A 55,182-nucleotide genomic window follows, 5' to 3' on the forward strand; every position below is an offset into this window, starting at 1 on the left:
TCCGCTCGGCCACCTCCATCGCCGCACGACTGCTGGGGCAGGAGGGAGAGATCGGCACACTGGCGCCAGGCGCCCGGGCCGATCTGGTGGTGCTGGACGCCGATCCGCTCTCCGACGTGACCGTGCTGGCCGACCCCGACCGCCACATGCCCCTGGTGGTCCAGGACGGCCGGGTCGTGACCGACCGGAGCCGCTGAGCCGGCAGGACACCTGCGGGTGCCGGTGCGGACAAGCGGGGCTGCCCTGCCGCACCGGCACCCGGGCAGTGTCCGCGGTCGCCGCCGGGGGCCTGGTCAGGGGCGCCGGTCGGCCAGTTGTGTGGCGAGGCCGTCGAGCAGCCAGTCGAGGATGCGCTCGAAGGACTGGGGCGCCGGTGCGTGCCGTCCGGGGTCGGCGGCCCAGCGGCTGAAGTGCGGGTGGCCGCCTTCCGCCGCGACCCGTTCGAGGTAGGGCGCCACGGCCGCCTCCAGGTCAGCGTCGCTGCTCATGCCGGAGCGGGCCCGCATGGCCTGTTCCTCCAGGAGTGCGAGCCCGGAACCCAGGACGTGGCCGAGCACCGTGCTGACGAAGCCCATGCGGTCCGCGGCGCTCAGGTCGAGCGGTTCGAGTTCGGCGAGCGCACTGTCGTACATGCGCAGGGCGTGGGGCCCGAGCGGGGGCCGGCTGAAGGCGAGCCGGGCGAACCAGGGATGCTGCCGGACCGCTTCCCAGCCGGTGCGGCCCAGCTCGCCGAGCGCTGCCCGCCAGCCGTTGCCGCGCTCCACCCGGATCAGCCCGTAGACCTCGTCAGCCATCAGGTCGGCGAGGCCGTCCTTGCTGCCCACGTAGCGGTACAGCGCCATCGGGCTGCGCACGCCCAACCGCGCCGCCAGCGCACGCATGGTGATCTCACCGGTCGGCTCGCGGTCGGCCAGTTCCACCGCGGCGGCCACGATCCGCTTCCGGCTCAGCTGCTCGGTGGCGCGCGGCGCCGCGGGCTCGTCGAACCACACGAGTCCGCCGGACCGGGTCGGGTTGTCGGAGGTAGGCATGGTGGCTGAACCCTACGGCGTGTACGTTGTACACCATGAATGTACGACGTACACCAATGACGGAGGTCCTGGTCGTGGGCGGTGGCCTGGTGGGCCTGACGGCTGCGCTGGTCTGCCGTCACCACGGGCTGGCGGTCACCCTCGTCGAGAAGCGGGACGCCACCTCACCCCAGCCCAAGGCACGGCGTCTCCACATGCGCAGCATGGAGGTCTTCCGCGAGCTCGGCCTGGCCGGGAAGGTGCACGAGGCGGCCCGCGACCTGGCCGGCCACGACCACATGGCCACCGGCCGCACGCTCGCCGAGGCCGAACGCCTCCCGCTGTGGCAGCCGTCCGGCCCGGCCGGGGCCGGGCTCGAGGTGAGCCCGGAACTGCCGTGCCTGATCGCGCAGGACGGCCTTGAGCCGGTACTGCGCGCCGCCGCGGTCGCCGCGGGCGCCACGGTGCGGTTCGCCACCGAACTCACCGGCTTCGAGCAGCTCCCGGACGCGGCCGGGACGCAGCGGGACGGCGTCCTCGCCACACTGCTGGACCGGACGGACGGCCGCCGGGAACGACTGCTCTGCCAGTACCTGGTGGCGGCGGACGGTGCCCGCAGCCCGGTGCGCGAGGCCCTGGGCATCGGCCGGTCGGGGCGCGGGGCGGTCGGGGAGCCGAGCACCAGCGTCTACTTCGAAGCCGACCTCGCCGAGGTCGTACGGGGCCGGGAGTTCAACATCTGCCAGATCGAACACCCCCGCATGCCCGGCGGCCTTGTCTCGGTGGACGGCCGGCGCCGGTGGGTGTTCATGGCCCAGGGCGGCGCCACCGATCGCGACTGGCCCCGCCTGCTGCGCACCGCGCTCGGTGTCCCCGCACCGGACCTGCAGGTGCTCAGTGTGCTGCCGTGGCAGGCCGAGATGCGCGTCGCCGACCACTACTCACTCGGCCGGGTCCACCTGGCCGGCGACGCCGCACACGTCATGCCGCCGTTCGCCGCGAGCGGCGCCAACACCGGCATAGCCGACGTGCACAACCTGGGGTGGAAGCTCGCCGCCGTGTTGCACGGGCAGGCCGCGCCGGCCCTGCTGGACAGTTACGACGCCGAGCGCCGCGCGGCGGGGTGGTTCGCCGCCGACCAGTCGAGCCGCCGCACCCAGGCGCTGCGTGACCGTCTCACCGCACCCGACCCGACGCTCGCCCACCCCTACGTGCTGGCCGCCGGCGGCTTCCAGTACCCGGCCGGGGCGCTCGCCCCCGGCCCGGCGGACCTTGCGGACCCGGAGCCCGTCACCGAGTTCGACCCGGCCGGACGCGTCGGCACCCGCCTGCCCCACCGCTGGCTCGACGTGCCGCGCACCCGCTCCACCCTCGACCTGGCCGGTCCCCACTGGGCCCTGCTGGCCGGCCCCGCCGCCCGCGTCCCGGACTCCGCCGACCCGCCGGTGCCGCGCACGCCGCTCCCCGTCCACCGGGTGGAGACCGGCTTCCTGGCCGTTGACGGGCTGATGCTGGTGCGGCCCGACCAGGTGGTCGCCTGGCGCGGCAGCGACCCGGCCATGGCAACCGCCGCCCTGGCCGGCCTGCTGACCGGCTCCGGGCCCCTCGCGGACGCCGTGCCGCAGAGCGGAACCCCTGCCCCTACTTCTTGACGCCACGCGCCCACTCGCGCAACGTGAAGAAACCCGTCACCGGGTTGAGCAACCCGGCCGGCGGGCGGTGTCCCGGGGGCGGAGCAGGGCCCTCAGGGCCACAGCAGGTGCTTCTCCCACGGACCGCCGGCGGTGGCACGTGCGTAGTCCAGCCGGGTGTGGACGCGGCTCTTGTCCGCCTGCCAGAACTCGACCGAGACGGGGGTGACGGTGTGCAGGGTCCACGCCCCGGCCACCAGGCCGGGACTCTGCTGGACGCGGCTCAGTGCCTCGCCGATGGCGCGGTCCCGTTCCTGAAGGCTCTCCAGGTGCCGGCTCTGGTGTCCGAGCAGGGCCTCGGCCCGCGCTCCGGCCGAGCGGGCGAGGAAGTCCGCGGCCCCGCGCTCGGCGGGTTCCGGGTGCACCGGCCCCCGTACCCGCACCTGCCGTCCGAGCACCGGCCAGTAGAAGGTGAGTGCGGCGCTGGGCCGTAGGGCCAGTTGCCGGCCCTTGGGGCTGTCGGCGTGCGCGGCGAACTGCCAGCCCGCGGTGTCGACGTTCTTGAGGATCAGCACCCGGGCCCACGGGTCGCCGTGCTCGTCCACCGTCGAGACGGTCATGGCGTGCGGGTCGGGCAGCCCGGCGTCCACCGCCTCCCGCAGCCAGGTGAGGAACAACTCGACCGGTTCGGCCGGCGCCGCCGCCGGGTCGAAGGAGGCCAGCGGCCCGGCGAACACGTCCAGGCCTCTGAGCCACGCCCGCACGTCCGCCGGATGATCCTCACCCATGGCTCCCTCTTCTCCGACAGTCCTTGTCCCGACCCTACCGAGCGCTCGGGCACCGTCAACTCGCGTAACGGCCTGCCTGTTAGCTGCGAGTCGCCGACGAGCCCCGGCCGCAGGGCGGCGGCAGGTGCCCGGGGCGTACGGCGGGTAGCGGTCCGAACGTCGCTGCCGGGCAGGGCGTGCGGCTACAGCTCGAACTCCAGGTGCTCCAGGTCGGAGAACTCGACCTCCAGGCCGTGGGCGCGGCGGCCGTTGTCCCGGAAGTACACCTCGCCCAGCGCCTCGGCCGCGATCTGCCGCAGTCGCTGTTCGCCGGCGCCTGCCTCCTGGGCCTCGAAGAGCCGGGCGGCGTGCTGCGGGGGCAGCGCCAGGGTGAGGTGGCGCAGCCGGGCGTCGTCCGTGGTGCCGGGGGCAGCGGTGAAACCGAACCGGGCCCGGGTGTCGATCATCAGGCCGGTGGTGGTGGCTGCGGTCTGCTTGGCCCGGGCGCGGACCTGCGGTTGCCAGCGTTTCCTCACCTCCCGCTCGAGCCGTGCGGCGAGTTCGGGGCGGGGCTTGCGGATCTGGTCCCTGACGTAGCGCTCGACGGTGCGCTGGGAGACCCGCAGCAGTTGCGCCACCGCCCGGGTGCCCTTCAGCTTCCTTACCAGATACCGCATCTGCGCTCCGGCGCTCTTCGGGGCAGGGCGGGTGAACGCGCCCTCCACCACCTTGTCGAGCCCTTCTCCGACCGTGGCCATCCCGTCCCCCTCACTCGCCGCTGTCGGCGGCGGTGGTCTCGCCGGTCTTGATGTAGCGCGCCAGGTTGGCGACCTTCCCGCCGGCCGTGCCGAGCTGCTCGTGGACACCCTCGCCCCACAGGACGGACTGGGTGCCCTCGTGCTTGACCATCCCGGGTGACACGCCGAGCCGGAAGCTGCCGGGGACGGTCCTGCCGTCGGTGTCGTAGGGCAGGACGTCCAGTGGCGAGGGGCCGGCGGCGGCATAGACGGCGCAGTCGGAGAGGACGGCGACCGGGTACCGGCCGGTGGCGGCGGCGAGGTTGAGCATCTTGCGGTGCATGTTGGTCCGCGCACGGGAGATGACCACCGCCCGGATGTCGGGGCGCCAGGTCGGGCGGGAGAGGGCCGGCCACGGCCGTCCGGGCCGCCAGCCGCCGCCGCGCGGACGCTCCCGGAGCTTGCCGATACCGCCCTTCACGGTGGACTTGACGGCGTCCAGCACGGTGGCCATCTCCGCGTCCCGGTCCTTGTGGCCCTCCATCGCCGCCAGGAAGGCGGCGGGGGGGAGTTTCTCGGCGACGCCGAGATCGCCCATGGTCAGTACGTAGGCGTCGCGCAAGCGCTTGTACCAGCCGTCGAGCGCCTTGCCCTTCTCCTGCCGCACCCACGCCTCGATCGGGACGACGTCGTAGCCGAGCTCCACCGCGTAGGCCACGGTCGGGGTGGCGTACCAGGCCGGTCCCGTCGGTCGCTCGCCGGTGGGGGTGAACGGGCTGGGCAGCAGGTCGCCGTCCAGGTGGCGCCACTCCTTGCCGACCAGGACGTGGGCGAGGTCGATGTGGGAGAGGTCGACCAGCCACGCCCCGGGCAGCGTCGGGTCGAAGTCCGGCCGCAGGACGTGTTCGGGGGGGCCGGCCAGGCCGACGAGGGCGCCGTTGGCTGCCGCCCCGAAGGCGAGGTTGACGTCGATGCCGACCAGGTAGGGCTTCATGCACTCCTCGTCGGTCAGTGGACGCGCCCAGTCGTAGGCCTCCTCCAGCAGCATCTCGGCCGGGCCGCGCTGGTGGAAGCGGGGCAGGTCCGCGAGGAGCGGGTGTCCGTCCGGCGCCTCGCACGGCGCGCAGTCCAGCGGTTCGGTGCCCAGTGAGCCGGGCCGGTGCTCGGAGTGCCGTCGACCGTCCGCACCGGGCGCACCGGCCCGGGTGGGCGGGTTGGTGGCGGTCAGCAGCTCCAGGCCGGTCACGGCGGTGGAGCCGCGGGGCGTCATCACGCGCGTCGCGTAGGTGCCCAGCAGGCGGGCGAGGTCCGCCGGCGGGAGCTGGGCCGCCGGGCCCCAGGTGCGGGTCTCCAGCGCCTGCCAGGAGGGGAGGCACAGTTGCACGCACTGCCGTTCGCGGCCGGCGGCCGGACGGTAGATCCGCGCCCACGGTCCGAAGCCGCGTCGGGTCAGCTTCCAGTCGGCGTCCCGCAGTTCCCGCAGGATCGGGTGGTCCTCGGGGAGGCGGCCGGTCAGTCGCTCGGCATCCGTCAGCTGCGTGGGAAGTCCGTAGCGTTCGCACGCTGCCGCGGTGAGCACCAGCAGCGGGTCGGCGTCCTTCCCGCAGGCGTGCAGCCGTGGCTGTCCCAGCTGCGCCTCGGCCAGCGTCCACTCCACCAGCTCCGGCAGGGTCTCGGCGGACACCTCCAGGACCAGGCCGCCGACGCAGTGGGCCGAGACCTGACCGTCCGCGGCGTCGACGACCGCCAGCGGGCCGTGTGCGAACCGCTTGTCCGCCGCCACCTGCACGGGCCTGCGCACCGGCCGCTTCGGCCCGGGGCGTCGTGAGGTCGGTGCCGGCGGGGTCTTCGGCACCGACTGGTCGGGAACGGCCGGCACAGGCTGCGGCGCCGGGGCAGGCATCTGCGCGCGCGCCTCGGTGGCGGACGTTCTCGGAGCGGCACTCGGTACTGCCGGGTCCGGTGCGGCGGGGGCCGGGGCGGCCGGGTCCGTCTCGGGCCGGGGGTACCGGGCGGCGAGGCCGTCGAGGAGCCGGGCGTAGGCGGCACGCTTCGGTGGGCGCGGGTCCGTCTTCCCGGACTCCCAGTTGCCGACCGACTCGCGCCGCGTCTGCAGGGCCTGCGCGATCTGCTCCTGGCTCAGCCCTGCGGCCTCCCGGAGCCGCCTGCGTTCGGCAGGTGGCGGCAGGGGGTCCTGCGCAACCCGTTCGAGCAGGTTGTCGACTGCGCTGAACAGGGCTTGTTCGTCGTGGGACACTCGGATCACCTCTGCCGGCGATCTTAACTGAAACGCTCATGGATGCAGCGTGAAGCGCACGTGATAGTGGGACTCCCCCGACACACCGCGGCGTTCGCACCCGTCCCCGGAGAGCAGGGGCGCCGCCGGCCTCCCGGGGCGCTTCGGCAGCCGCCGGCCTCGGCTGGCGGGCCTGCGCGCCGGGCCGGTCCCGGGATACGCTTCCCGCTCGCCGTACGGCAGTTCGGGATGGGGCGAGTGGGGAGGGCGATCGTGCGCACAGTGGCAGGGCTCAGGCGCAGGGGCACAGCCGGCGTCGCCGTGCTGGTGATGCTCACGGCTGCGGCCTGCGGAACGGGCGGGGGACCGAGCGGATCACGGGCCACGGCCCCCAGCGGCACCGCGTCCCCGTCAGGCACCGGCACCACCTCCCTCACCTGGGAGTTCGAGCACATCGCGGACTTCAGCGGGGATCTCACCGATATCGCGGTCCTGGCCGCGGACGACGTCTGGGCGGTCGCGGACGAGCACGACAGCTCGGCCGGCGCCCGTCTGCTGCACTACGACGGCGCCCGGTGGACGCGGGAGCCGCTTCCCGAAGCCCTCGGCGCCACCGACTACCCGCCCCTGCTCGACCAGGTCGGTGCGGACGCCCTGTGGCTGCGACCGCACACCTCCGGCGGCGGCCCCGACGGCGGGCACTGGGCGAAGTGGGACGGCGCCCGCTGGTCGGCGGTGGCGCACCCCGGGCCGACCGGCGTCAGGGACATCAAGAGCGCAGGCCCGGACGACGTCTGGGCTCTCGGGGACGAGCGGACCGCGCAGCACTGGGACGGCACCCGGTGGACCGCGACCCGGCTGCCGTTCCCGGCCGCGGACCTCGCGGTGGTCGGACTGGACGACGTCTGGGCGGTCGGCCGTCGCACCACCGGCCCGGGCACCGTACTGAACGGCACCGAGACCTACAGCCAGCCCGCCTCGGCGCACTGGGACGGCACGTCCTGGAAAGCGGTGGACACCCCCCAGGCCCACTTCCCCGAACCCGTTCCGGCCGAGCCCGGCGCCGGCCTGAACCGGGTCCTCGCACTCGACGGTGGTGAGGTGCGTGCCTACGGCATCAACGGCTTCAACCACGGGGAGGCCGAGGACGAACCCCAGGACCAGTACCTCCGGCTGCGCTGGGACGGCTCGAAGTGGGCCGAGCAGGAGGCCGCGCCCGGCCAGTGCGCCGAGCGGATCCCGGTCGGCCAGGAGCACGGGGGTCTCTTCCTGGAGGGCAACTGGTACCTGACGGACGGCGGCCGGTGCGTGAAGATCGGGCGCCACCGCCTCCCTGCGTCCACCGACGCCCGCAAGGGGTCGAACCAGTCGCTCTGGCTGACCGGGATCCACCGGGTGCCCGGCACCGACGAATGGCTGGGCGCAGGACACGTCCAGGTCAACCAGCCCGGTGACCCTTTCGACGCGCCCGTCGTCGTACGTCTGAAGCGCGGCAGCTGATCTCCTCCCCGGCCTGGCCGGGCCGCGCGCGGGCAAGCGCACCGGAGCACGCCCGCACCCGCGAGGAGTGGGACATGCTCCGGTGCGTCGCCGGCCGGGAGTGGTAAGCCGTCAGCCGAGTTCGGCGATCCAGGCGTCGACGGTGGTGACCTCGGCCTGACGGGGGAAGACCTTCTTGGTCAGCACCCGGTGGACCTCCGCGTCGGTGTCACCGCAGCCGTCGGCCAGGACGGTGAGACGGTAGTCGAGGTCGGCGGCCTGACGCAGGGTGGACAGGACGACGCCGCTGGTGGCGAGGCCGGTCAGCACGAGGTGGTCGATGGCGCCGCCACGCAGGACGAGGTCGAGGTCGCTGCCGGCGAAGGCGCTGACGCGCTTCTTGGTGACGACGCTCTCGCCCGGTCGGGGCGCGACGTCGGGGTGGATGGCGGCCCCGGGGTCGCCGTCGGTGAAGGCTCCCTCGGGCAGGGCGCTGAACATCGGGCTGGACTTGGTCTCGGGGTGGCCGGGGCGGAAGCCGACGACGACGTACACCACGGGGATTCCGGCGCTCCGTGCGGCGGCGACGGCGCGGGCGAGGCGCGGTGTGTAGTCGGGGTCGGGGACGCGCTCGGTGATGGCCTGCTGAACGTCCATCACGAGCAGGGCGGGGTGGGTCACGGTGAGTCCTCACGTGGTGCGGGGGCGGGTCGGAAAGCCGTCACGGCGGGGTGCCGCGGGGCGGGTCTCCACGGGCGGGGCCCGGAGGTCCGGATCAACGGCCGGCGTCCCGGGACCGGGGCTCGGCGGTGGTGTCGTCCTCGCGTGGGGCTCCGACGCGGGCCAGGGAGCGGTCGGCGAGGGTCACGACGAGGAAGAGGATGCTGACGGCGAGGATGAGCCAGGCGAGGTGGTGCAGGCCGCCGGTGTCGGCGCGCTGTCCGAAGAAGGCGCCGTTGGCGGCGGAGGCGACGATGGCACCGAGGTAGCCGAAGGTGCGCAGGAGGCCGGCGGAGGAACCCATGCGCTCGGGATCGGCCTGGTGGTAGACGGCGTTCTGCAGGGCGAGGTTGTTCAGGCCCTGGGGTACGCCGAGGACGATGACGACGGCCACCAGGAGCCACAGGGCGCTGTGGGCGCCCAGGAGCAGCAGCAGGGCGCTGGCGGCGATCTGTCCGGCGGCGCCCACCAGCAGCTTGCCGCGGATCGCCTGCCGGCGTCCGGTGAGGGTGGAGACCACCAGGGCGGTGGCGAAGAGCGGGAGCTGGACCAGTCCGGCCTGGGAGGCGGAGAGTCCTCGGCCCTCCTCCATCCACTGGGTGTACCCGTACAGGAAGGCGTAGCTGACGATGTAGGCGAGCAGGGCCCGGGCGTAGGTGGCCAGGAGCGGCAGGTTGCCGCCGAGTACCCGCACGTCGATGAAGGGTTGCGGGGCACGCAGTTCGCGCCGGGTGAAGGCGGCCGCCGCGGCGAGGGTCAGCACCGGGAGGTACCACTGGCCGCCACCGGGGTTCATGAGGAACAGCAGCAGGCAGATCAGGGCGGTGGCGAAGAGTGCCATGCCGGGCAGGTCCAGGGCGGCGGCGGGATGGCGCTCGTCGCGGCGGACGGGGCGGGGCGGGGGCAGTCGGCGGATGCCGAGGTAGAGGCCGGCGATCGCGAGCGGGATGTTGACGGCCAGGGTGGCGCGCCAGCCGCCTACGCCGATGAGCAGGCCGCCGAGGCTGGGGCCGATGACCGCGATGGTCTGGGTGGTGACGGCGAGCACGGTCAGCACGCCGGCGGGACTTTTGCGGCCGGTACGGTCCGCTTCGCTCCGGATGAGGGACATGGCCGCCGGATAACCGGCGCAGGTGCCGAAACCCAGCAGGACCCGTGCGGCGATGAGGACGCCGAGGTGGGGCGCGAGCATCCCGAGGACGCCGGCGACGCCGGTCAGTGCCGTCCCGGCCACGAACAGGCGGCGGGGCCCGAAGAGGTCGATCAGGCGTCCCACCACGGGCTGACCGATGGAAGTGGCCAGGTAGAGGGCGGAGATGAGCCAGGCCGTCTCGGAGGGGGGTGCGCCGAAGGCGGCGCCGATCGGTACCAGCGAGACGGAGATGATGGAGGAGTTGATCGGGTTGAGCGCCGAGCCCAGCATCATCGGGGCCAGCAGCCGCCGGTCGAAGCCTTCGTCCGGCGTCCCGGTCGAGCCGGGGCGCAGCCGGCGCAGTACGCGTGTCACCCTGCCGGTCACGACCGGACGACCCGTTCGAGTATCGCCGCCGCCTGCAGGAGGGTGCGTCGTTCGGCTTCCGTGCACTGTTCTTCCAGGGCGCGGGTGAGCCACCCCTCTCCGGCGCGGCGGCGGTCCTCCAGGAAGGCGTGGCCACTCTCCGTGACAAAGACCAGCGCCCGCCGGCCGTCCTCGGGGTCGGGGCGCCGGGAGACCAGGCCGCGCTCCTCCAGGGCGGCGACGGTGGCGGCCACCGACTGGTGCCGTACGCGTTCGACGGCCGCGAGATCGCTGACCGACGCCTCACCGTCCTTGTCCAGGCGGCTGAGGACGGAGGTCTGGGAGGGGGTGAGGTCGCTGGGGTCGTAGGTCTCGCGCATGCGGCGCCGGAGCCGGCTGAAGACCACGCGGAACTCGCGTGCCGCGCGCACGGCCGACTCGGACACGCCGGTGGGGTCTGTGGCCTCGGTCATGTACCCAGGCTAACTTGCGCAGCCCAGCCTGCGCAAATAGTCGCGGGGCGACTGAGGGGCCCTTGCCATATGAGCGCCCGATGAGGTCGCGTGGTCCGGTGCCGTGCATCGCAAGGCGCCGGAGAGTCCTCGTAGCGGAGCTACCAGGGCTTTTCGGCAACGCCGCGAGGTGCGGTGCCAGACCACGCGGCCCGGGTCGGCATAGTGCAAGGACCCCTGAGCCGGTGCGCCGGTGACGGGGGGCCGGCTACGCCGGGTCTGCCGGGCCGTTCGCCGGCGCGGCCGTCCGGGGGGCCAGGAGGAGGGGGAGGTAGACCTCGTCCATGATCTCGGAGATGACGTCCTCCGGGATCGGGGCGCCGTGCAGCAGGTAGTGGTTGCGGAGCAGGTCGATCGCGACGGTGGCGCGCCGGGAGGCCGGGACCCATGGCGCGATCTCGCCGCGCGCCACGGCGCGCCGCAGAACGACCTGGATCGACCCCGGGCCGGCGGTGTGGACCCGCTCGCGGACCAGCCGGGCGAACTCGGGGTCGTGCATGACCTCGGTGAGCAGTCCGCGGAGGATGTCGCCCTGCGAGGCGGCCAGGCGTGCGGAGAGTTGCCGCAACAACGCGAGGACGTCGGTGCGCAGGGCTCCGGTGTCGGGCAGGTCGCCCTCGGAGAGGCGGTGGGCCGCGCAGGCGTCGACGACGAGTTCGGCGCGGCCGGGCCACCGGCGGTAGAGGGCGGCCTTGCCGGTACGGGCCCGCACGGCCACCCGTTCCATCGTCAGTCCTGCGTAACCGACCTCGGCGAGTTCCTCCAGGGCTGCCGTCAGAATGGCGTTCTCCAGCTCCTCACCCCGACGGCGGGGGTTTCTGCGATGGTCACCGGCCGACCGGTCCGCCACATCGTCACCGCGGGTTGGAGGCATGACTCCCAGCCATTTGTAGACCGCCTGTTGTGGTTCTCGGTGGGTCAGCCTAGCCTCCGATTAGAGAACTGACCGTTCTTTATGCGTCGAGCACATCGAGGGACCGATGACCGAGACCGTTGCGACGCCCCCATCCGGCGCCCCCGCCTTCCCCAGCGACCGCACCTGCCCCTACCACCTGCCCGACCAGTACAACGCCTTCCGGGAACAGGAGGGTTCGCTGCAGCGGGTCACCCTGTACGACGGCCGGCAGTCCTGGCTGGTGACCAGGTATGACACGGCGCGGAAGCTGCTGTCCGACCCCCGGCTGTCATCCGACCGGACACATGCCGACTTCCCCGCCACCTCCGGTCGGGTGGAGAGCTTCCGGGACCGCCGGCCGGCCTTCATCAGCCTGGACCCGCCCGAGCACGGGCCGAAGCGGCGCATGACCATCAGCGAGTTCACCGTCCGGCGCATCAAGGGGATGCGGGCCGAAGTCGAGCAGATCGTGCACGGTTTCCTGGACGAGATGGTGGCCGCCGGGCCCCCCGCCGACCTCGTCAGCCAGTTCGCGCTGCCCGTGCCGTCCATGGTGATCTGCCAGATGCTCGGCGTGCCCTACACCGAGCACGACTTCTTCCAGGACGCCAGCAGAAGGCTGATCCAGTCTCCGGATGCGGCGGGTGCCCGCGCCGCCCGCGACGAGCTGGAGGGCTATCTCGGCGGCCTGGTCGACAGCCTGCGCGGCTCTCCCCGGCCCGGCCTGCTGAGCACCCTGGTCACGGAGCAGTTGGAGAAGGGGACGATCGACCGCGAGGAACTGGTCTCGACCGCCATCCTGCTGCTGGTGGCCGGCCACGAGACGACAGCTTCGATGACCTCGCTCAGCGTCATCACCCTGCTCGAACACCCTGAGCAGTTTGCCGCGTTGCGTGACGACCCGGCGCTGGTGCCGGGTGCCGTGGAGGAACTGCTGCGCTATCTTGCGATCGCGGACATCGCCGGGGCGCGCCTCGCCACGGCCGACATCGAGATCGACGGTCAGTGCATCCGGGCCGGCGAGGGTGTCATCATCACCAACTCCATAGCCAACCGGGACGGTTCCGTCTTCACCGACCCCGACACCTTCGACGTGCGGCGCGAAGCGCGCCACCACCTGGCCTTCGGCTACGGGGTCCACCAGTGCCTCGGCCAGAACCTGGCCCGTCTCGAACTGGAGGTCATCCTGTCCGCGTTGATCGAGCGGCTGCCGAACCTGCGGCTGGCGGTGCCGGTGGACCGGTTGGAACTGCGCCCGGGCACGACGATCCAGGGCGTCAACGAACTGCCGGTCACCTGGTGACCGCGACGAAAGGAGCAGCCATGCGTGTGACGGCCGACCGGGAGGTCTGCGTGGGAGCGGGTCTGTGCGCGTTGACGGCGCCGCAGGTCTTCGACCAGGACGACGAGGGCCTGGTGACGGTGCTGGCCGCCGAACCCGGTGACGAGGCCCGCGCCGCGGCACGTGAAGCCGGCACGCTCTGCCCGTCGGGCGCGTTGCGGGTCACGGAGTAGGCCTCCGTTACGCCGGTGCCTCTCCCCCTGTGTCGAAGGGAGGGGCACCGGCGGGTGGGGCGGCGCGCCGGTTCAGCCGTGCGGGTCCGGCGCGGGTGAAGGCTCAGGAGTCGAAGACCTGGACCTCGGCGGCCTGCCCCGCCGACCACCCGCTGTTGGCCGTGAAGTTGAGACGCAGGTAGCGGGCGTCGCCGGTGACCGGGATGGTCACCGTGTTGCCGGTGGCGGGGTCGAAGGTGTATCCGGCGGAGGACTTCAGGGTGGTGAAGGCCGCACCGTCGCTCGAACCGAGCACCGAGAGGGTCTGGGTGCGCTTCGCCCAGGCGCTCGACGGCGGCAGTTTCACCACCACCCGGTGCAGGGCTGCCGTACAGCCTAGGTCGACCTGGAGCCACTGCGGGAAGGAGTTGTTCGCGCTCTCCCAGTAGGAGTTCGCGTCTCCGTCGAACGCGTTGCCCTCCCCGTAGTTCTGCGTGTGGCTGCTGGCCCCGGCGGTCCTGCCCCGGGCGAGGTCGGCGCCGGTGGTGGCGCAGGTGCCGGGCGAGGTGGGTGGCGGTGTGGAGCCGTCACCGGATCCCGGGTAGACGTAGTTCGGGGCCGGCCAGGGCCCGCAGTACGGGTTCGCCGTGTACCAGCCGGAGTTGCCGCTGCCCTGGGTGAGGGTGAACTGGCTGCCGCCCATGCAGTTGTAGATGCCGGACGGTCCGCCCACATGGGCCGCGGTGACGCCGGTGAAGCTGGCCGACCCGCCCACCTGGAGCTGTACGGCGAAGGTGCCGGTGCCGTCGATCCTGACGTCGTTGAAGCTGACGTTGGTGATCGAGGAACCCGAGACGAACTGGATCGCCTCGTAGGAGCTGTCGAGGATGTCGGTGTCGCTGACCGAGACCTTCCCCGACATCGCGGCGTCACGGGCGTCGAACCACACCGCACCGACCCCGAACTGCCAGTTGGGGTCGAGGTCGCCGGCGCGCAGCGTGGTGTTGCGGGCCAGCGTGGTGGTGCCCAGCGGCGTGCTGTTGAAGCGCTGTCCGACGTGGAGGCCGCCGCCCTCGGTCTGGGTGTCGGCCACCACGTTGTCGCTGACGGTGTTGTCGTGGCCGCCGTAGACCGCGATGTTGTTGGCCAGCATCGGCAGCACCACCGTGTTGAAGGTGAAGGCGTTGTCGTGGTCGGCGTTGGTGTCGGACCACATCGCCAGGCCGTCGTCGCCCGTGTTGCGCACGAAGCTCTGGGTGAGGGTGACGTGGCTGATGCCGTTGTGCAGGTTGACGCCGTCCGCGGTGGTGTCGAGGATGCGCACACCGGTGATCGTCAGGCCGTCGAAGGGGCCGTCGAACCACATGCCGACCTTGGTGTGCTGCAGCCAGAGGCCGGAGAGGGTCGAACCGCCGCCGATTGCTCCACCGATGGCGTTGACCTGCGCGTTGTCGTCCCGGTCGGTCACCTCCCCGATGACGGCGAAGTCCGAGAGGTGGACCTTGGTGCTGCCGGGCGAGGTCTTGCCGTAGACGCCGACCCCCTTGCCGCCGAGCACCGTGAACCACTGCCCCGCGCCCTGGATGGTCACGTTGTCGACGATGAGGTGCTGGGTGACGTTGTAGGTGCCGGCGGGAATCCACAGGGTCTTCCCCTGGGAGCCGGCGGCGTTGATGGCGTTCTGCAGCGCCGTGGTGGAGTCCGAGGAGCCCGGAACGGCGCCGTAGGAGGCGGCGGAGAGGGAGCCGGCGGGCTGCGTCTTGGCGGCCACCTGCTCGAAGTCCGCGACGTCGATGGTGGTGGCCTTCGAGCCGGACTCGGCGGCGAACCGCACCTTCGTACCGGCCGGCAGGGTCGTGGAGAAGGTGGTGCGGACGTCGTCCCAGAAGTGGTGCGGGTTGGAGCCGGGTGAGTTGGTGAACGGGTAACTGCCGTAGAACCAGCTGTACTTGTTGGTCAGCTTCAGGTCCTGGTCGTGTGCCCCGTTGACGTAGACGGCCAGCGGAGCGGTGTAGGCCGAGCCGTCGGAGGTGTCCGGGACGCTGTAGTGCAGGTCGACGGCGTTGGCCGGCTTGGTGAGGGTGAACTCCACGTACTGGCCGCTGCCGGCGCCCAGGGTGATGGCCTGCCGGCCCGACGCCTCGGAGGCGAGGGTGTCGGCTGTCCGGCTGGCGGCGAGCAGGGTGCCGGTGTTCGTGGCGCCGACGGCCGCGTACTCGGTGAAGGGCACGGTCGCCCCCCTGCCGGAGACGGAGAGCGCCGACTGGGCCGGGGTGACGGGTGTCGCGGCGTTTCCGACCGACGGCACGCCCCAGACGAACAGGCCGGACATCAGGGCGACGGCTCCGGCGACGGAGGCTGCGGCCCACGCGCGCGCCCGTCGCGGGCGTGGTGGGGGTACGGACGTCGGTGGCGGGATGGGGGCTGCTGATGGGGATGGGGACATGCCGGTCCCTCTCGTGTACAGGCAGGCTGGAGGCGCGGTGGCGCCCAGGGGGTGGAAGCGGTGGCCGGTTTCCCGTCCTGGAGCGGTGGCGCTGGTCTGGCGCGTCCCACCAGTCGGTGAGACTGCCGACGGTGCGTGATGAGCGACGTCAACGTACAAGTTACGAATGGATGCCAGCAAGATGTCGACGGAAATTCGCAAGAGATACACAGAGCCAACTACCGCCGAGGGCAGGGCGGTTGGGGCCGAAGTGGCGCGGGGCGATTGCCGGCGCCCCTGTTCTCGGGCACGGTGCGGGCGCCGGTCTGCGGGCGGAGCGGAGCACGGGCATCTCGCCCGCGGCTGCAGCGGGCCCGCACCCACTGCTCACCCCGCCTCGCGGCGCTGCCGGCGGATGGCGGGAACGCGAAAGGCTCCCAGCAGCAGGAAGCTGCCGGGAGCCTTCGGGCCTTCAGTGTCAGGGGCCAGGGTGGCGCGGCCGGCTGGGCCGGACGGATTCGCGGCACCCGAGTCGGGGGGTGTCAGAGGTCGGTGAGGGTGACGGTGAGCAGACCTGAGGAGGTGGTGAGACCGCCCGGTGTGAGGCAGGCGGTGAGGTCGGTGCTGGCGAGGACGACCGTCTGGACGAGGGTGGCGCCCGTGTAGTCGCCCGAGGTGACCTTTCCGGTGAGGACGAGGACGGTCACGCCGTCGGGACGCAGCGAGATGCCGCCGGTGAAGGTGAAGAGGCTCGGATGCGTGCCGGGGTTGGCCCAGGTGAGCCGACCGGTGCCGCTGGAGTTGCCGCCCAGGCAGTTCAGCGGCCCGCTGCCGTTGATGACGACCTGCCCCCCGGTGTGACGGAGGTCGAGGGAGACACACGGCCCCACGGACCCCTGCGCCTGAAGGTGCACGTTCGGCTGGCCGGCCTGGGGCAGGCGCAGGCCCGGGGAGTACGTGGTGGTCTCGGTGCCGACAGGACAGGTCACCAGTTGCGCCGCTGCCGCGGCCTCGGGAGCGGGCCCGGCAAGGATGAGACCCGCGGCGCCCAGAAGGAAGGCGGCCAGTGCGGCGAGCACACGCCGGTGGCGGGAGCGGGGCGAGGCGGAAGGCGGGGCGGGGGCAGCGGCGGGCGGACGGGGGTTGCGGGAGGGAAGGATACGACGGGCATGACTCATGGCGGCCTCCACGGCCGGACGATGGCTGGGCCGGAGGCCGGGGAGCCCGGGCCGGCGGAGTCCATCGTCACCCCCGGGCGCTTCAGGAGGCCATCGACCGGGTGGGCCACCTCTGCCGTCATCGGGCGGGCCATGAACTGACCCGTGTGGGGGGGCGGGCCGGACGGACGTCCCCCACAGGATCACCAACCGCCTCGCCGGCCCCGGGAGCCAGGTCACCGCAGCGGGCGTGCCGGCCCTCAGGGACGGGTCAGCTGCCGGTCAGAGGGTGGTGCGTGCGGTGGTCGGCACCGGCGCCGACCACGTCCCGCCGAGTTCGGGAGCCAGCCAACGGCCCGCCGCAGCACGGAAGCCGGCCGGCGGCAACGCTCCGGCGCCCTGTGGGATCACCCCCAGCACAGGAGCGCCGGCCGCGACCGGAAGGTCCTCGAGGTTGCAGCGGGCTGCCAGGTCGGGGGCGTCCGGCCACGCTCCGATCACCACCCCGCGGCAACGCAGTCCGCGGACGCGCAAGGCCTCGGCCGTGAGCTGCGTCGCGTTGAGCGTTCCCAGTCCCGCCGCCGCGACCACCAGGGCCGGGGCGTCAAGGAGCCGTGCGGCGTCTGCAAGTGTCGTGCCCGCGGCGTCGTAGTGGACCAGCAGCCCGCCGGCGCCCTCCACCAGCACCAGGTCGTGCGAGACGGCGAGCCGCTCGACCGCCTCGGCCACCTGCTGAGGTCCCACGGGCTGCATCCGGGCCCGGCGGGCAGCCGTCGCCGGCGCCAACGGCTCGGGGAACCTGGCGAGTTCGCAGCCCGTCACCGTCCCTCCGGCCAGTCGCCTCACCTCGGCCACGTCACCGGGCGCGCCGGGGGCGACGCCTGTCTGCGCCGGCTTGAGCACGGCCACCGACCTGCCGGCCTCCCTCGCCACCGCTGCCAGCGCCGCCGTGGTGACCGTCTTGCCGATCTCGGTCCCCGTACCGGTGACGACCAGCACACCGTCCAGGTCCGTCTCCCGCACACCCAATTCCCTCATCCTTCCCTCGCGGCCGCGCACATCGCCGTGCAGATCCGCGCCACGTCCTCGTCCCCGGTCACGTACGGCGGCATCGCGTACACCAGGTCGCGGAAGGGCCGCAGCCACACGCCCTCCCCCACCGCCGCCCGGGTCGCCGCCGCCATGTCGATGTCGTGGTCCAGTTGCAGCACCCCGATCGCGCCGAGCACCCGGACCTCGCGCACCCCGGGGAGTTCGGCGGCCGCCGCGAGGCCCGTCAGCAGCCCCCGTTCGATGCGGCCGACCTCGGCGGCCCAGTCCCGGGCCAGCAGCAGTCCGAGGGAGGCGTCGGCGACGGCTGCCGCCAGCGGGTTGCCCATGAAGGTCGGGCCGTGTGCCAGTACCGGGACCTCGCCGCGGCTGATGCCCTCGGCGATCCGGGGTGTGCACAGGGTCGCAGCCAGCGTCAGGTAGCCGCCGGTCAGCGCTTTGCCGACGCACATCACGTCGGGCGTGATCCCGGCGTGCTCCGCGGCGAACAGGGCGCCCGTCCGCCCGAAGCCGGTGGCGATCTCGTCCAGGACCAGCAGCACGTCGTGTGCGTCGCAGATCTCCCGCAACGCCCGCACGTACGCCGGGGAGTGGAAGCGCATCCCGCCCGCGCCCTGGACGACCGGTTCGACGACGACGGCCGCGAGCTCGTGGGCGTGCGCGGCCACGGTCTCCGCCAGGTGGCGCAGGTACGCCTCGTCGGGCGGCGCGTCGAAGCCGGGGGGCGGGGCGTCGGCGAACACCTGGCGGGGCAGCGCTCCGGACCACAGCTGGTGCATGCCGCCCTCCGGGTCGCACACCGACATGGGCTGCCAGGTGTCGCCGTGGTAGCCGCCGCGCCAGGTCATCAGACGCCGCTTGGCGGGGCGGCCCGTCGAGCGCCAGTACTGCAGGCACATCTTGACGGCGACCTCGACCGACACCGAACCGGAGTCGGCGAGGAAGACGTGCTCCAGACCGTCCGGGGTGAGGTCCACGAGCCGTTTCGCCAGTCGTACGGCCGGCTCGTGGGTGAGGCCGCCGAACATGACGTGGCTCATCCGCTCCAGCTGGCCGCGGGCCGCCTCGTTGAGCACGGGATGGTTGTAGCCGTGCACCGCCGACCACCACGAGGACATGCCGTCCACCAGCTCCCGCTGCCCGTGCACCTCCTCGGCCAGCCGCAGCCGCACCCCGGCCGCGGACTCCACGACGAGCGGGTCGGTGCGACCGGGCATCGGGGCGTAGGGGTGCCAGACGTGTTGCCGGTCCAGTGCCCGCAACCGCCCGGGATCCATGGCGGGGCGGCCCGGCCGGGGCGGGCCGGGGTCGCGCTCAGGCATTGGGCGGCAGTTCCGTGCCCGCGCCGCGCCGCCGGACGGCGACCAGGCCCTCGGCGTCGGTGCGGTGTCCGGGCAGGGTCGTGGTGTCGGTGCCCTCCACCTCGAAGCCGGCGTCGGCGATCATGTCGAGGTCGGCCTTGCCGGCCTGGCCCTCGCTGGTGAGGTAGTCGCCGAGGAAGACGGAGTTGGCCAGGTGCAGGGCGAGCGGCTGCAGCGAGCGCAGGTGCACCTCACGCCCGCCCGCCAGCCGCACTTCGACGTCGGGGCAGACGAAACGGACCATGGCGAGGATGCGCAGGGCCCGCTGCGGGGTGAGGTTCCACTCCTTCTCCAGCGGTGTGCCCTCGAAGGGGATCAGGAAGTTGACGGGTACCGAGTCCGGGTCCAGCTCCCGCAGGGCGAACACCACGTCGACCAGGTCCTCGTCCGTCTCGCCCATGCCCGCGATGAGACCGGAGCACGCCGACAGTCCGGCGCTCCGGGCCCGCCGCACCGTCTCCTGGCGGTCGGCGAAGTCGTGGGTGGTGCAGATGTCGCCGTAGTTGGCCTCGGAGGTGTTGAGGTTGTGGTTGTACGCGTCGGCGCCCGCCGCGCGGAGCCGTTCGGCCTGCCCGTCCGACAGAAGCCCCAGGCAGGCGCAGACCTCGACGCCCTGGTGCCGCTCCTTGATGGCGGAGACGGTCTCCGCGACGCGGTCCACGTCCCGGTCCGTCGGTCCGCGTCCACTGGCCACCAGGCACACCCGCTTGGCTCCGCCCCCTACGCCCGCCGCCGCGACGGCTGACGCCTCGTCCGGCTTCAGCCAGGTGTACTTGAGGATCTCCGTCCTCGACCCCAGCCGTTGCGAGCAGTACGAGCAGTCCTCGGGGCACAGTCCCGACTTGAGGTTCACCAGGTAGTTCAGCTTGACCCGTCGCCCGAACCAGTGCCGCCGTACCCTGCCGGCCGCAGCCACCACGTCGAGCAGGTCGTCGTCGGAGGTCGCCAATACGGCGAGTGCCTCGGCGCGGGTCGGCAGCTCCCGCCGGAGCCCCTTGTCCACCAGTGTGTTCAGCAGGTCCATGGCGGTGATCCTCGCCGATGTGGCCGGTCAGGGCCAAGGAGAGAGTCCACAACACCGCACGGCGACACTCTGTGCGCTGCTGCATCCCGCAGCCCGACCTCAGCCACTAACGTCTATGGACCTCCTACAAAACCACCCCCCCTCGTGCCGCCCTGCGTGGCGTTCCGCACGAGTCCGCACGAGGAACGGCCACTCCATGTCCGACAGGTTTCCGACATCGATGAGCTCGCCGGAGAAGCGGGTGCACGCCGACCCGTTCGGCTGGCTCGAGACGGCCCGCGCGGCGCGTGAGCGGGCCGGCCTGGTCCGCACGCTCCGCCCCCGGGCTGCCGACTCGCCGCTCCTGGACCTGGCGAGCAACGACTACCTGGGGCTGGCCCGCCACCCGCAGGTGGCGGAGGCAGCCGCCCGCGCCGCGCGTCGCTGGGGCGCAGGTGCCACCGGATCCCGTCTGGTCACCGGCTCCACCGAGCTGCACGCCGCCCTGGAGGCGGAACTCGCCGCGTTCTGCGGCGCCGAGGCGGCCCTGGTCCTGTCCTCCGGGTACGCCGCCAACCTCGCCGCCGTCACCGCTCTCACCGACCACGGCACCCTGCTCGTCTCCGACGCCGCCAACCACGCCTCCCTGATCGACGGCTGCCGCCTCTCACGTGCGCAGACCGTGGTCGTCCCGCACGCCGACCCCGAGGCGGTGCACAAGGCACTCGACGGCCATGCGGGGCGGGCGCTGGCCGTCACCGACTCCGTCTTCTCCGTCGACGGTGACGCCGCGCCGCTGCCCGCCCTCGCCGCGGCCTGCCGGGATCAGGGCGCAGCCCTCCTCGTCGACGACGCCCACGGTTTTGGTGTCCTCGGTACCGGGGGGCGGGGCGCGCCGCAGGCTGCGGGGCTGGCCGGCGACGCCGCGACGGTCACCACGGTCACCCTCTCCAAGTCCCTGGGCAGTCAGGGCGGTGCCGTCCTGGGTCCCGCCCGGGTCATCGAGCACCTGGTGAACACGGCCCGGACCTTCGTCTTCGACACGGGTCTGGCTCCCGCCGCGACCGGCGCGGCACTCGCCGCGCTGCGCCTGCTGGGTGAGGAACCGCAGCGCGCGGCACGGGCCCGCTCGGTCGCCGCCGAGCTCCACCGCCGGCTCACCGAGGCGGGGTTCACCACCGCCCGTCCCGACGCCGCCGTGGTGTCCGTCAGGGCGCCCTCACCCGGGGCCGCCCTGGAGTGGGCGGAGGGTTGCCGCGCCGCCGGGCTGCACGTGGGCTGCTTCCGTCCGCCGTCCGTGCCGGACGGCGTCTCCCGGCTGCGGTTGACCGCCCGGGCCGACCTGACCGAGGAGCAGTTGCAGGCGGCGCTCGCCGTCCTCGTGGCCAGTGCCCCACCCGGCGCACTGGCCTGACGGGGAAAGAGCCCGTCCTGCCCCGCGGCGGCGTCCCCGTGGCGGTGGCCGGAGGACCGTGCGGGCGGGCCGCTCTCCCGGGACGCAGGTCCGGCCCGCCCGTGGGCGCGGGCAGCCGGCGCCCACCGGGACCGAGGTGTGCCCGTGCTCCTGCGGGGGAATCTGTTTCGCCCGGGTGCGGCCCTGCGGAGAGGAAGCCAAGTGACAGCGTCGGCGTCAGCGGCAGGAGGTCCGGGAACGGGCGGTCAGGAACCGGGGTACGAGCCGGACCCGCGCCGGTGGCGTGCGCTGTGGGTCACCCTGGTGGCCGGCTTCATGAGCCTGCTGGACGTGACGATCGTGGCGGTCGCCCTGCCGACCGTCCAGCACGACCTGCACGCCACGCCCGCCCAGGTGCAGTGGGTGGTGTCCGGATACGCCCTCGCCTTCGCACTCGCCCTCGTCACGGCCGGGCGTCTGGGTGACGCCCTTGACCGGCGCCGCATCTTCCTGCTGGCACTCAGCGGCTTCGTGGTCTTCAGCGCGGCCTGCGGTGCGGCCCCGGACATCACGCTGCTGGTGGTGGCCCGCCTCGCCCAGGGGCTGGCGGCCGGTTTCATGGCCCCGCAGAACTCGGCGCTGATCCAGCAGATGTTCCGCGGCGCCGAACGCGGCCGGGCCTTCGGTTTCTTCGGCGCGACCGTCGGTGTCTCCTCCGCCGCCGGCCCGCTCACCGGTGGCCTGATCCTGGCCCTGGCCTCCGGCGCCGACGGCTGGCGCTGGATCTTCTACGTCAACGTCCCCATCGGCATCCTCGCCGTCCTGCTCGGCCGCAGGCTGCTGCCCCGTACCCGGCGGTCCGGTCGCGGGCGGGTGGACCTGCCCGGTGTCGCGCTCCTCGGTCTCGGCGTCCTCGCGCTGATGTACCCGCTGGTGCAGGCGGACTCCGGCGGCATCGGCCGTCTGTGGTGGCTGTTCCCGGCCGGCGCCGCGCTGCTGGCCGTCTTCGTCCAGTGGCAGCGTCGCCTCGTCGCCCGGGGCGCCCAGCCGCTGCTCGATCCGCGCCTGTTCACCACTGTGCGCGGGTACGCCGTCGGCGCCGGTGTGGGCACGCTGTACTTCATCGGCTTCAGCGGGGTGTGGCTGGTCTTCGCCCTCTTCTACCAGCACGGCCTCGGCTTCTCGCCGCTCCGGTCGGGTCTGGCCGTGACGCCCTTCGCCCTGGGGTCGGCAAGTGCCGCCCTCGTCTCGGGCCGGCTGGTGGACCGGTTCGGCCGGCTGCTCACCGTGTTCGGTCTCACGGGTGTGATCGCCGGTCTGGGCGGCACCGCGCTGCTGCTCCTCCTCGCCCCCCTCGACGTCGCTCCGTGGCTTGCCGCCCCGGCGCTCTTCCTCGGCGGGGTCGGCGGCGGGTTCGTGGTCTCCCCCAACATCACCATGACGCTGCGGGACGTGCCGGTGCGCATGGCGGGAGCTGCGGGCGGCGCCCTGCAGACCGGGCAGCGGCTCGGCGCGGCGGTGGGTACCGCCGCGCTGCCCGGTCTCTTCTACCTGGTGCTCAGCAGGGGGGACGACTACCGCAGGGCCACCGTCACCGTGCTGGGGGCCTCCCTCGTCGGCATGGCGACCTCCCTGGGTCTCGCGGTGTTCGACTGGCGGCGCGACCGGCGGGCCCGCCGGCGGCGCGCCCGGTGCCCCGACGAGGTGGCCAACAACCCGGTGCACTCGCGGCAGGCCTGACGCGCTCCCGGGAGTTCCCGGATGCCGGTTGCGGCCGGCGGCACCGGCGGGGAGGGTTCTTGGCGGGGCCGGGTGTGAGCACCACGGCCGGCCCCGCCCGTCCACCGGGGTGGCGAACGACTGGGGGTCAGGCGCCGGAGCGGCGGGACCCGGCCTTGCGGGTGGCGCGAAGCCACTCGCGGTTCATACCGGTGATGGACACCAGGGGGATGCCCTTGGGGCAGGCGGTGGCGCACTCGCCGGTGAGGGTGCAGCCCCCGAACCCCTCCTCGTCCATCTGCGCCACCATGTCCAGCACCCGCGTCTCGCGCTCGGGGGCGCCCTGCGGCAGCACGTTCAGGTGGTTGACCTTGGCCGAGGTGAAGAGCATGGCGGAGCCGTTGGGGCAGGCGGCGACGCAGGCGCCGCAACCGATGCACTCGGCGTGTTCGAAGGCGAAGTCGGCGTCCGGCTTGGGCACCGGCGTGGCGTGGGCCTCGGGCGCGGAACCGGTGGGCGCGGTGACGTAGCCGCCGGCCTGGATGACGCGGTCGAACGCGGACCGGTCCACCACCAGGTCCCGCACGACGGGGAACGCCGCCGCGCGCCAGGGCTCGACGTCGATGGTGTCGCCGTCGCGGAAGGAGCGCATGTGGAGTTGGCAGGTGGTGGTGCGCTCCGGGCCGTGCGCCTCGCCGTTGATGACGAGGGAGCAGGCCCCGCAGATGCCCTCGCGGCAGTCGTGGTCGAAGGCGACCGGGTCCTCGCCCGCCAGGATGAGGTCCTCGTTGAGGGTGTCGAGCATCTCCAGGAAGGACATGTCGGAGGAGATGCCGTCCACCTCGTAGGTGGACATGGCGCCTTCGGCGTCGGCGTTCTTCTGCCGCCAGACGCGCAGGGTGAGCTTCATGCGTAGCTCCGCTGGGTGGGGTGGACGTACTCGAAGACGAGGTCTTCGCGGTGCAGGACGGGGGCGTTGCCGGTGCCGGTGAACTCCCAGGCGGCGGCGTAGGAGAACTCCTCGTCCCGGCGGGCCGCCTCACCGTCCGGCGTCTGGGACTCCTCGCGGAAGTGGCCGCCGCAGGACTCGGCGCGGTGCAGGGCGTCCAGGCACATCAGCTCGGCGAGTTCCAGGTAGTCGACGATCCGGTTGGCCTTCTCCAGCGACTGGTTGAGCTCCTCCCCCGTGCCCGGGACCCGGATCCGGCGCCAGAACTCCTCACGGATCTGCGGGATGCGGTCCAGTGCCTTGCGCAGCCCCTCCTCGGTCCGGGCCATGCCGCAGAACTCCCACATCAGCTCGCCGACCTCCCGGTGGAAGGAGTCCGGTGTGCGGTCCCCTCCGACGGCCAGCAGCCGGGCCAGACGCTCCTCCGTCTCCCGGACGGCGGCGAGAGCCGCGGGGTGGTCGCCGCCCACCTCGTCGTGGTGGGGGTGGCGGGCGAGGTAGTCGTTGATGGTGGACGGCAGGACGAAGTAGCCGTCGGCGAGGCCCTGCATCAGGGCGGAGGCGCCGAGCCGGTTGGCGCCGTGGTCGGAGAAGTTGGCCTCGCCGACGGCGAACAGGCCGGGCACCGTGGTCTGGAGGTCGTAGTCGACCCAGAGGCCACCCATCGTGTAGTGCACCGCGGGGTAGATCCGCATCGGGACCTCGTAGGGGTTCTCCGCGGTGATCCGCTCGTACATCTCGAAGAGGTTGCCGTACTTCTCGGCCACCCCCGCGCGGCCCATCCGGGCGATGGCCTCGGCGAAGTCCAGGTAGACGCCCTGGCCGCCGGGGCCCACGCCGCGGCCCTCGTCGCACACGTTCTTCGCGGCGCGGGAGGCGATGTCACGGGGTACCAGGTTGCCGAAGGACGGGTAGAGGCGCTCCAGGTAGTAGTCACGCTCCTCCTCGGGGATCTCGTTCGGCGGCCGGTCGTCGCCCCGGGCCCGGGGAACCCAGATCCGGCCGTCGTTGCGCAGCGACTCGCTCATCAGCGTCAGCTTGGACTGGTGGTCGCCGGTGCGGGGGATGCAGGTGGGGTGGATCTGGGTGAAGCAGGGGTTGGCGAACCAGGCGCCCCTGCGGTGGGCGCGCCAGACGGCGGTGGCGTTGGAGTTCATGGCGTTCGTCGACAGGTAGAAGACGTTGCCGTAGCCGCCGCTGGCGAGGACCACCGCGTCGGCGAAGTGGGTCTCGATCTTCCCGGTGACCAGGTCGCGGGCGACGATGCCCCGGGCCCGGCCGTCCACGACGACCAGGTCGAGCATCTCGGTGCGCGGGTGGATCTCCACGTTGCCGGCGGCGATCTGCCGGGACAGCGCCTGGTAGGCGCCGAGCAGCAGCTGCTGGCCGGTCTGGCCGCGGGCGTAGAAGGTGCGGGAGACCTGGACGCCGCCGAAGGAGCGGGTGTCGAGCAGGCCGCCGTACTCGCGGGCGAACGGGACGCCCTGGGCGACGCACTGGTCGATGATCTCGACGGAGATCTGCGCGAGCCGGTGCACGTTGGACTCGCGGGCGCGGAAGTCACCGCCCTTGACGGTGTCGTAGAAGAGGCGGTGGACCGAGTCGCCGTCGTTGCGGTAGTTCTTCGCCGCGTTGATGCCGCCCTGAGCGGCGATGGAGTGGGCGCGGCGCGGCGAGTCCTGGTAGCAGAACTGGACGACGCGGTAACCCTGTTCGGCGAGGGTGGCGCCGGCCGAGCCGCCCGCCAGGCCGGTGCCGACGACGATCACGGTGTGCTTGCGCCGGTTGGCGGGGTTGACCAGCTTCGCCTGGAAGCGGCGGGTGTCCCAGCGGTCCTGCACCGGGCCGTCGGGCGCCTTGGTGTCGGCGACCGGCTCACCGGTGGTGAAGCGTGTGTACTCGCCGGTACCGGGCTGCGGGGAGGAGGTGGAGGAGGTCATGTTCAGCTCACCAATCCGGTCATGACGCCGACGGGCACGGCGACGAAGCCGAGGGTCAGTACCAGCGCGAGGAGGTTCGCGGTCACCTTCAGGGCGCGGTCGCGGCTGCGGCTGCCGACGCCGAGGGTCTGCGCGGCGCTCCAGAACCCGTGCTGGACGTGGAGTCCGAGCGCCAGCATGGCGACGATGTAGATGACGTCGCCGTACCAGGTGGAGAAGGTGTCCACCACGTTCTGGTAGGGGTGGCCGGGCTGGAAGCCGCCGGAGTGGACGGTGCCGGTGGTGAGGTCCAGGAGGTGCCAGACGACGAAGAGCCCCAGGATGACGCCGCCCCAGCGCATCGTGCGGGTGGCGTAGCTCGCCCGGGCCCGCCGGTGCACATAGCCGGTGGGACGCGCCCTGATGTCGCGGCGGCTGAGCTGGTACGCGGAGACGGCGTGCGCGACCACGGCGGCCACGAGCAGGACGCGGATCACCCAGAGGGTCCACTCGTAGTGCATGAACGGCTCGCCGACGGTGCGCAGCCAGTGGGCGTAGCCGTCGAAGGTGCCGGGCCCGAAGAAGATCTTCAGGTTCCCGAACATGTGGACGACCAGGTAGAGCAGCATGACGAGGCCGCTCACCGCCATCACGGTCTTCTTGCCGACGGACGACTGCCAGATGGTGCGTGCCATGGACGACCGTCGGTCCGTCCCCGTTGCCAGAGCCATGGACAGGACGTTAGGGCCGGCCCCTCCGATACGTCTAAGACATGGTTCTCCTCGTCTCCATAGGCTGTACCTATCGTGCCTCTACTCTTGCCCCATGCACTTCCAGCAGCTGAGGTACTTCGTCGCCGTGGCCGAGACCCGGCACTTCACCCGGGCCGCCCAGCAGGAGCACGTGGCGCAGCCCTCGCTCTCCCAGCAGATCCGCTCGCTGGAGCAGGAGCTGGGCGCCGACCTGTTCCGACGGGCGCGCGGCAACATCGCGCTCACCGACGCCGGTGAGGCACTGCTGCCGCTGGCCCGCCGCATCCTGGCCGATGCGGACACCGCCCGTCAGGAGGTGCAGGAGCTGGTGCAGCTGCGCCGCGGCCGGGTCAGGCTCGGGGCCACCCCGAGCCTGTGCACCGGTCTGCTGCCGGACGTGCTGCGCACCTTCCACGACCGCTACCCCGGCATCCGCCTCCTGGTGGAGGAGGGCGGCTCGCACGACCTGGTGCGCGAGCTGGCCCGCGGCGCCCTCGACCTCGCGCTCGTGGTGCTGCCGCTGCCGACGCCCTCGCCCGCGCTGACCACGGTGGAGCTGCTGCGCGAGGACCTCGTGGTGGTCTCCTCGCCGCACACCTCGGCGCCGGGCCGGAGCGGTGGGAAGGGACCGGTGCGGATCACCGACCTGGCCGGCGAGCGTCTGGTGATGTTCCGGCACGGCTACGACCTGCGGGAACTGACCGTGGCGGCGTGCCGCACAGCGGGTTTCGAGCCCGATTTCGCGGTCGAGGGCGGTGAGATGGACGCGGTGCTGGGCTTCGTGCGGGCCGGCCTCGGGGTGGCCGTCGTCCCGCGCATGGTCGCCGTCCGCTCAGGGCTGGACCTGCGCGTCACGCCACTCGCCCGCCCCGGCCTGCACCGGACCATCGCACTGGCCCACCGCGGCGACGTGGCCCCGCCGAGGGCCGCCCGGGAGTTGCAGCGGATGCTGCTGGAGCAGGAGTGAACCCCGCCGGACCGACAGGGCCGCGACGTCGCCCCTCACCGCCGGACCGGCTCGTACACACCAGCCTCACCCACGCGGGAACCCACGCCCGCACTGGTACCCGGTCGGGCACGCGGACGTCGGTGAGGCCGGGCAGGTGTCTCCCTGCCCGGCCTCACCGGTGTGCCTGAGCCCCGCCGCTCCCGGCTACCGGGGCAGCTGTCCCCGGAGCTCAGGCGGGCTGTGTCAGTCCGCTCGGCCTGATCAGTAGGCGGAGTTGACGTTGTCCATCGAGCCGTACCGGTCGGCCGCGTAGTTCGTCGCAGCCACGATGTTGGCCACCGGGTCCGTCAGCGAGTCCTTGGTGCCCTTGACGTGGTAGGTGTCGAAGGTGGGCTGGATGACCTGGAGCAGACCCTTGGACGGCACGCCCTTCTGGGCGTTGACGTCCCAGTTGTTCTGCGCGGTCGGGTTGCCGCCGGACTCACGGATGATGTTCTTGTGGATCCCGTGGTAGCTGCCGGGGATGTGCTCGTAGTGCATCACGTCCAGCGCCGTGCGGATCCAGCCGTCCAGGTCGTCGCCGTGCTTCTTCTTGCCCTGCTCGACCAGCTTGGCGACCTTCGCCGCCTCCTTGGCCTGCGCGTCCTTCGCATCGGCCTTCTTGCCGTGGGCGACGGAGACAGCCGCAGGCTTGGCCTCGTGCACCGGGGCAGCATGCGCCGGGGTCGGCGCCAGCGTGGCGGCGGCAGCGGCGGCACCGGCGGTGGCGATACCGGCCACGGTGTACTTGCGGAAGCGGGTGGCGGTGGTGGTGGCAGTCATGGCGTACCTCTCTACGGGGGACATCGTGGGGAGGCCGACAGGCTGTCGGCGGCAGCACCCAGGCCCGAAGGCTCCGGTGCGTGCCCGACGCGGCGGGCGCGTCATGGGGCCGGTGTCAGGCTCAGGCGAGAAGGACTCCCGCCCGTGTCCGGCGCTGGCTCCCCGGTACGTCCACCACCCTGGGAACCGGCTCCCCACCGGCGCGAACATGTGACCTACGAAAGCGCGTAGGAGCCGGGCCGCGACCGGTCACGCCGGTGCCCTGTGCAGGGGCCGCAACGGGGACGGCTCCTACTAGGCAGCCCCTGATGTGATCTGGGCCCTGTGCCCGGCCCCACAACCGGCGCGCAGGGCCGGGCCTTTGACCGCCCCAGGACGCTGTTGTGCAGCCGCCCGGTCACCCTCCGCCACAGGGCGGCCGGGGCCAGGGCGGACCGGGGCCGGTGCCGCGTACGGGCCCACGGTTCACGGACGCTCGCCTGGCATGGCCCGGCGCGCGAGGCGCCACCGGCGACCTCCCCCTTCCCGTAGCGGCGGGCCCCGTGGGGCGGTGCGGCCCGGCCCTGTCAGGACAGGGCGGCGTTCTCCGTCCCGGCCGCGTCGGCGGCGGCAGGGGGCGCCTGCCCGGTTGTCAGGCGCAGCGTCAGAGCAGTCGCCGCTCCTGCCACGAGGCCGCAGGTCAGGGCGGCCGGGACGTGGTCGACCACACCGGCGGCCAGTTGCAGCAGTCCGGCGTACGGTTCCGTCGCCCGGGTGGCCATGCGCAGCAACTGGGCAGCCAGCAGGGCGAGGACGGTCGCACAGATGGTGGCCGTCACCACCACCGGGACCGTGGCCCGGGTCAGGAGCGCCGGCAACCGCCGCAGGAGCCACCACACCACCACGAGCAGCAGCACGTCGACGGCCCGCTGCAGGAGCCAACCGCCGAGCGGGGCTTCGCCCGGGCTCGCCCAGGCGCCCAGCAGCAACCACTCCCGCAGGAGGTCGCCCGGTTCGGACAGCAGCCCGATGCGCGGCGAGATGGTCTGGATGGCCGCGGCCACCGGCTGGTAGGAGAGGACCAGCAGGGACAGAGCGATCACCGTGGTGCCCGCTGTGGCCGCCGACCGGGCGGCGCGCGCCGGGACGGCCGTGGGCGGCGCGCCGGTCTCGCCCCCGGCGGCGAGACCGGCGAGGACCACCGTCACCAGGGCCGCGGCCACCGCGGTCACCACCACGCTCTGCTCTCCCGCCGACATGGCACCGGCGAGTTGCGGCAGTAGCCGGAAGCTGCCGTTCCCCTGTGCGGCGACCCACCACGGCGAGGAGACGGCGACCGCCAGCGTCCCCGCCGCAAGCCCCCAGGCCCACACCATCAGGAACGCGACGACCCTGCGGCCGCGCACCGGTGGGAGCCTGCGGAGCAGGAGCAGCGTCCCGGCCACGAAGAAGACGAAGAGCGCGCCGAACCGGATCTGTACCGCGGTGTGGCGCAGGGCCAGGTAGGTGGTGCTCGCCCCCGCCGTTCCCGTTGCGCCCGTCCCGGTAGCGGTCGGTGAGGCGCCCGGCAGGTCGTAGGACCAGGGGGTGAGCCAGCCGGCCAGCTGGGCCGCGTTCTCGACACCCAGCGTCCGGCCGACGCCCGGGAGGCCCAGCAGGTGCGCGCTCGCCCCCGCCCACCAGAGCAACGCCGCGAGAAGCGCGCCACCCACCAGCGCCGGTGTCACCGCGCGTCGGTATGTCATGTGGTGTCCGCCCCCCGCTTCCGCCCTGTGTGTCCCCTCGGCCCGGTGAGACTACGGGGGGTTGATCACACAGCGATCACGGAAGCACCTCGGTTGCAGGCCGGGGCCGACGCGTGGCGCCCCCGGGTGGACCTGCCCGCCGGTCAAGCGGTCTCCGGGGAGCGGGGGTTGGGCCCGCAAAAGCCGTAGTTCCTCAGCAGGGGATGTCGGTGCGATAGCGGGTACCGCTCATGCCGGACACACCACGGTGGGCGGGAGGGTCACAGGTGCTGCTGAAGAGGGAACGGGCACGCGCGGCGGACCGGGCGAAGGACGCGGCCGAGCGGTCGGTGCGGGCGGCGGACGCCCGGTTGCCGCTGGCCCGGGCCGCCCGGTCACTGCTGCGCAAGGCCTTCCCGGACCACTGGTCCCGGTCGTGGAGGTCACCCCGGCCTTCCGCGCCTCCACGGTGCCGGGAACGCGGCGGCGCGCCCCACGAGGCCACCACTCCCCCGCCCGCCTCGCAGGGACTTGCTCGCCGCCGCCGCGGGCTCGTCACACGGCCGACGGCGTCCGGTCAGGTCGAAGGCGGTGTTCGCGGAAGCGGCGGAAGCGGCGGAGGTGCGGAGGTGCGGAGGTGCGGAGGCCGTTGTCGCCGGAGCCCCGGCCGACGCGGGGCGCCGAGGCGCGGACGGGTGGGCGCACTCCCGGCCGTGCGCTGCCGTCGAGGCGTCCACCGGCCGTTCCTGCGGGGCGAGTTGTGCCGCTCAGCCGGTGAGCACGGACTCGTCCCCGGTGCGGGCGCCGGGGAGCCGGTGACGGGCGGCGACGAGAGCCGCGTCGATGTCGCGGGTGCCGGTCGACACGCACAGGGTGTAGGCGACGTCGTCCATGCGCGAGCGCGCCTGCGGGCTGCCGTCCCCGGCGTGCAGGGTCCGCAGCGTCTCGTACTGCTCGATCAGGTCCTTGAGCACTGCGGGGTGTGCCATCAGCATTCCGGGGTCTCCCTTGTCGCCGCCACTCGCACAGGTCGTGCCCGTCCCGAATACCCCGGGCCCGGTCCGTCACACCGCTGGGAGTGCGTGCCACCGGGAGCCGGCGGCACTCGCCCGTCGCGTCCGGCCGGGCAGGGCCGTCACGACCGCGACGACTCACCGGCAACGGGCCGGGGATGCGACTGCGGACCGGGGCGCTGGTGCTGCGGCGGCGCCGGCAGCTCAGCGGAGGTCCTGGCCGCCCGCTGCCATCGGGCTCACCCCGGTGAGGAGTTGGCGCAGGCAGTGGACGGCGAGTTCGGCTGGGGACCCGGGCCCCTGGACTCCGGCCCCGGTACCGGCCCAGGTCTCCAGGGCGATCCGGATCGCGTCCGTGGCGGCGGCGGCCACCAGGCGCACCTCGACGGCTTCGGCGTGCCCGTCGCCGAACCGGGCGACGACCGGCGCGAGCCGCTCCTCGGACTCCTGGTTGACCCGGTACCAGACCGCTCGCAGCGCCGGGTCGTCGGCCGCTGCCCGCAACAGCCCCCGGGTACGGAGCAGTGCCTGCGCCGCCGCCTCGTCCGGCGCGGCCAGCGCGTGCTCGACGGCGGCCTCCAGCGCCCGGGGCAGCGGCGTCCCCGGCTCCGCGGCCTCCAGGTGCGCCCGCCAGCGGTCGGCGCCGTCGGCCAGCAGCGGGCTGACCGCGTCCTGCTTGGAGCGGAAGTACCGGTAGAAGGTCCGCAGGGCGACGCCTGCCTGCCGGGCGATCTCCTCTGCCGTCGTCTCGTGGGGGCCGCGGGTGGCGAAGAGCTCGGCCGCGGCATGCGCGATGTCGAGCTGGGTGGCGGCCTTCCGGCGCTCGGTCAGGGAGGGGGACGGCTTGGTGCTCACCCCAGAAGAGTACGGCCGACGGACCCGGGCCGACACCTGACGCCCATCTGGCAAAACGTGCCACTTAGGCGTAGCGTGCCATCGGAGCGCCGCGCGGTAGGAGGCCGGCGCCAGGCAGGCCCGCCGGAGGACGGCGGACCAGGTGGGAGAGCACGTGAACCGCTACGAAGACCGCCGAGTCCTGATCACCGGGGCCGGCTCGGGCATAGGCCAGGCCACCGCCCTGCGCCTGCTGGCCGAGGGCGGCACGGTCGCCGCCGCGGACATCAGCGAGGCGGGGCTCGCGGAGCTCGCCGGCAAGGCGGGTGCGCACGCCGCCCGGCTCCGCACCCTCGTGGTGGACATCGCCGACGAGGAGTCGGTGCGCGAGGGCGTCAGTGCGGCAGTCACCGGGCTCGGCGGACTGGACGTGCTGGTCAACGCGGCCGGGATCCTGCGCTCCGCGCACACCCACGAGACGACCCTCGAGGACTTCACCCGCATCCTGCGGGTCAACCTCGTGGGCACCTTCCTCGTGATCCGTGAGGCCCTGCCCGCCCTGCTCCGAGGCCAGGACGCCGCGGTCGTCAACTTCAGCTCGACCTCGGCCGCGTTCGCCCACCCGTACATGGCGGCGTACGCGGCAAGCAAGGGCGGCGTCCAGTCCATGACGCACGCGCTCGCGAGCGAGTACGCGAAGCAGGGCGTGCGCTTCACCGCGGTACAGCCCGGTTCCATCTCCTCCGGCATGACGGACGGCAGCGGTGTCAGCGGACAGAGCTCCGGGCCTGGGCTGCCCGAGGACGCCGACATTTCCCTGTTCGCGAAGCTCTCCCCGGCGCTCGGCCAGGGGTTCGCCACTCCCGACACGGTGGCCTCGGTGGTCGCGATGCTCGGCTCGCGGGACGGCCGTTTCCTCACCGGGACCGAGATCCGCGTCGACGGCGGCACCCACTTCTGACCGCGGCCCGCCGCGCCATCCCACACGCAAGGAGCCCGTCATGAACGACCTCACCGGCCGGACCGTGATCGTCACCGGAGGCGCCCGTGGCCTGGGGGCCTCGGCGGCCCGCCACGCGGTCGCCGCGGGAGCCGAGGTGGTGATCACCGACGTCCTGGAGGGCGAGGGCCGGGCCCTCGCGGCCGGCCTCGGCGCCCACGCCCGCTTCCTCCGGCACGACGTGACCTCCGAGGCGGACTGGCGTCGCGTCGCCGACTTCACCGCCGAGACGTTCGGAGGGATCCACGGCCTCGTCAACAACGCCGGCATCTCGGCCGGCACAACGCTGGAGACCGAGTCCGTGGCCCACTTCCGCAAGATCCTCGACGTCAACCTCACGGGTGTCTTCATCGGCATGAAGACCGTGATCCCCGCGATGAGGGAGCACGGCGGGTCGATCGTCAACATCTCCTCGGCGGCCGGCCTGATGGGCCTCGCGCTCACGGCCGGGTACGGCGCCTCGAAGTGGGGCGTGCGGGGCCTGACGAAGATCGGTGCGGTGGAACTCGGCACCGCACGCATCCGGGTCAATTCCGTGCACCCGGGGATGACGTACACCCCGATGACCGCGGCCGTCGGCATCGAGACGGGCGAGGGCAAGTACCCGAACACCCCCATGGGCCGCGTCGGCGAACCCGACGAGATCGCCGGATCCGTGGTCTACCTGCTCTCCGACGCGGCGTCCTACGTCACGGGCGCGGAACTGGCGGTGGACGGCGGCTGGACCACAGGGCCCACCGTGGCTCAGGTGACGGGGCAGTGAGTCCCCCTCCCCCGCAGTGCCCGGAAGGCGCGCGGTCGAGGCCGTCGCCGCCCACGCGGAAGCCCCGGACCAGTGGTCCGGGGCTTCTGGGGTACTGCGGGGAGGCCGGCCCGAGTGTTTCTGAGCCGGCCCCCGACCGGCCTCCTACCGGTGGAGGGCCGGCTCCTGGTGCGAGGCGCCCGGGTCGGAGGGAGCGGCGTGGCGGCCTCGGCTGCGGGCCCGATCCAGCGCCTCCAGCCGCGTGCTGACCACGGGCAGCCTGGCCACGCCCCCGGTCAGCAGCAGGGAGCCGAGTCCGGAGGTGAAGCCGCCCATGACGTCCGGGAGGTAGTGCACGCCCAGGTACATGCGGGCGAAGGCGACGCCCACCACGGCCACGGCGCCGAGGACGACGAACAGGTACCGCCAGGCCCCGCGGGTGAGGAAGATCACGGTGAGGACCAGTGCGGTGGCGACGGCGGTGTGACCGCTGGGAAAGCTCTGCGCGTTGTCCGGCGGAATGAGCCAGAGCCGCTGCGGCGGGCGGTGCTCGTGGATGAGCAGCTTGGCGGCGAAGGCCACGGCCAGCGTGCCGCCGATCAGGAAGAGCACCCGGACGGCGTCGACGCGTCGGCGGGCGACCCACAGGACGACCGGCACCAGCACCGCCGCCGCGACCCCGACCTTGGAGGAGGCGGCCGTGGTGGCTGCCTTGGCCAGGGCCGTCGGCAGTCCGTCCCGCAGCGGCAGCAACTGTTCGTTCAGATGGACGTCCGCGCTGGTCACCGCAGCCGTCTTGGCGGCGAGACCGAGGACGACCAGGAACCCGAGGAGGACGAGCCCCCACAGGATCATGTATCGGCCGGCTATGTTCCGTCTCTCAGTAGACACGCAGCGTTCACCTCGAAGTCGTGGAGGCTCCACGGTACCGACCCTCGGCGGTGCCTCGTACCCGAGCCGCGTCTCCGCAGCTCACACGCCGCCGCCGGTGCCGCCGCCGTGCCGGTCGTCCGGGCCCGCGGCAGGCGTGCCGGTCGTCCGGGCGGCCCACGGCAGGGAGCCCTCTCTTCCCCTGCCCGTGCCCGTGCCCGTGGCAGGACGTCCGCTGCGCATCGGGGAGCGCCGCGAGCTTGCGCGTGGCCGGGCCCCACGCCACCCGCCGGGTGCAGGCTCGGCGGCGCCGCGGCCTCTCCCGGCGGGTCGGTGACCCGCACGACCGGCGGATGGGCCCGACCGGACCGATCGGCGGGGGGACAGCCGGCACCGAGAGGTGCCCGCGGACGCTGCTCGGCCGGTACGCCGGAGCCGTCGCCCACGGGTCCGAACAGCACCGTGAGGACCTCGGCCGTCTTCCGGGCCCGCTTCGCCGGCGGCCCGGCCCCGCACCGCGCCGACCTCCCGGCCGGTGCCCGGCAGGCCCGCCCCCGCCGGCTTGGACTTTCCTTCCCCACCGGTTGGGTTTTCGTTGCGGTGTGAGCCGGAGGCGCTTGCTCCGCAGATCTCCGCGCGCGACGGTTGCGGGGTGGCTCCGGCAACACCGGCCCGGTGGACGGCACTTAGGGGTCCTTGCCATATGCCCGCCCCACTGAAGGAGACGACCTGTCGTGAAGCTGATCGGATCTCTCACCGCACGCGGCGCGGCCGTCGGCGCCGCCACCGCACTGGTCTGCGCCTCCGCACTGGTGGCCGGGCCGGCGCCGGCCGCGGAGGCCGCGACCGGACAGACCCCGGGCACCTACGCCACGTGGAGCGCCCCCGCCGACGTCACCTCCTTCTCCATGCCCATGACCCTCCAGGTCGATCCGGGGGACTACAACGCCTACTGGTCCACCCAGTTCGCCTTCTCCGGATCACAGGCCAGTGGCTACTTCGGCTTCCAGACCCACGAGGACGGCGGCGGCATGTTCCTCGTCTCCGTCTGGAACGGCAGCGCCGCGACCCCCGGCGGCAGCGGCACCTACTGCCAGAACTTCGCCGAGGACGGCACCGGCAAGACCTGCCGCCTGGACACGCGCCCCGTCAAGGGTCACGCCTATGCCCTCTCGGCGCAGCAGTCCGGCAGCAACTGGACGTTCAGCATCAACGACCGCACCGCCGGCACCACCATCACCCTGGGCACCATCTCCATCGACGGCACCCACCCGATGGCGAAGGACGGCTTCGACAGCTGGACCGAGTACTTCGACTGGAACGACCCCTCGACGGTCTGCGCCGACGCCAGGTACTCCAGGCTGCTCTTCGGCATCCCCACCACCAGCGCCGGCAACGGCACCTACACCGGCAGCTCCCTCAGCGACACCTGCCAGGACATCGCCAAGGTGACGCTCTCCGGCGCGGGCGCCCTGCAGGAGAACGGCATCGGGCAGTAGCGCGAGAAGGGGCGCGGGTGGCGGTTGCCCCGGGGCCGGCTCCGGTCGGCGGTCGCGAGCCCCCGGGAGGGCGCGCCTGCCGGCTTCGAACCCGCCGGCCGGCCCCGCCGCGTCGCGGGCTGCTCTACTCTCGGTGGAGAAGGTCTGCGAGAAGGAGAGCCGTGAGCGCCCAGCCCGAGCACCCCGCCGACGTCGGGGTCCGCCCGCTCCCCCACACCATCGATGCCGTCGCCGCCGCCCTCGCCGGCGCCAAGCGCATGGCGTTCTACGCCGAGGTCGGGCAGGCCGAAGAGGGGGAACCGATCAACGCGGTGTTGCGGAAGTGGTGGATGGAGGCCATGTTCGACAGCGTCCCCGGACGCGAGCAGCGGCTGGCCGACGCCGCGTCGGGCCACCGCCTGGTGCCGCTGACCGAGCTTCCGGGCGCCCCGGGTGAGTGACGCCCACCGCCACCGCTGGACACTGCTCCTCACCGACCACGCTGCGGACGTCCTGGAGACGATGCGCGCCGCCGACCTGGACCTGCACCGCGAAATGGTCCTGTTTCTCCGGGCGCTGGCCCTGGAGGCAGGTGGAGCGGCCGACGCGGACAAGACCCTGCCGGGGCTCCCGATGGGCGACGGTCGCCACAACGTGGACGTCCCGCGCCTCCCGGTGCTGATCTCCTACACCTCCCACCCGTCCTCGCGTGAGGTCCGGGTGACGGACCTGCTCTGGCTGGCCTGAAGCAGCCCGGTCGGATTCGGGCAGGGCGTGATGGTGCGTCAGGCAGCCCGGTCGCCGGGCCCGCACCGGCCGCGGTGGATCTCCCTGATGTGACGACGAACACCGGCCCCCGCCCTCGGGCTCGCGGTCACAGGGCCTCGGCGAGTTCCTCTATCCGCTCGGCCAGTTTCGGGTCGGGATGGGGAACCGGGCCGAACTCCTCGTCCTCGTCGATGGTCAGGTGGGCGATGGCGGCCTTCAGGTTCTTGTTGGGGCGCGGGGGCTCCACGAGGGCGGACTCGGGACGCCGGTAGGTGGGACGCCGTCCGCAGGAGGTGTCGGCGAGTTCGTCCGCCTGGTCCGCCCAGTGCTCCGCGTCGCGGTACTCACCGCGGCGGAGGTGGAGCAGGGACAGCAGGTGGGCCGCGGTGGCGTTGCCGGCGCCGGCGGCGAACTGCCACCAGAACTGGGCCGCGTCGGGGTAGTCGGCGAGGTTGAGGAGGCAGGCGAAGTGCAGCGCGCCGTCGGGGTCGATGCGGCGGTTGTTGACCAGGCGGGCCAGGCGCTGGGGAGCGTCACTGCGGTGCAGCGCCTGGGCGGACAGGGCGTACAGGTCGGCGGTGAGGCGGTCGTGGAGGGCCGGGGAGCAGCCGGCAGCACGGCCGCTCCTGCACAGGGCGCCGGAGACCTCGGCTGTGATCGCCCGCTTGGAGGCCTCCAGGTCGTAGTCGGCGAAGGCGTCGGGAATGTGGGCGTCGGCGAGGACCTGGTCGATGTCGTACGCGGGCACGGTTACTCCTTGACGTCGTCGGTCGGGAGGGGGAGGCCGAGTCTGGTGGCGATGCGGACGCGGGCCAGGCGCACGTGGGAGCGGACGGTCTCCGGCTTGACCCCCATGATGTGGGCGACGTGGGCCGTGGGGTAGTTCAGGACGAAGAGCAGGACGACGACGTCGTACTGCCGCTCAGGCAGCGAGGCGATGGCGGTGTAGAGACCGAGCGCGCTCTCCATGACTTCGAACTGCTGGCGGAAGTCCTCCAGGAGGGCTCGTGCAGTGCGTTGGAAGGCCGCGGTCTCCACCATCTGCGGGCGCAGGTCGGTCAGCCGCAGATGGGTGGCTACTCGTTGCTTGAGCAACGCCCAGGCGTAGGCCTCGGCGCTGGGCTGGCGTATCACCTTGTCCCAGTTCAGGGCCAGGTGGGAGAAGCAGCGGTGGACGACGGCCTGGGCCGCGCCCTTGTCGCCCAGCATGCTGTGGGCGTAGTTGAGGTAGGACCTGATGTAGAGGTCGTGGAAGGCCTCCAGTGCCGGCGGCATGGTGTAGCGCACCGCGGCCAGCTCCTCCAGGGCGCCGAAGGGCGCGGGAAGCGTGTGGGGGACGGGGCGGTCGGCGTTGTCGTCCGACTGCGGCGAAGGAAGCATCAGCTCTCCTCCTTCCGCACCGCGGAGGCGAGCGGGCCACGCCGGCCGGGGGGCCTCCGACGCCCCTCCTCCACCAGTGCCGCCGCCCCTGCCCGCACCCCCTCCCGCAGGGCACGGCGCGTGAGGCGGCGCAGGTCCGGGGCGAAGACGCGCAGCGCCGTGGCGACGGCCAGCGCGGTGGGGATGTCGGTGGGTGTCACGGTCTCTTTCCCTCTGCTCGATGGCGGCACCGGGCGGACGATGCGCCCCGGAGCCGGAGGGCAGACCGCCCTCAACGGCAGGATTTCGAAGGGAGGTGGTCAAACGTGCAACGCGATGGCAAGAAAAATGCCGACCTCGTTCAGAGGCTCACGGCGGGCCTCGCACCAGCCGCCCCACTGGTCGCAGCTGCAAACCGATGCGACACGCAGTGCCATCACCGGTCGCCAAGGTGAAGGCCGCTTCCCGCCATTCCGTCGGGCCGAACGGTGGCACGCAGGGGCACCGTCCCACCGACGGCGACTGTGACGCACTTCACTCCCCCGAGCCCGCACCCCCGGCCCTGCGCGACGACCGCAACCGCCGCGCCCCGTCCGGGAGGTCCGCCCGAACCGGGCGGAGCGCACGGCGGCGCCGGCATCCGGCCCCTGGAGCCCCGCCGCCGGAACCCCGCAGCGGAGGGCCGCGACGCGCAAGCCACGGCGAGCCCCGACCCCATAACCGGAACCTCAGATACGTGTTTGCTAGCGTGCAGAGGTGCGGTTGACGAAGTTCACCGACCTGGCGCTGCGTGCCGTCATGCGCCTGGCGGTCTCCGAACAGTCCGAGCCTCTGACCACGCGAGAGGTGGCGGAGGCCATGGACGTACCCCAGGCCCACATGGCCAAGGCCATCACCAGGCTGCGGCACCTGGGCGTGCTGGAGGCCCGGCGGGGCCGTGGCGGCGGGCTCGGGCTGACCGGTCTGGGGCGGCAGGCTTCGGTCGGCTGGCTGGTCAGGGAGTTGGAGGGGGAGGACGAGGTGGTCGCCTGCGACGGCGACGCACCCTGCCCGCTACGCGGGGCGTGCCGGCTGCGGCGAGCACTGCGTGAGGCACAGGAGGCCTTCTACGCCACCCTCGACCCGCTGACCGTGACCGACCTGGTGGCCTCGCCCACCGGACCAGTCCTGGTCGGCCTGGCAGGCCGCCGCACCGAGTGATCCGCACCCGTCGGCGTGGTCGCTGCACACGTCCATAAACACGAAGATCATTTACCAGTTTTCAGGAGCTGCTGTGCTCTCCGAGCAGTCCATCCCCGTCGTCCGGGCCACCCTGCCCGCCGTCCGCGCGGCGATCGGGGACATCACCGCGTTGTTCTACGCCAGGCTCTTCGAGGACCGCCCGGAACTGCTGAGGGATGTGTTCAACCGGGGCAGTCAGGCCAACGGGGAGCAGCGGAAGGCGTTGGCGGGCTCCCTCCCTGCCTTCGCGGCCATGCTGCTGGAGCACCCGGGGGCACGGCCGGATGTGCTGCTCGGGCGGATCGCCCACAAGCACGCCTCGCTCGGCATCGCCCCCGACCAGTACGGACTCGTCCACCGGCACCTCCTCTCGGCCGTCGGCGAGGTTCTCGGTGAGGCGGTCACCGAGGAGGTGGCCGCCGCCTGGGACGAGGTCTACTGGCTCATGGCCGACGCGTTGATCGCACTGGAGGCTCAGCTCCACGAGGAGGCCGGCATCGCCAAGGGCGAGGTCTGGCAGCAGATGGAGATCGTCGAGCGACGGGAGGAGACCGCCGACGTGGTCTCCCTGGTCCTGCGGCGTGCCGACGGCGGCCCTGCGGGCCCCTTCCGCCCGGGCCAGTACGTCAGCGTGCAGGTCAGCCTGCCCGACGGGGCCCGGCAGGCACGTCAGTACAGCCTCTCCGGTGCCCCCGGGCCGCGGTGGCGTATCACCGTCAAGCGAGTTGGGGCCGGAGCTACGCCGGCGGGGGAGGTCTCCTCCCTCCTGCACGAGCAGGCGAGCGTGGGCGACGCGCTGACCGTCTCCGCTCCCTTCGGCGACCTCGTCCTGCCCGCTGGTGGCGAGGGGCCGCTGCTGCTGGCCTCGGCCGGGATCGGCTGCACACCGGTGCTGGCGATGCTGCACCGGTTGGCGGCCCGGGAGGCCGGGCAGCCGGTGACGGTCGTCCACGCCGACCGCTCCCCCGCCGACCACGCCCACCGGGCGGAGCACCTGCACCTCGTCGAGGCCCTCCCGAACGCGCGACTGCACCTGTGGTACGAGGACCCGGGCGACCGGCCGCGGGAGGCGAGGAGCGGCAGGGTTGACCTCACCGGGCTGGACCTCCCCGACGGGCTGACCGCCTACCTCTGCGGCCCCCTGCCGTTCCTGCGCGCGTTGCGCGGTGATCTGCTCGGTCGGGGTGTGCCCGCCGGCCACATCCACTACGAGGTCTTCGGCCCCGACCTGTGGCTCGGCCACGAGTAGTTCCGGTGCGTCCCGGAGCAGTTCCGGACGCAAGCAGAAGGGAAGTCCCCCATGAACGCCGCCTCAGCCGCCACGGCCGCCGCCGTCACCTTCGTCTGGCTCGGCATGGTCCTGGGCATCTCCTTCCTGGAGACGCCGCTGAAGTTCCGGGCTCCGGGCGTGACCCTGCCGGTCGGCCTGGGCATCGGCCGGCTGGTCTTCCGCGCGCTCAACCGCGTCGAAGTCGTCCTCGCCCTCGCCGTGATCGTCGCTGTGGCCGTGGGGGGTCCGCCCGTGCCCGTGGTCGTGCTGACCGCCCTTGCCGCGCTGCTCCTGGTCGCCCAACTCCTCGTGGTCCGCCCGCGGCTGACACGCCGTTCGGACCAGGTGCTCGCCGGGTCGTCCACCCCGCGTTCCCGCGCCCACCTGGGTTACGTGGCCACCGAGTCGCTCAAGGTGCTCACCCTGCTGGCCCTGGGCGTCAGCGCTCTGGCGGCCTGACCCGCCTCCCGCTCCCCCGGCGGCGCACCCGTCCGCCGGACGGATCATCCCTCGGTGGGCCCGCTGCCCGAGCCTCCGCCGGTCACGGGCGGGTCGCCGGGCCCGGTGCCAGGCCCGGTCAGGCGTCGATCCGGAAGAGCTTCCGCGCGTTGCCGGAGGTGAACTTGTGCCGCTCCTCCTCGGTCCCGAACTCCGTGAGGAACTGCCGGATCTCCGTCCTGCCGGGCCGCTGGAAGGGGTAGTCCGTGGAGAAGAGCAGACGGTCGACGGTGGTGACCTCCAGGGCGTGGTGCAGCAGGGCGGGGCTGAGCATGCCGGAGCTGGTGATGTGCACGTTCGTGCGCAGGTAGTCGGACGTCTTCTGCTCCAGGCCGGCGATACGGGCCAGGCTGTCGGTGCGGTCGCTCCAGAAGAGCAGCAGCTCGCCCCAGTGGCCGAGGACGATCTGCAGGTCGGGGTGGCGGTCGAAGGTACCCCGGGCGATGAGGCGCAGCGCGGCGAGGGCCGCCTCGAGGTGCCACCCCCAGCTGAACGTGGACAGGGCGAGCGAAGTCATCGGCTCGAAGCCCCCGTAGGCCGCCTCCCGGACAGCGCGTGGCGGAATCTGGGGGTGGATGAAGATCGGCCGGCCGAGGGCGGCGGCCGTCGCGAACAGGTCCTCGTAGCAGGGGTCGTCGAGCGCGGTCTCCCCCGTCCGGCCGTAGACCATGGCCCCCACGAACCCCAGCCCCGCGGCCCGTTCGAGCTCTCCGGCGACGGCTGCCGGATCGGCCATCGGCAAGGTGCACATCGCCCGCAGGCGGGTGGGGTGGCGCCGCACCGCCTCGGCGGCGAGGTCGTTGGTGTCCCTGCTGAGCGGGACCGCGTCGGCAGCGGCCAGAGGGCCCGTCGCCGGGGGCGCCAGCGAGAGGACCTGGATGTCGACGCCCTGCTCGTCCATGGCGGCGATGCGGGCCTCGCCGATGTCCTCCAGGCGGGAGAGGTTGTCGCCCATCTCGTTGAACGCCAGGCTGTCGTCGCGGCTCTCCTCGGGCAGCTTCCGCAGTGCCGCCGTCAACTGCGGCGTGGTCCAGTGCTCTTCGATCGCGACGAACGTCATGACCGGCCCTCCGTGGGGAGACGGGTTTTCGCTGAACGGATGTTTAGCGAGGAACCTAACAGGTTCGCTAAACGCTTGTATAGCGAGCTTGTACAGTTGGGGGCGTGAACGGGAACAGCAGGGACGCCAAGCGCGCCCGGACGGCGCAACGCATCCTGGAGGCCGCCCAGGAGGAGTTCGCGCTCCACGGCTTCGAGGGCGCGACGATCCGGTCCGTCGCAGAGCGGGCCGGAGTGCACGCCTCGCTCGTCATGCAGCACTACGGTTCCAAGGCCTCGCTCTTCGCGATCGCCGTCCGGCTGCCGGAGGAGGACCAGAAGGCGGCCACGGACCACCTCGTCGACGTCCTCGGCGTCCGCATGGGTGAGCTGCCTCCCGAGACCCGGGCACTGGTGCGCTCGATGCTGACGGTTCCGGAGGCCGAGGCGTCCATGCGGGACTTCCTCGACGAGCGCGTCGGCAACCTCTCGGCTTCGTTCGAGGGCGACGACGCCGAGGCGCGGGCCGCGCTGGTCGTCAGCAGCATCCTCGGGCTCACGATCGCCCGCCATTTCCTCAGGCTCCGGGCCTTCGAGAACCTCTCCGAGGACGCCCTCGCCGATGCGGCCCATGCCTGGATGAAGGCCATGTCGAAGGGGCCCGGCACCGGCTGAGGCCGCCCGCCGGCAACACGGGGGCGGCCCGGCCTCCGGTCGGTGGACGCCTCCGGTCGGCAGGTCCCGTCCAGCCGGGGGCGCGTGGGAGGGCCGGGTGCGGTGTCACCACCTCGCCCCGGGAGGCCCCGACTGCGGCCGGGGCCCGGCGACTCAGGCCCGCGGCTTGATGTTGAGGTTCACGCCGAGCACCGACTCGGTGTCGATGACCGTCCAGCTGCCCCCGGGGTAGTGGCCGACGGTGCGGGGCTGGTGGCCCAGGGCCGCAAGCTCCTCGACCACGGCGTCGCGGGCCTCACCGACCTCGAAGCCGATGTGGTGGACGCCGGGCCCGTGCCGGTCCTTGAACTCCTTGAAGGTCGAGGGGTTGTCGTCGGGCTCGTGGAGTTCGATGACGAATCCCCGCTCCGCGCACTCCAGGACGGCGAACTTCAGCCCGTAGCAGGCGGTTCGGCCCCGGTAGGACTCGTTCGGGTTCGGCTGGGGCGCGGTGACGCGGACGTCGGGGCGCGCCACGTCGAGCAGGCGGCACCAGGTGTCCAGGGCTTCGTCCATGTCGTCGACGACGAGTGCGATCTGGATGAAGCCGCTGAGCGGCAGGGGGTTCTTCACGTCGGTCTCCTGTGTTCTGCGTGCGGGCGGGCTGTGACGGCCCGGGGGCGGACGGCCCGCGGCCCGGGCCGTCCGCAGCCGCGGGCCGTGCGGTCGCCGGCGCGGGCGGTGGCGAGCTGTCGGTGCGGGACGCCGGATGGCCGCCGGCCGGTCACCGGCGGCAGCGGGCACCGGGGGAGGTCACCCCTGCCAGGTGCTGTGACCGCGCCGCACCAGGGCGCGGGCGTTGCCGGCCAGCAGCTCGAACGGGTCGAGATCGGTGGAGTCGACCTCCACCACGTGCCATCGCACGCTGTCCGGGGCGTGGCCGAGAGCCGCGTCGACGTCGACCCGGCCGGTACCGAGCGGGGTCTGCGGCTGCCAGGGCTCGGCCGGCCCGTCCTTCAGGTGCAGCGAGAGCGTCCGCTCCGCGAGGTGGTCCAGCACCGCGACGGGGTCGGCTCCGGCCGCGGCCACCCAGTAGAGGTCCACCTCGGCGGCGAGGTGTTCCCCGGCCCTGGACCAGAACCGGTCCCAGGCGGTCGTGCCGTCGGGCAGGATCGCCCACTCGAACCAGTGGTTGTGGTAGCCGAGGCGCAGCCCGTGGGTGTCGGCTGCGGCGGCTGCCTCACCGAGGCGCGCGGCGAAGGCGTCCAGGGCGGTGGTGTCACCACTGGTGAACGTGGCCTCGTCGAAGGGCGACGCAGCGGTGACCATGTGGGGGTGGGGAACGAAGACCGTGTCCGCTTCCAGGGCCGCGCATGCCTCGGCGAGTTGACCGAGGTCCTCGGGAAGGCCTGCGTGCACGGCGGAGACCCCCAGTCCGGCGCGGTCCAGTGCGGCGCGGAGGTGACGCACTGCGACGAGGTTCTCCGCCGGGGTCCGGTCGGGCCTGCACAGACCGTAGGGTTCGACGTGCTGGAAGCCGGTTTCCGCCAGGCGGGCCAGCGCGGCGTCGGGGTCGGCCTCCAGGGCGTCACGGACGCTGAAGAGCTGGACGGAGAGCGGGGCCGCTGCGCGGGGGTGGCTCATGGGTGCTCCGTGGTTCTGTGGTGCGTGGGTGGGCAGGGGGCGGACCCGGTTCACTCCCCCACCAGGGGGCTGAGGGTGCGGTGGGCGATCCGCAGGCCCCGGGTGATGCGCTCCTCGTCGCCGCTCCAGACGGGGTCCTCGTGCTCGACGGAGAGAACGCCGGTGAACCCCCACTCGTGGAGGCGGTCGACCACCCGGTTCCAGTCGACCTGACCGAGTCCGGGCACCCGGTAGCGCCACCAGCCCATGTCCCAGGGCCCGTTCTTGTGGACCTTGCCGAAGGAGCCGTAGCGCTGCCGGGCCTGGGGGAAGAGTTCGACGTCCTTGGCCTGGGCGTGGACGATCCGGTGCACGTAGGGAGCGATGGTCTCGACGGGGTCGATGCCGATCCACGTCAGGTGCGAGGGGTCCCAGTTGAGGTACAGCCCGAGGTCGAACATCCACTCCCACAGTTCCGGGGAGTAGGCGAGGTTGCCGGGGTAGCCGTCGGGGTGCCAGCCCTCCATGACGCAGTTCTCGATGACGAGCTTCACGTCGCGTTCGCCGGCGTACTCGACGAGGGCGGGGAAGACGCCTTCGGCCTCGGCGAGGTTGTCGGCCACCGGTTTCGTCCAGTCACGGCCGACGAAGGTGCCGACGTAGGGCACGCCCAGCGCCTGTGCCGCGTCGACGGCGTGCCGCAGGTGGGTGTGGATCTCGGCGCGACGTGCCGGATCCGGGTGGAGGTTGTTCTCGTAGTAGGCGAAGGCCGACAGTTCCAGGCCGTGCCGGTCGAAGAGCGCCTGGGTCTCCTCCACCTGCCGGGGGCCGAAGTCGGCGACGGGCAGGTGGCTGGCCTCGAAGTCGCGTCCGCCGGTGCCGGGCCAGACCGCGACCTCCAGCGCCTGGTACCCGGCGCCGGCGGCCCATTCGGCGATGCGGTCCAGGCTCCACTGCGGCAGACAGGCCGTGAGCATTCCGAGTTTCATCGTCACACCTTGGTCCAGGTTCGGTCGTGGGAGGAGCGCAGCACCGCGTCGACCAGGCGTGCTGAGCGCAGGCCGTCGGCGAACGTGGGGAGGCCGTCGGGGGCGGCACCGGCGATGGCGGCGTAGGTGTCGGCCACGAACGCCTCGAAGCACTGGGCGTAGCCCTGCGCGTGGCCGGCGGGGAGGTGGGAGAGGCGGCGCTGCTCCGGGCTGCCGTGGCCGGGGTCACGGACGAGGACGCGGTTGCCGTCCGTGCCGCCGAGCCAGACCGCCTCGGGGTTCTCCTGGTCGAAGACGGCGCTGCCCTCGGAGCCGTCGAGTTCGAACCAGAGGCGGTTCTTGCGGCCGGCGGCCACCTGGGAGACCGTCGTGGAACCCAGGAGTCCCTCGGCGGTGCGCAGCAGCACGGTGGCCGAGTCCTCGGTCTGCACCGGGGCGCACCGGCCCGGTTCGTCAGCCGGGCCGGAGAAGCTGACGGCGGTGCCGGTGGGCCGTTCGGGCACGGCGACGGAGGTGGCGGCGAAGACCTCGCTGAAGCGTTCGCCGGAGACCCATTCCACCAGGTCGCACCAGTGGGAGCCGATGTCGGCGAAGGCCCGGGAGGGACCGCCGAGCGCCGGGTCGACGCGCCAGCCCGAGGCCTCGGGAGGGAGCATCCAGTCCTGCAGGTAGCTGCCGTGCAGCAGGTTCCAGCGGCCGAACTCGCCTGCCTGGCGCCGGGCGCGGATCTCCCGCACCAGGGGGTGGTAGCGGTAGACGAAGGGCACGGTGGCGACCAGGTCCGTCGACCGGGCGAGGGTGGCGAGGCGTTCGGCCTCGGCCGCCGAGACGCCGAGCGGCTTCTCGCAGACGACGTGTTTGCCGGCCCGCAACGCGGCCTCGGCGAACGGGGCATGGGTGGCGTTGGGCGTGCAGATGTGGACCACGTCGACGCGGTCGTCGGCCAGCACCTGCTCGAAGTCCTGGTAGGCGTGGGCCACGCCCCACTCCTCGGCCGTGGCGCGGGCGCGTTGCGGGGTGGACGCCAGGACTCCGGTGATCTCGGCGCCGGCGAGGAGCGCCGCCCGCCGGTGTACCGCGGCGATCATTCCGGCCCCCACGAGCGCCGCGCGGGGGCGGCGGGGACGGGGTGTGGTCGCGTCGGTGGTCTCGGGCGGCCGCTGCGCGCGCAGCGGCCCGGGCGGTGACGTGGTGCTCACCGGTGGCTCCTTGCATCTGGCGTTCACTTCGGGTGTCTCACGCCCAGGTTTCGCCTTCGCTGAAGCTATGTCTCGGCCATTTACACACGCAAGAGTTCTGTTTTATTTTCTTTGCGGTCATTAATGTGACCGAATCTCGCGGGTTGGAGAGTCTTCATGTGGAAACCGGTGCGCCTGGCCCTGCCGCAGATATCGGGGCGGACCGACGCCGCGACGGTCCGCGCCTCACTGGCGCGGTTGATCGCCTCCGGGACCGCGGACTCGCGGGTGGAACTGGTGCGGACCACCGGCCTGTCGCGGACGGCCGTCAACACCCACCTGGACACCCTGTTGTCGGCCGGTGTGGTCGTGGAGCGGGGCGGCTCGGCCGACGGGGGCCGGGGGCGGCCGGCCCACCGGCTGGCACTGGCCGCCCGCAGCGGCGCGGTGCTCGTGGCCGACGTGGACACCGGCTCCGCCCGACTGGGCGTCGCCGACCTCGGGCAGCGCCTGCTGGCCCACCGCGTGGTCCCCCTGGACGTGGCCGAGGGCCCGGTGGCCTACCTGGACGCGTTGACGGCCGCTCTGCGCGACCTGCTCACCGGTACGGACATGGCGCCCGACCAGGTCCGCTGTGTGGTCGTGGGACTGCCGGGCCCGGTCGACTCCCACCTGGGCCGGCCGGTGCGGCCGCCGATCCTGCCGGGCTGGGACGGCTTCCCGGTGGGCGACACGCTGCGGGACCGCTTCGGCTGCCCCGTGCTCGTCGACAACGACGTGAACCTCATGGCGCTCGGTGAGGCCCGTGCGCTCTCCGCCGAGCGGTCCCCCCTGCTGTTCATCAAGATCGGGACGGGGATCGGCGGTGGCCTGGTGGATGCCGAGGGTGCGCTCCACCGGGGCGCGGACGGCGCCGCCGGCGACATCGGGCACGTGCGGGTGGCGGGGGCGGACCACGTGGTCTGCCAGTGCGGCAACGTCGGCTGCGTCGAAGCCGTGGCCTCGGCAGGTGCGGTGCTGCGCCGACTGCACGAGCACGACGAGGAGTTGCGGACGATCGAGGACCTCGCCGGGCGGCTGCGGGCCGGGGACGCGACGGCGGTGCGGGCGATTCGTGCCGCCACCGAGCCGATCGGCGAGGTGGTCGCGGCCCTGGTGCACTTCTACAACCCGCGGACGGTGGTCCTCGGCGGCCTGGTCAGCGCGGCCAGCGACGACGTCCTGGCCGGCGTGCGCAGCGTCGTCTACCGCCGGGCTCTGCCGCTGGCCACCCGGAACCTGCTGCTCGACCACAGCGTGCTGGGGGAGCCCGCCGGGGCGGCCGGCGGGGTGGCCGCGGGCGTCGAGACGGTGCTCTCGCCGGAGAACTTCGCGCAGTTGGTGGCGGAGGCCACGGCCTGAGGAAGCGGTGGGCGTCTCGTCCCCGCAGCCGGAAGGCCGGGGATGGGGCTGGTCACCAGGGCTTGACAGGCGAAGACGCGGCGGCACATGATCCTCGCGTCTCACACCCGGAATTCGTCCTACCGGATGTTCGCGGCCCCGAGCGCCGCGTGGTGTCACCACGCCCTCCGCCTCGCGCCGCCGCCACCCCCGAGCTTCGTCGGGCCACGTGGCCGACACGGCGTCCATGCCCGCGTCGTACGGCATCCGGAAGGCCGCCCCGCCCCAGCGGTCCGCGGCCGGCCACGAACGAGAGACGGGAAGAACCCATGGCAGACAGCGAAGACACCGGGATGCGTCCCCGGACCCTGGAGCCGGGACAGCGGACCTGCGTGTGGATCGCCTCCACCACCTCCGCCACGCCGACCCTGCTGCTGGAGACCTCGGAGATCCTCTTCGAGGCGCCCAACTGGAGCCTGGACGGCACCCACCTGCTGCTCAACGGTGACGGGCGGCTCTGGCGGCTGGACGTCGAAGGCGGCGTCCCGCCCGTGGAGGTACCGCTCCACGGTGTCCCCGCCATCAACAACGACCACGTCCTCTCCCCCGACGGCGCGACGGTCTACGTCTCCGGCATGGACGGACACCTCTACTCCGCGCCCGCCACGGGCGGTCAGGGGAGGCGCCTGACCGAGGAGGACGGCACCCTGCACTTCCTCCACGGCATCAGCCCCGACGGACGGACCCTCGCGTACGTCTCGATCGACCGCAGCGTGGAGGGCGCACCGGGCAGGCTGGCCCTGATGCCCGCCGCCGGTGGACCCGGCACCCTCGTGGACACCGGCGAGGGGCACATCGACGGACCGGAGTACTCCCCCGACGGCCGCTTCGTCTACCTCAACAGCGAGGCCTTCACCACCGCGCCGGGCCACGCCCAGCTCGCGCGCCTGGCCGCGGACGGCGGGCAGGCCGAACGCGTCCTGGCCTCCGAAACCGTCGACTGGTTCCCCCACCTCTCCCCCGACGGGACCCTCGCCACCTACGTGGCCTTCCCCGCCGGCACGCTCGGCCACCCCGAGAACCTCGACGTCACCGTGCACCTGGTGGCCGTCGACGACTGGAGCAGGCCGCTGCACAGCTTCCCGCTCTTCGGCGGCCAGGGCACCCTCAACGTCAACAGCTGGGCACCCGACAGCAGGCGGTTCGCGTTCGTCTCCTACCCGGTCGAGGACGGCGTCCGGTGAACCGCGCGACCAGCGCCCCCGTCCGGTCCGTCCGCCCCGGCCCGGCGGCCCCCGGCACGTCCGGCGGTGCGCGATGAACGACGAGCAGGGCTACGAGAGCCTCTTCGACGGGGCGACCCTGGACGGCTGGTACGCCGTCCCCCGCAGCTACGGACCGCAGTGGCCGGGCGGACCCCACGTCCTGGACCAGGGGGACTGGCCCGCCGACTACCAGACGCAGGCCGACGCCCACCCGGCGAAGTGGACGGTGGAGGACGGCGCGATCGTCGGGCGGCAGGACCCGCCCGGCAGCGGATACGGCGGCTACCTGGTCTCCGAGCGCACCTTCGGCGACTTCGAGCTCCGTCTGGAGGCCAGGCCGGACTGGCCTGCCGACACCGGTGTCCTCGTCCGGCGCCGCGGCCATGCCTGGGAGGGCCTGCAGATCGTGGTGGACCACCGCAGGTCCGGTTCGATCGGCGGGTTCTACGGCAACGGCATCGGCGCCTTCCACGCCGTCCCCTTCGCGCTGGACGCCGAACGCAACGCCGCGGGCGACCCCGTCGGCCTGCGCGAGGACGGTCCGGCGACCACGCTGGAGCCGTGCGGGCCGGAGAAGCGGGCCATGCTCACCCGGTCCTGCGGGGTGCGGGAGTTCCTCGACGTGTGGCGCTGGGACGACTGGAACGAGTTCCGCATCCGCTGCGTCGGCGCCAGGCCGCGCGTCACCACCTGGGTCAACGGCCTGCTGGTCGCGGAGATCGACCTCGCGCCCCTGACCGCGCCGCACTACGACGCCGACGCCGTCCACTCCCTGCTCGGCGAGCGGGGACACCTGGCCCTGGAGGTGCACGACACCGACCGGCGGATGGGGGCGGAACGCTGGGGCCCCCGTGCCGCCTGCCGCTGGCGTCACCTGCGCATCAAACAGCCCTGAAGTCCGCCGGCCGCCACCGCGGCCACCCCCGCAGCCGTCCGCGCCTCCCGGTGCCCGACGGTGCCGGCCGGCCGTGTCCCCCGCCGGCTCCGCACCCGCGCGGGGGTGACACCCCCCGTACGGAACGCCGTCCCTCCTCCCCGGCGCCCGCTGAGTTCTCAACGGAGAGGACCACCGATGCAGCACCGCAACACCCCCCTCTACGCCCGTCTGGGCACGATGATGCTCCTGGAGTTCCTCGTCTTCGGGTCGTGGTACCCGACCGTCGGCCTGGTACTGAGCAAGCACGGCTTCGGCGACCTCATCGGCCTGGTCTTCGTCTTCTCGTCCGTGGCGGCTGTGCTCTCCCCGATGTTCGTGGGCGCCCTCGCCGACCGCTTCTTCTCCGCCCACAAGGTCTTCGGCACCCTGCACCTGGCCGGCGCGGCCGTGCTGGTGTTCATTCCCTCGGCGGTCACCTCGGGCAACGACGGGCTCTTCCTCGTCCTGCTCTTCGTCTTCACACTGTTCTTCCAGCCCACCCAGGCGATGCCGAACAACATCGCCTTCGTCCACCTCCAGGACAAGCCCGAGGTGTTCCCCTACATCCGGGCCCTGGGCACCGGGGCCTGGATCGTGGCCGGGCTGGTGGTGGGCCAGTTGGGGCTCTCGGCGAGTCCCGTCATCTTCTACCTGGCGGCCGGCTGGTCCGTGCTGCTCGGCGTCTACGCCTTCACCCTGCCGGCCACCCCTCCCCAGCAGCGGGGCGCCATGTTCCGGATCGGTGACTTCGTCGGCAGCGGGGCCTTCGCGCTCTTCCGCCGCCCCAAGTTCGTCCTCGTCATGGGGTGCATGCTGCTGATCAGCGTGCCCATCTCGATCTACAACGCCTACGGGTCGACCTACCTGTCGGCCGCCGGGGTCGACGACGTCGCCTCGGTGATGTCCCTCGGCCAGGCCTTCGAGCTGCTCTTCATCCTCGTGCTGCCGGTGCTGCTGCGCACCGTAGGCTACCGGGGCGTGCTCACCACCGGGCTGGTGGCCTGGACGGTGCGGTGCGCTCTCTTCCTCGCCATGGACGGCGGGCCGCACTGGCTGGCCTACGTCGTGGTCGGCATGCACGGCGCATGCAACGACTTCTTCATGATCACCGCCTGCATGTTCGTCGACCGCCTCGTGACCCCCGCTCTGAAGGCGCAGGCGCAGGCCCTGGTCTTCTTCCTGAGCATCGGCGTCGGACAGGGACTCGGAGCGCTCCTCGCCGACGCCCTGTACTCGCACGCGGTCGCGGGGCGCACCACCCCGACGCTGGGCGACTGGAACACGCTGTGGCTCCTGGCCGCGGCCGTCTCGCTGGTCACCCTCGTGCTCTTCGCCGTCCTCTTCCGCAAGGAGCGCTCCGGCGGTGACGTCCCGCCGCCGCTGGGCCCGAGCGGCACGCTCGATGCGAGCCCCGGCGACACGTCCGAGGTGACCTCCGTGCCGGCCGGTGACACCCTCCCGCCCACCGCTGAGGCGACCACGGCCACCGCCGCGACCTGACCGGCGCACAGGCGCCGTCACCCGCCGGGGCCGGGACACCACCTGAGGCCCTGCCCGCGTCCCGCCCCTGCCGCCCGGCCGCCGACCGCCCGGAACCTCGTCGGCGGCGGGACCGGACGGTGGCACCGACGCCCCCACCCACCGCCTGGAGAAGCCCGAAGGTGACGCAGCGGCGTCCGCGGGCCGACTCGGCGAGCCCGCTCCCCGCTCGGACGCAATGCCTGGAGAAGCCTTCGATGAGCAGCAGATCCACCGGACTCTACGCACGCCTGGGCGCCATGATGGCGCTGGAGTACTTCGCCTTCGGGTCCTGGAAACCCACGATGGGGCTGGTCCTCAGCAGCAACGGGCTCGGCCGCCTCATCGGTGTCGTCTTCGTCTTCTCGGCGGTCGCCGCCATCCTCTCCCCGCTGTTCGTGGGCGCCCTGGCCGACCGGTTCTTCCCCGCCCAGAAGGTCTTCGGGGTGCTGCACCTGGCGGGGGCGGTGCTGCTGGCGCTCATGCCGCAGGCGGTCGAGCAGCGGGAGAGCGCCCTCTTCGTCGTTCTGCTCTTCGTCTTCATGCTGTTCTTCCAGCCGACGCAGGCGATGCCGAACAACATCTCCTTCGCGCACCTCCTGGGCCGGATGCGGGTCTTCCCCTACATCCGTTCGCTGGGCACCCTCGCCTGGATCGTGGCCGGCCTGGTGGTGGGGCAGAACGGCATGTCCGCCCGCCCGCAGATCTTCTACCTGGCCGCCGCGGTCTCGGCGGTGCTCGGCGTCTACTCCTTCACGCTGCCCTCGACGCCGCCGCTCCAGCGTGGCGAGCGGTTCCGGGCCGGCGACGTGATCGGGATCGGCGCCTTCCCGCTGCTGCGCCGGCGCAGGTTCCTGGTGCTGATGGTCTGTGTGCTGCTGACCTTCGTCCCGATCTCGACGTACAACGACTACGGCTCGACGTACCTGGACGCGGCCGGGGTGCACAACGTCGCCTCCATCATGTCGCTGGGCCAGGCCGCCGAGTTCGTCTTCATGCTCCTGCTCCCGCGCCTGCTCAAGTGGGTCGGCTACCGCCGCATCCTGATCACGGGGGCCTGCACCTGGGTGGTGCGGTGCGGCATCTTCCTCGTCCTCACCCACGGGCAGGTCTGGCTGGCCATGGCCGTCGTCGCCCTGAACGGCATCACCACGGACTTCTTCATGGTCACCATCTACATGTACGTGGACCGCATGGTGGCACCGGCGTTGAAGGCGCAGGCGCAGGGCCTGGTCTTCTTCTTCCAGCTCGGCGTGGGGAGCCTGCTGGGCGCCCTGGTGGCCAGCTCGATCTACAACGGCGTGATCGGTGACGCCACCCACTCCCGGCTCTCCGACTGGACGCCGATCTGGCTGGTCGCCGGCGGTGTCGCGGTGCTGACCACCCTCGTCATGCTGTTCTTCCTCGGCCGGGACGAGCCCGAGCGGGACCGGGTCACCGCCGAGGAGACGAGGGCGCCGGACGGGCAGGCGTCGCACCCCACGGCGCCGGACACCCCGGCAACGGACACCCCGGCGACGGGCGGGACGTCCCGTCCGGCCTCCCCCGCCGCAGAAGGCGGACACGCACCGGCGACGTCGGGCGACTGAACGGGGGATTCCCCACCACGAGAGGACCTGAGGTACAACGTGAGAATCACCGCCGTGAAGTGCGCCCTGATCGGTGACAGCCCGGTCGTGCGTGTCGTGACGGACGAAGGCGTCGACGGGTACGGGCAGATCGAGTCCTACAAGCCGTTCGCCAGGGCCTTCGTCCCCTACTTCGAGCAGTTCGTCCTCGGCGGCGACCCCACCAACGTCGAGTCGGTGATGCTGAGGGTCCGCCGCCTGGGCGGGACCAAGCCCTGGGGCTGCGTGGTCAGCGCCATCGAGACCGCGATCTGGGACATCGCGGGCAAGGCCGCCGGCCTGCCCGTGCACAAGCTGCTGGGCGGCAAGGTGCGGGACCGGGTGCGGGTCTACAACGGCGGCGTGCGCTTCCCCCGGGCGGGCGACGAGCCGGAGGACTTCGCCGAGTTGATGAGGAAGCTGAAGGCCACCCCGGAGGGCTTCACCCTCATCAAGCAGGCGATCGGGTACCACGACCCGATGGCCGGGCGGATACCGGGTTACTCCTACTCCGAGGTGCGCACCGGTGGGCCCCACCCCTACCGGGGCCGGCTGACCGAGCGCGGGCTGCGGCACACCGTGGAGTGCGTGGCCGCGATGAAGGAGGTCCTCGGTGACGAGATCGGGCTCGCCCTGGACTGCGGTCCCGGCTGGACCGTGACGGACGCGGTGACCTTCGCACGGGAACTGGAGCCCTTCCACCTGCTCTGGCTGGAGGACCTGCTGACCGGGGACTACGTGCCGTGGTCGGACACCGCCGCCTACCGCGACCTGACCACCGCGACGTCCACCCCCATCCACACCGGCGAGCAGCTCTACCTGCGGCAGGGCTTCCGCGAGCTGATCGAGACCCGGGCGGTGGACGTCCTCGGCCCCGACCCGGCCGATGTCGGCGGCCTCGCCGAGCTGAAGTGGATCACGGAGTACGCCGATCTGCACGGCCTGCTCATGGCCCCGCACGGCGTCTACGACGGTCTGATCGGCCTCGCGGCGCTGACGCAGGTCTGCTCGACCCTGCCGGACAACTTCGTCGCCTTCGAGTACCCGGTCCCCGAGCACTCCTGGTGGTACGACATCGTGGACGGCTGGTCCCAGCCGATCGTGACCGACGGTCACGTCACGGTGAGCGAGCGGCCCGGGCTCGGCGTCACGCTCGTCGAGGAGGAGGCGCGCAGGTACCTGTCCCCGGAGGACCAGGACTTCTTCGACTGGCGGTGACGGCTCGCTGCGATGCGGACGCGCGAGCGGCGAGGCCGGCCGCGGTGCAGGGCGCCGTCTCCCCGCCGGGGCGGGCGCGAGGCGACAGCGGGCGGTGGGCTCCGCCGGGCCGGGTGCCCTCCCGAAGGGGCGCCCGGCCCGGCGGACACCGGTACTGCGGCGGGCCGTCGCAGACGCCTCGGGCCCGCCGGCCGGCCCCGCCTACGGCACGTACAGCACGATGGAGTTGACCGGTGTGAGGTCGGTCCGCCAGCCGTTCTGCGGTGCCATGTCGTGGTGGCAGGTGCCGGTGCCGTTGTAGCCGCTGCACAGCTTGGCGTGGGCGCCGCCGTACTGGTTGTTGAGGACCCAGTGGGCCCCGTACTGGCCGCTGAGGTTGTGGGCCCCGTAGCTCCAGAAGGTCAGGCTCGGTGTGACCGCCGGGTCCTGGCCCTCGGGATAGACGCACACCGCGCCGTCCGGACAGCCGGCCCAGGCGTCCGTGGTGCCGGCCTGCGCCGTGCCCAAGGTCAGTACGGCCGCCGCCGCGGTACCGGCCGCGATCGCCGCGGTCCTGCGGAAC

General features: G+C 72.7%; 53 protein-coding genes (2 of these 53 only partly in view). 23 read left to right on the forward strand and 30 right to left on the reverse strand.

Annotated elements, in window-relative coordinates; genetic code table 11:
- Nucleotides 1–197, forward strand: partial view of an amidohydrolase family protein gene (locus tag ACFV3R_RS12145; RefSeq protein ID WP_385579712.1) — the 3' end only. The gene continues 1,045 nt to the left of window position 1, outside the view; only the last 197 of its 1,242 coding nucleotides appear in the window; its start codon lies beyond the left edge, outside the window; the stop codon is at nucleotides 195–197.
- Nucleotides 198–293: 96 nt separating this feature from the next.
- Here ACFV3R_RS12145 and ACFV3R_RS12150 read toward each other — a convergent pair whose 3' ends face one another.
- The gene (locus ACFV3R_RS12150; RefSeq protein ID WP_385579715.1) at nucleotides 294–1,031 is read right to left on the reverse strand and encodes a TetR/AcrR family transcriptional regulator; all 738 of its coding nucleotides are present in this window, start codon (nucleotides 1,029–1,031) and stop codon (nucleotides 294–296) included.
- Nucleotides 1,032–1,087: 56 nt separating this feature from the next.
- On the opposite strand from ACFV3R_RS12150, the gene ACFV3R_RS12155 reads away from it, so the two are divergent.
- A complete protein-coding gene (locus ACFV3R_RS12155) occupies nucleotides 1,088–2,662 on the forward strand; it encodes an FAD-dependent monooxygenase (RefSeq protein WP_385579718.1) in 1,575 nt (524 codons plus the stop codon).
- 92 nt (nucleotides 2,663–2,754) lie between these two features.
- Here the strand turns inward: ACFV3R_RS12155 and ACFV3R_RS12160 are convergent, their stop codons facing one another.
- The 3 genes from ACFV3R_RS12160 to tap all read right to left on the reverse strand — a co-directional run bounded on the left by ACFV3R_RS12160 (nucleotide 2,755) and on the right by tap (nucleotide 6,402).
- A complete protein-coding gene (locus ACFV3R_RS12160) occupies nucleotides 2,755–3,429 on the reverse strand; it encodes a pyridoxal 5'-phosphate synthase (RefSeq protein ID WP_385579721.1) in 675 nt (224 codons plus the stop codon).
- 182 nt (nucleotides 3,430–3,611) lie between these two features.
- Nucleotides 3,612–4,166: a telomere-protecting terminal protein Tpg gene (tpg, locus tag ACFV3R_RS12165; RefSeq protein WP_385579724.1), complete on the reverse strand. Its 555-nt coding sequence runs from the start codon at nucleotides 4,164–4,166 to the stop codon at nucleotides 3,612–3,614.
- A 10-nt stretch (nucleotides 4,167–4,176) separates the two neighbouring features.
- The gene (tap, locus tag ACFV3R_RS12170) at nucleotides 4,177–6,402 is read right to left on the reverse strand and encodes a telomere-associated protein Tap (RefSeq protein ID WP_385579727.1); all 2,226 of its coding nucleotides are present in this window, start codon (nucleotides 6,400–6,402) and stop codon (nucleotides 4,177–4,179) included.
- A 252-nt stretch (nucleotides 6,403–6,654) separates the two neighbouring features.
- Here tap and ACFV3R_RS12175 point away from each other — a divergent pair, with 252 nt between their 5' ends.
- Nucleotides 6,655–7,881 carry a hypothetical protein gene (locus ACFV3R_RS12175; protein ID WP_385579730.1) on the forward strand — a complete coding sequence of 409 codons (1,227 nt, stop codon included), beginning with the start codon at nucleotides 6,655–6,657 and terminating at the stop codon, nucleotides 7,879–7,881.
- Between the two features lie 111 nt (nucleotides 7,882–7,992).
- Here the strand turns inward: ACFV3R_RS12175 and ACFV3R_RS12180 are convergent, their stop codons facing one another.
- From ACFV3R_RS12180 to ACFV3R_RS12195, 4 genes are all read right to left on the reverse strand, one after another.
- Nucleotides 7,993–8,541 carry a cysteine hydrolase family protein gene (locus ACFV3R_RS12180; RefSeq protein WP_385579733.1) on the reverse strand — a complete coding sequence of 183 codons (549 nt, stop codon included), beginning with the start codon at nucleotides 8,539–8,541 and terminating at the stop codon, nucleotides 7,993–7,995.
- A gap of 94 nt (nucleotides 8,542–8,635) precedes the next feature.
- Nucleotides 8,636–10,087: an MFS transporter gene (locus ACFV3R_RS12185; RefSeq protein WP_385579924.1), complete on the reverse strand. Its 1,452-nt coding sequence runs from the start codon at nucleotides 10,085–10,087 to the stop codon at nucleotides 8,636–8,638.
- A gap of 8 nt (nucleotides 10,088–10,095) precedes the next feature.
- Nucleotides 10,096–10,551 (reverse strand): MarR family winged helix-turn-helix transcriptional regulator, encoded by a 456-nt coding sequence (locus ACFV3R_RS12190; protein WP_385579736.1) that lies wholly within the window; start codon nucleotides 10,549–10,551, stop codon nucleotides 10,096–10,098.
- 247 nt (nucleotides 10,552–10,798) lie between these two features.
- A complete protein-coding gene (locus ACFV3R_RS12195) occupies nucleotides 10,799–11,464 on the reverse strand; it encodes a TetR/AcrR family transcriptional regulator (RefSeq protein WP_385579739.1) in 666 nt (221 codons plus the stop codon).
- A 106-nt stretch (nucleotides 11,465–11,570) separates the two neighbouring features.
- On the opposite strand from ACFV3R_RS12195, the gene ACFV3R_RS12200 reads away from it, so the two are divergent.
- Together ACFV3R_RS12200 and ACFV3R_RS12205 are read left to right on the forward strand one after the other, a co-directional pair.
- The gene (locus ACFV3R_RS12200; protein WP_385579742.1) at nucleotides 11,571–12,788 is read left to right on the forward strand and encodes a cytochrome P450; all 1,218 of its coding nucleotides are present in this window, start codon (nucleotides 11,571–11,573) and stop codon (nucleotides 12,786–12,788) included.
- Between the two features lie 20 nt (nucleotides 12,789–12,808).
- Complete coding sequence (locus ACFV3R_RS12205) at nucleotides 12,809–13,000, forward strand: ferredoxin (RefSeq protein WP_385579745.1); 192 nt, start codon at nucleotides 12,809–12,811, stop codon at nucleotides 12,998–13,000.
- A gap of 103 nt (nucleotides 13,001–13,103) precedes the next feature.
- Here the strand turns inward: ACFV3R_RS12205 and ACFV3R_RS12210 are convergent, their stop codons facing one another.
- From ACFV3R_RS12210 to bioB, 5 genes are all read right to left on the reverse strand, one after another.
- A complete protein-coding gene (locus tag ACFV3R_RS12210) occupies nucleotides 13,104–15,311 on the reverse strand; it encodes a discoidin domain-containing protein (RefSeq protein WP_385579748.1) in 2,208 nt (735 codons plus the stop codon).
- A 635-nt stretch (nucleotides 15,312–15,946) separates the two neighbouring features.
- A complete protein-coding gene (locus ACFV3R_RS12215; protein WP_385579751.1) occupies nucleotides 15,947–16,582 on the reverse strand; it encodes a hypothetical protein in 636 nt (211 codons plus the stop codon).
- A 261-nt stretch (nucleotides 16,583–16,843) separates the two neighbouring features.
- Nucleotides 16,844–17,584, reverse strand: coding sequence for a dethiobiotin synthase (bioD, locus tag ACFV3R_RS12220; protein WP_385579754.1), 741 nt, complete (start codon nucleotides 17,582–17,584; stop codon nucleotides 16,844–16,846).
- Nucleotides 17,585–17,595: 11 nt separating this feature from the next.
- Entirely contained in the window at nucleotides 17,596–18,933 is a 1,338-nt protein-coding gene (locus tag ACFV3R_RS12225) for an adenosylmethionine--8-amino-7-oxononanoate transaminase (RefSeq protein ID WP_385579756.1), read from the reverse strand.
- Nucleotides 18,926–19,996, reverse strand: a complete 1,071-nt coding sequence (gene bioB / locus ACFV3R_RS12230) for a biotin synthase BioB (RefSeq protein WP_385579761.1) — start codon at nucleotides 19,994–19,996, stop codon at nucleotides 18,926–18,928. Before bioB ends, ACFV3R_RS12225 begins: the two co-directional genes overlap by 8 nt.
- A 220-nt stretch (nucleotides 19,997–20,216) precedes the next feature.
- Here bioB and ACFV3R_RS12235 point away from each other — a divergent pair, with 220 nt between their 5' ends.
- Together ACFV3R_RS12235 and ACFV3R_RS12240 are read left to right on the forward strand one after the other, a co-directional pair.
- The gene (locus ACFV3R_RS12235) at nucleotides 20,217–21,389 is read left to right on the forward strand and encodes an 8-amino-7-oxononanoate synthase (protein WP_385579928.1); all 1,173 of its coding nucleotides are present in this window, start codon (nucleotides 20,217–20,219) and stop codon (nucleotides 21,387–21,389) included.
- 201 nt (nucleotides 21,390–21,590) lie between these two features.
- On the forward strand, nucleotides 21,591–23,108 hold the full coding sequence (locus ACFV3R_RS12240; protein ID WP_385579764.1) for an MFS transporter: 1,518 nt from the start codon (nucleotides 21,591–21,593) through the stop codon (nucleotides 23,106–23,108).
- A 127-nt stretch (nucleotides 23,109–23,235) separates the two neighbouring features.
- On the opposite strand, the gene ACFV3R_RS12245 is transcribed toward ACFV3R_RS12240, so the two are convergent.
- The 3 genes from ACFV3R_RS12245 to ACFV3R_RS12255 are packed head-to-tail and all read right to left on the reverse strand — an operon-like array spanning nucleotide 23,236 to nucleotide 26,686.
- Complete coding sequence (locus ACFV3R_RS12245) at nucleotides 23,236–23,997, reverse strand: succinate dehydrogenase/fumarate reductase iron-sulfur subunit (protein WP_385579767.1); 762 nt, start codon at nucleotides 23,995–23,997, stop codon at nucleotides 23,236–23,238.
- Nucleotides 23,994–25,976, reverse strand: a complete 1,983-nt coding sequence (locus ACFV3R_RS12250) for a fumarate reductase/succinate dehydrogenase flavoprotein subunit (protein ID WP_385579770.1) — start codon at nucleotides 25,974–25,976, stop codon at nucleotides 23,994–23,996. Before ACFV3R_RS12250 ends, ACFV3R_RS12245 begins: the two co-directional genes overlap by 4 nt.
- A gap of 2 nt (nucleotides 25,977–25,978) precedes the next feature.
- Nucleotides 25,979–26,686, reverse strand: a complete 708-nt coding sequence (locus tag ACFV3R_RS12255; RefSeq protein ID WP_385579773.1) for a succinate dehydrogenase — start codon at nucleotides 26,684–26,686, stop codon at nucleotides 25,979–25,981.
- A 94-nt stretch (nucleotides 26,687–26,780) separates the two neighbouring features.
- On the opposite strand from ACFV3R_RS12255, the gene ACFV3R_RS12260 reads away from it, so the two are divergent.
- A complete protein-coding gene (locus ACFV3R_RS12260) occupies nucleotides 26,781–27,674 on the forward strand; it encodes a LysR family transcriptional regulator (RefSeq protein WP_385579776.1) in 894 nt (297 codons plus the stop codon).
- 243 nt (nucleotides 27,675–27,917) lie between these two features.
- Here the strand turns inward: ACFV3R_RS12260 and ACFV3R_RS12265 are convergent, their stop codons facing one another.
- The 4 genes from ACFV3R_RS12265 to ACFV3R_RS12280 form a co-directional block, all read right to left on the reverse strand.
- Nucleotides 27,918–28,478 (reverse strand): transglycosylase SLT domain-containing protein, encoded by a 561-nt coding sequence (locus ACFV3R_RS12265; RefSeq protein WP_385579779.1) that lies wholly within the window; start codon nucleotides 28,476–28,478, stop codon nucleotides 27,918–27,920.
- 566 nt (nucleotides 28,479–29,044) lie between these two features.
- Nucleotides 29,045–30,202 (reverse strand): hypothetical protein, encoded by a 1,158-nt coding sequence (locus tag ACFV3R_RS12270; protein ID WP_385579785.1) that lies wholly within the window; start codon nucleotides 30,200–30,202, stop codon nucleotides 29,045–29,047.
- Between the two features lie 746 nt (nucleotides 30,203–30,948).
- The gene (locus tag ACFV3R_RS12275; protein ID WP_385579787.1) at nucleotides 30,949–31,176 is read right to left on the reverse strand and encodes a DUF5133 domain-containing protein; all 228 of its coding nucleotides are present in this window, start codon (nucleotides 31,174–31,176) and stop codon (nucleotides 30,949–30,951) included.
- Nucleotides 31,177–31,398: 222 nt separating this feature from the next.
- Entirely contained in the window at nucleotides 31,399–32,049 is a 651-nt protein-coding gene (locus ACFV3R_RS12280; protein ID WP_385579790.1) for a TetR family transcriptional regulator, read from the reverse strand.
- Nucleotides 32,050–32,203: 154 nt separating this feature from the next.
- On the opposite strand from ACFV3R_RS12280, the gene ACFV3R_RS12285 reads away from it, so the two are divergent.
- Nucleotides 32,204–32,989: an SDR family NAD(P)-dependent oxidoreductase gene (locus tag ACFV3R_RS12285; RefSeq protein WP_385579793.1), complete on the forward strand. Its 786-nt coding sequence runs from the start codon at nucleotides 32,204–32,206 to the stop codon at nucleotides 32,987–32,989.
- A gap of 40 nt (nucleotides 32,990–33,029) precedes the next feature.
- Entirely contained in the window at nucleotides 33,030–33,791 is a 762-nt protein-coding gene (locus tag ACFV3R_RS12290) for a glucose 1-dehydrogenase (protein ID WP_385579796.1), read from the forward strand.
- 144 nt (nucleotides 33,792–33,935) lie between these two features.
- Here the strand turns inward: ACFV3R_RS12290 and ACFV3R_RS12295 are convergent, their stop codons facing one another.
- Entirely contained in the window at nucleotides 33,936–34,661 is a 726-nt protein-coding gene (locus ACFV3R_RS12295; RefSeq protein WP_385579799.1) for a phosphatase PAP2 family protein, read from the reverse strand.
- 713 nt (nucleotides 34,662–35,374) lie between these two features.
- Between ACFV3R_RS12295 and ACFV3R_RS12300 the strand changes: the two genes are divergently transcribed.
- From ACFV3R_RS12300 to ACFV3R_RS12310, 3 genes are all read left to right on the forward strand, one after another.
- Nucleotides 35,375–36,139, forward strand: a complete 765-nt coding sequence (locus ACFV3R_RS12300) for a DUF3472 domain-containing protein (protein WP_385579802.1) — start codon at nucleotides 35,375–35,377, stop codon at nucleotides 36,137–36,139.
- Nucleotides 36,140–36,300: 161 nt separating this feature from the next.
- The gene (locus tag ACFV3R_RS12305) at nucleotides 36,301–36,579 is read left to right on the forward strand and encodes a hypothetical protein (RefSeq protein ID WP_385579805.1); all 279 of its coding nucleotides are present in this window, start codon (nucleotides 36,301–36,303) and stop codon (nucleotides 36,577–36,579) included.
- Nucleotides 36,572–36,865 (forward strand): hypothetical protein, encoded by a 294-nt coding sequence (locus ACFV3R_RS12310; protein WP_385579808.1) that lies wholly within the window; start codon nucleotides 36,572–36,574, stop codon nucleotides 36,863–36,865. The genes ACFV3R_RS12305 and ACFV3R_RS12310 overlap by 8 nt, the downstream gene beginning before the upstream one ends.
- 127 nt (nucleotides 36,866–36,992) lie before the next feature.
- On the opposite strand, the gene ACFV3R_RS12315 is transcribed toward ACFV3R_RS12310, so the two are convergent.
- From ACFV3R_RS12315 to ACFV3R_RS12325, 3 genes are read right to left on the reverse strand one after another with little or no spacing between them, the layout of a single operon-like run.
- Entirely contained in the window at nucleotides 36,993–37,634 is a 642-nt protein-coding gene (locus tag ACFV3R_RS12315; protein ID WP_385579811.1) for a hypothetical protein, read from the reverse strand.
- Nucleotides 37,635–37,636: 2 nt separating this feature from the next.
- Nucleotides 37,637–38,266, reverse strand: coding sequence for an RNA polymerase sigma factor (locus ACFV3R_RS12320; protein ID WP_385579814.1), 630 nt, complete (start codon nucleotides 38,264–38,266; stop codon nucleotides 37,637–37,639).
- The gene (locus tag ACFV3R_RS12325; RefSeq protein ID WP_385579816.1) at nucleotides 38,266–38,466 is read right to left on the reverse strand and encodes a hypothetical protein; all 201 of its coding nucleotides are present in this window, start codon (nucleotides 38,464–38,466) and stop codon (nucleotides 38,266–38,268) included. Before ACFV3R_RS12325 ends, ACFV3R_RS12320 begins: the two co-directional genes overlap by 1 nt.
- A gap of 535 nt (nucleotides 38,467–39,001) precedes the next feature.
- Here ACFV3R_RS12325 and ACFV3R_RS12330 point away from each other — a divergent pair.
- The 3 genes from ACFV3R_RS12330 (at nucleotide 39,002) to ACFV3R_RS12340 (ending at nucleotide 41,195) form a co-directional block, all read left to right on the forward strand.
- Entirely contained in the window at nucleotides 39,002–39,445 is a 444-nt protein-coding gene (locus ACFV3R_RS12330; RefSeq protein WP_385579819.1) for an RrF2 family transcriptional regulator, read from the forward strand.
- Nucleotides 39,446–39,518: 73 nt separating this feature from the next.
- A complete protein-coding gene (locus ACFV3R_RS12335) occupies nucleotides 39,519–40,715 on the forward strand; it encodes a globin domain-containing protein (protein ID WP_385579823.1) in 1,197 nt (398 codons plus the stop codon).
- A 51-nt stretch (nucleotides 40,716–40,766) separates the two neighbouring features.
- Complete coding sequence (locus ACFV3R_RS12340) at nucleotides 40,767–41,195, forward strand: hypothetical protein (RefSeq protein WP_385579826.1); 429 nt, start codon at nucleotides 40,767–40,769, stop codon at nucleotides 41,193–41,195.
- 118 nt (nucleotides 41,196–41,313) lie between these two features.
- Here the strand turns inward: ACFV3R_RS12340 and ACFV3R_RS12345 are convergent, their stop codons facing one another.
- Nucleotides 41,314–42,294: an amidohydrolase family protein gene (locus ACFV3R_RS12345; protein WP_385579828.1), complete on the reverse strand. Its 981-nt coding sequence runs from the start codon at nucleotides 42,292–42,294 to the stop codon at nucleotides 41,314–41,316.
- Between the two features lie 104 nt (nucleotides 42,295–42,398).
- Here ACFV3R_RS12345 and ACFV3R_RS12350 point away from each other — a divergent pair, with 104 nt between their 5' ends.
- Nucleotides 42,399–42,947: a TetR family transcriptional regulator gene (locus tag ACFV3R_RS12350; protein ID WP_385579831.1), complete on the forward strand. Its 549-nt coding sequence runs from the start codon at nucleotides 42,399–42,401 to the stop codon at nucleotides 42,945–42,947.
- A gap of 153 nt (nucleotides 42,948–43,100) precedes the next feature.
- On the opposite strand, the gene ACFV3R_RS12355 is transcribed toward ACFV3R_RS12350, so the two are convergent.
- From ACFV3R_RS12355 to ACFV3R_RS12370, 4 genes are all read right to left on the reverse strand, one after another.
- Nucleotides 43,101–43,559 carry a VOC family protein gene (locus ACFV3R_RS12355; protein ID WP_385579834.1) on the reverse strand — a complete coding sequence of 153 codons (459 nt, stop codon included), beginning with the start codon at nucleotides 43,557–43,559 and terminating at the stop codon, nucleotides 43,101–43,103.
- Nucleotides 43,560–43,739: 180 nt separating this feature from the next.
- Complete coding sequence (locus tag ACFV3R_RS12360) at nucleotides 43,740–44,570, reverse strand: sugar phosphate isomerase/epimerase family protein (protein ID WP_385579837.1); 831 nt, start codon at nucleotides 44,568–44,570, stop codon at nucleotides 43,740–43,742.
- A 50-nt stretch (nucleotides 44,571–44,620) separates the two neighbouring features.
- Nucleotides 44,621–45,538 (reverse strand): sugar phosphate isomerase/epimerase family protein, encoded by a 918-nt coding sequence (locus ACFV3R_RS12365; RefSeq protein WP_385579840.1) that lies wholly within the window; start codon nucleotides 45,536–45,538, stop codon nucleotides 44,621–44,623.
- A 2-nt stretch (nucleotides 45,539–45,540) separates the two neighbouring features.
- On the reverse strand, nucleotides 45,541–46,737 hold the full coding sequence (locus tag ACFV3R_RS12370; RefSeq protein ID WP_385579844.1) for a Gfo/Idh/MocA family protein: 1,197 nt from the start codon (nucleotides 46,735–46,737) through the stop codon (nucleotides 45,541–45,543).
- 156 nt (nucleotides 46,738–46,893) lie between these two features.
- Here ACFV3R_RS12370 and ACFV3R_RS12375 point away from each other — a divergent pair, with 156 nt between their 5' ends.
- The 6 genes from ACFV3R_RS12375 to ACFV3R_RS12400 all read left to right on the forward strand — a co-directional run bounded on the left by ACFV3R_RS12375 (nucleotide 46,894) and on the right by ACFV3R_RS12400 (nucleotide 54,620).
- Nucleotides 46,894–48,117, forward strand: coding sequence for an ROK family protein (locus ACFV3R_RS12375; protein WP_385579847.1), 1,224 nt, complete (start codon nucleotides 46,894–46,896; stop codon nucleotides 48,115–48,117).
- 308 nt (nucleotides 48,118–48,425) lie between these two features.
- A complete protein-coding gene (locus ACFV3R_RS12380; protein WP_385579850.1) occupies nucleotides 48,426–49,340 on the forward strand; it encodes a TolB family protein in 915 nt (304 codons plus the stop codon).
- 73 nt (nucleotides 49,341–49,413) lie between these two features.
- Nucleotides 49,414–50,256, forward strand: a complete 843-nt coding sequence (locus tag ACFV3R_RS12385) for a DUF1080 domain-containing protein (protein WP_385579853.1) — start codon at nucleotides 49,414–49,416, stop codon at nucleotides 50,254–50,256.
- Nucleotides 50,257–50,433: 177 nt separating this feature from the next.
- The gene (locus ACFV3R_RS12390) at nucleotides 50,434–51,777 is read left to right on the forward strand and encodes an MFS transporter (RefSeq protein ID WP_385579856.1); all 1,344 of its coding nucleotides are present in this window, start codon (nucleotides 50,434–50,436) and stop codon (nucleotides 51,775–51,777) included.
- Between the two features lie 236 nt (nucleotides 51,778–52,013).
- The gene (locus ACFV3R_RS12395) at nucleotides 52,014–53,384 is read left to right on the forward strand and encodes an MFS transporter (protein ID WP_385579859.1); all 1,371 of its coding nucleotides are present in this window, start codon (nucleotides 52,014–52,016) and stop codon (nucleotides 53,382–53,384) included.
- A gap of 39 nt (nucleotides 53,385–53,423) precedes the next feature.
- Nucleotides 53,424–54,620 carry a mandelate racemase/muconate lactonizing enzyme family protein gene (locus ACFV3R_RS12400; RefSeq protein WP_385579863.1) on the forward strand — a complete coding sequence of 399 codons (1,197 nt, stop codon included), beginning with the start codon at nucleotides 53,424–53,426 and terminating at the stop codon, nucleotides 54,618–54,620.
- A gap of 201 nt (nucleotides 54,621–54,821) precedes the next feature.
- Here ACFV3R_RS12400 and ACFV3R_RS12405 read toward each other — a convergent pair whose 3' ends face one another.
- Nucleotides 54,822–55,182: the 3' portion of a hypothetical protein gene (locus ACFV3R_RS12405; protein WP_385579866.1), read on the reverse strand. The gene runs 2 nt beyond the window's last position; the window shows 361 of its 363 coding nt (coding positions 3–363); the start codon is cut by the window's right edge — 1 of its three bases falls inside, at nucleotide 55,182; it ends in the stop codon at nucleotides 54,822–54,824.

The sequence above is a fragment of the Streptomyces sp. NPDC059740 genome, assembly GCF_042733155.1.
GTDB lineage: Bacteria > Actinomycetota > Actinomycetes > Streptomycetales > Streptomycetaceae > Streptomyces.

Bases quoted from the DNA above. Each gene is read 5' to 3' on its own strand.
- ACFV3R_RS12290 (WP_385579796.1), top strand. From the start codon at position 33,030: ATGAACGACCTCACCGGCCGGACCGTGATCGTCACCGGAGGCGCCCGT.
- ACFV3R_RS12360 (WP_385579837.1), bottom strand. From the start codon at position 44,570: ATGAGCCACCCCCGCGCAGCGGCCCCGCTCTCCGTCCAGCTCTTCAGC.
- ACFV3R_RS12245 (WP_385579767.1), bottom strand. From the start codon at position 23,997: ATGAAGCTCACCCTGCGCGTCTGGCGGCAGAAGAACGCCGACGCCGAA.
- ACFV3R_RS12155 (WP_385579718.1), top strand. From the start codon at position 1,088: ATGACGGAGGTCCTGGTCGTGGGCGGTGGCCTGGTGGGCCTGACGGCT.
- ACFV3R_RS12275 (WP_385579787.1), bottom strand. From the start codon at position 31,176: ATGCTGATGGCACACCCCGCAGTGCTCAAGGACCTGATCGAGCAGTAC.
- ACFV3R_RS12235 (WP_385579928.1), top strand. From the start codon at position 20,217: ATGAGCTCGCCGGAGAAGCGGGTGCACGCCGACCCGTTCGGCTGGCTC.
- ACFV3R_RS12340 (WP_385579826.1), top strand. From the start codon at position 40,767: ATGAACGCCGCCTCAGCCGCCACGGCCGCCGCCGTCACCTTCGTCTGG.
- ACFV3R_RS12385 (WP_385579853.1), top strand. From the start codon at position 49,414: ATGAACGACGAGCAGGGCTACGAGAGCCTCTTCGACGGGGCGACCCTG.
- ACFV3R_RS12365 (WP_385579840.1), bottom strand. From the start codon at position 45,538: ATGAAACTCGGAATGCTCACGGCCTGTCTGCCGCAGTGGAGCCTGGAC.
- ACFV3R_RS12380 (WP_385579850.1), top strand. From the start codon at position 48,426: ATGGCAGACAGCGAAGACACCGGGATGCGTCCCCGGACCCTGGAGCCG.
- ACFV3R_RS12395 (WP_385579859.1), top strand. From the start codon at position 52,014: ATGAGCAGCAGATCCACCGGACTCTACGCACGCCTGGGCGCCATGATG.
- ACFV3R_RS12150 (WP_385579715.1), bottom strand. From the start codon at position 1,031: ATGCCTACCTCCGACAACCCGACCCGGTCCGGCGGACTCGTGTGGTTC.
- ACFV3R_RS12195 (WP_385579739.1), bottom strand. From the start codon at position 11,464: ATGCCTCCAACCCGCGGTGACGATGTGGCGGACCGGTCGGCCGGTGAC.
- ACFV3R_RS12345 (WP_385579828.1), bottom strand. From the start codon at position 42,294: ATGACGTTCGTCGCGATCGAAGAGCACTGGACCACGCCGCAGTTGACG.
- ACFV3R_RS12270 (WP_385579785.1), bottom strand. From the start codon at position 30,202: ATGACATACCGACGCGCGGTGACACCGGCGCTGGTGGGTGGCGCGCTT.
- ACFV3R_RS12210 (WP_385579748.1), bottom strand. From the start codon at position 15,311: ATGTCCGGCCTGTTCGTCTGGGGCGTGCCGTCGGTCGGAAACGCCGCG.
- ACFV3R_RS12320 (WP_385579814.1), bottom strand. From the start codon at position 38,266: ATGCTTCCTTCGCCGCAGTCGGACGACAACGCCGACCGCCCCGTCCCC.
- ACFV3R_RS12265 (WP_385579779.1), bottom strand. From the start codon at position 28,478: ATGACTGCCACCACCACCGCCACCCGCTTCCGCAAGTACACCGTGGCC.
- ACFV3R_RS12375 (WP_385579847.1), top strand. From the start codon at position 46,894: ATGTGGAAACCGGTGCGCCTGGCCCTGCCGCAGATATCGGGGCGGACC.
- ACFV3R_RS12160 (WP_385579721.1), bottom strand. From the start codon at position 3,429: ATGGGTGAGGATCATCCGGCGGACGTGCGGGCGTGGCTCAGAGGCCTG.
- ACFV3R_RS12255 (WP_385579773.1), bottom strand. From the start codon at position 26,686: ATGGCTCTGGCAACGGGGACGGACCGACGGTCGTCCATGGCACGCACC.
- bioB (WP_385579761.1), bottom strand. From the start codon at position 19,996: ATGGACCTGCTGAACACACTGGTGGACAAGGGGCTCCGGCGGGAGCTG.
- ACFV3R_RS12260 (WP_385579776.1), top strand. From the start codon at position 26,781: ATGCACTTCCAGCAGCTGAGGTACTTCGTCGCCGTGGCCGAGACCCGG.
- ACFV3R_RS12190 (WP_385579736.1), bottom strand. From the start codon at position 10,551: ATGACCGAGGCCACAGACCCCACCGGCGTGTCCGAGTCGGCCGTGCGC.
- ACFV3R_RS12390 (WP_385579856.1), top strand. From the start codon at position 50,434: ATGCAGCACCGCAACACCCCCCTCTACGCCCGTCTGGGCACGATGATG.
- tpg (WP_385579724.1), bottom strand. From the start codon at position 4,166: ATGGCCACGGTCGGAGAAGGGCTCGACAAGGTGGTGGAGGGCGCGTTC.
- ACFV3R_RS12200 (WP_385579742.1), top strand. From the start codon at position 11,571: ATGACCGAGACCGTTGCGACGCCCCCATCCGGCGCCCCCGCCTTCCCC.
- ACFV3R_RS12205 (WP_385579745.1), top strand. From the start codon at position 12,809: ATGCGTGTGACGGCCGACCGGGAGGTCTGCGTGGGAGCGGGTCTGTGC.
- ACFV3R_RS12215 (WP_385579751.1), bottom strand. From the start codon at position 16,582: ATGAGTCATGCCCGTCGTATCCTTCCCTCCCGCAACCCCCGTCCGCCC.
- ACFV3R_RS12225 (WP_385579756.1), bottom strand. From the start codon at position 18,933: ATGCCTGAGCGCGACCCCGGCCCGCCCCGGCCGGGCCGCCCCGCCATG.
- ACFV3R_RS12250 (WP_385579770.1), bottom strand. From the start codon at position 25,976: ATGACCTCCTCCACCTCCTCCCCGCAGCCCGGTACCGGCGAGTACACA.